This window comes from Stenotrophomonas sp. 8(2023), from assembly GCF_030345295.1.
Lineage (GTDB): Bacteria > Pseudomonadota > Gammaproteobacteria > Xanthomonadales > Xanthomonadaceae > Stenotrophomonas > Stenotrophomonas muris.
In genome coordinates this window covers 3,374,864-3,431,761 of the sequence record NZ_CP128404.1, presented here as the reverse complement: position 1 = coordinate 3,431,761, position 56,898 = coordinate 3,374,864, and the positions used below count along the sequence as shown (strand labels likewise).

The window sequence follows — 56,898 nt, the reverse complement described above, 5'->3', positions numbered from 1 at the left end:
TGTTGCGGCACCGGGCTCAGCCCCGCCTGGGCCTGCGGAACGATGCCGGCCTGGTTGTCGCGCGGGCGCTGCGCACGGTCGTGCTCGCCGCCACCTTCCTGGCTGGCGGCGGCAAGGAAATCGGCCTGCTTCGGGGTCAGTGCGGTGCGGGTCTGGCTGAAGATCACCTCCAGCGTCGGCACCAGTGGTGCGTCGCCTTTCACCGCAAAACCCACGCCCAGGATCAGCAGGGCGTGGACCACGATCGACAGCGCGATGGTCGCGCCCAGCCGTTGCGCTTCGCGCGCCGGCGGGGGCAGGACGGCAGGTGCGGCCGCCATCAGCGCAGGCCGGCCTCGAGCGCGTCGAACAGGGTGCCGGCGATGTTCAGGCCGTACTGCGCGTCGAGCTCGCGCACGCAGGTCGGGCTGGTCACGTTGACCTCGGTCAGGTAATCGCCGATCACGTCCAGGCCGACGAAGCGCATGCCACGGCGCTTCATCTCCGGGCCAACCTGGCCGGCGATCCAGCGGTCACGCTCGCTCAGCGGGCGCCCTTCGCCACGGCCGCCAGCCGCCAGGTTGCCGCGGAACTCGTCACCCTGGGGAATGCGCGCCAGGCAGTAGTCGACCGGTTCGCCGTCGACCAGCAGGATGCGCTTGTCGCCGGCCGTGATGTCGGGAATGAACTTCTGGGCCAGCGCCAGCTTGCGGCCGCCGTCGGTCAGGGTTTCCAGGATCACGTTCAGGTTCGGATCGCCCTGGCCGCTGCGGAAGATCGAGCGGCCGCCCATCCCATCCAGCGGCTTCAGCACGGCCTGGCCGTGCTCCAGCGCGAAGGCCTTCAATGCCTTGGCATCGCGGCTGACCAGGGTCGGCGGGCAGCACTGCGGGAACAGCAGGGCGGCCAGCTTCTCGTTGTAGTCGCGCAGGCCCTGCGGGTTGTTGACCACGCAGGCGCCGGCAGCGGCAGCCACGTCCAGCACCTGCGTGTCGTAGATGTACTCGGCGTCGACGGGCGGGTCCTTGCGCATCAGCACGATCTGGCCGGGACCGAACGCGGTACGGCTGAACGCGCCCAGCCCATACCAGCCGGCCGGGTCGTCGCGCACCTGCAGCGGTGCGGTCTGGGCCACCGCCACGCCACCTTCCAGGGCCAGCCCGCCGGGCCGCACGTAGTGCAGGGCGTGGCCGCGGCGCTGGGCTTCCAGCAACATGGCGAAGGTGGTGTCCTTGGCGATCTTGATGTGGGCGATGGGGTCCATCACCACGATGACGTTCAACGGCATGGGCGCACCTGTCAGGCAAGGCGTTGATGGTAGCGGCAACGCCGGCCGTGCGCCTCCCCGCCGTAGTGCAACGCAGCGTCCGCCTGCCGGCAGCGCAGTCATTGCGAACCCGGTCACGTTCAGCCCGGTGCTACCCCCTGCGCGGCAGGCCGGCCTTGAAGCGGGCGCGGGAAGTGCGATATAGATACGCTTTCGCAGCGGCTCCCGCCAGAGATTGGGCCGTGCGCTTGGGGATAGGCAATGACTGAAAACACGACTGCGGGCGGGGAACTCGCAGGACTCCGGGTGATGGTCATCGATGATTCGAAGACCATCCGCAGGACTGCGGAAACGCTGCTCAAGCGCGAAGGCTGCGAGGTGGTCACCGCCACCGACGGCTTCGAAGCGCTTGCCAAGATCGCAGACCAGCAGCCGCAGATCATCTTCGTCGACATCATGATGCCGCGCCTGGATGGCTACCAGACCTGTGCGCTGATCAAGGGCAACCAGCTGTTCAAGGCGACCCCGGTGATCATGCTGTCGTCCAAGGATGGTCTGTTCGACAAGGCGCGGGGGCGCATCGTCGGCTCGGAGCAATACCTGACCAAGCCTTTCACGCGCGAAGAACTGCTGGGTGCCATCCGCACATACGTCAACGCCTGACCAGGGGGGAAAGGCACAATGGCTCGTATCGTCCTGATCGAGGATTCACCGACCGACCGCGCGGTGTTCACCCAGTGGCTGCGCCGTGCCGGCCACGAGGTGCTGGAAGCGGACAACGCCGAGGATGGCCTGCAGCTGGTCCGCGACCAGGTGCCGCAGCTGGTGCTGATGGACGTGGTCCTGCCCGGCATGAGCGGGTTCCAGGCCACCCGGGCGATGGCCCGCGATGCGGCGATCAAGCACATCCCGGTGATCATCGTCAGCACCAAGGCGATGGAAACCGACAAGGCCTGGGGCCTGCGCCAGGGCGCAGCCGATTACATCGTCAAGCCGCCGCGCGAGGATGAACTGATCGCGCGGATCAACGAACTGGTGGCCTGATGCGCTCGCCCTTCGACATCCTTGAAGCCTACGAACGACGCAGCCTGGCCCATGCAGTGCAGCTGCCCGGGCGGCAGTTCGCCCAGGACCTGTGGCGTGGCGTCGGTTACCGCGTCGGCCAGCGCCGGCTGGTGTCCGATTTCCGCGAAGTGGTGGAAATCGTGCCGATGCCGCCGGTGACCCCAGTGCCCTGCGCGCAGCCCTGGCTGCTGGGCGTGGGCAACCTGCGTGGCAACCTGTTTCCGGTGGTCGACCTGAAGTACTTCCTGGAAGGCACGCGCACCGTGCAGCAGGAAGGCCAGCGCGTGCTGATCATGCGCCAGGCTGGCGGCGACGTCGCACTGACCATCGATGAACTGTTCGGCCAGCGCAGCTTCGAGCTGGACCAGCAGATCGACGCGGGCACGTTGGCCGAAGGCCGCTACGGCCATTTCGTTGACCGTGCCTTCCATGCCGACGGCCATGACTGGGGCGTGTTCTCGCTCTCGCTGCTGTCGCGCACCCCTGAATTCCGGCAAGCCGCGGCCTGAGGCCGGGCATCGCCCCCTGCATTGAAGATCGAGGTTGAACGATGAGTACTGCTTCGGACGCCACCAAGACCGGCAAGCTGCGGCTGGGCGGCAGCAACCTCTGGCTGTTCCTGCTGCTGGCATCGATGATCCTGTTCGGCGTCAACACCGGCGTCGCTACCTGGCAGGGCAGCCGCCTTGCCGACGCCGGCTCCAAGGCCGCCGACCTGCAGGTGCTGTCGCAGCAGCTGGCCAACCAGGGACGTGACGCGGTCGGCGGCAACGCCCAGGCCTTCACCGCCTTCAAGGCCACCCGCAACGCGATCGAACAGAACGTGTCGACGCTGCAGGGCCGCTATGGCAAGGAGCCGGGCGTGTCCGGCGCCATCGCCACCCTGGGCGAAACCTGGGCGCCGCTGGGCAAGCAGGCCGGGCAGCTGGTGGCCAGCGAGCCGGCGGTGCTGGCGCTGGCCGGCAATGCCAACAACTTCACCGGCGCGGTACCGGGCCTGCAGGCCCAGCTGAACGAGCTGGTGCGCGCGATGTCCGCCTCCGGCGCCCCCTCGTCGCAGGTGTACAGCGCACTGCAGCAGGTCGTGGTGGCCGGTTCGATGGCCCGTCGGGTGACCGAAATGCGTGCCGGTGGCAGCGCCGCGGCGACCTCCGGGGATGCGCTGGCGCGTGACATCACCGTGTTCTCGCAGGTGCTCGACGGCCTGCGCAACGGCAACGAGGAACTGGGCATCACCGCCGTGCGCGGTGCTGCCGCCGTGGCCGCACTGGAGCAATCGCAGCAGAAGTGGGAAGCGATGAAGCAGGACGCCGATGCGATCCTGGCCAGCTCGCGCCAGCTGTTCGCGGCGCAGTCCGCCGCCACCGCGCTGGGCCAGGGCTCGGCACACATGCTGGACGACAGCCGCAAGCTGTTCGATGCGTTCTCCTCGTTCGGCTCGGTGTCCGACACCCGCCTGTTCCCCAACTTCTGGATCGGCGTGGTGTCCGGCGCGCTGTCGCTGATCGCGATCATCGGCTTCGTCTCCACCAACGTGCGCAGCCGCTCGCGCGAGCAGGAACTGCGTTACCAGACCCAGGTGGAATTCAACAGCCGCAACCAGCAGGCGATCATGCGGCTGCTGGACGAAATCTCCTCGCTCGGTGAGGGTGACCTGACGGTGAAGGCCTCGGTGACCGAGGACATGACCGGCGCGATCGCCGACGCGATCAACTATGCGGTGGACGAGCTGCGCCACCTGGTGACCACCATCAACGACACCTCGGCCAAGGTCGCGATGTCCACCCAGGAAACCCAGGCCACCGCGATGCAGCTGGCAGAGGCGGCGGGCCACCAGGCCAACCAGATCACCTCCGCCTCGGACCGCATCGGCGAAATCGCAGCGAGCATCGAGCAGGTGTCGCGCAACTCGGCCGAGTCGGCCGACGTGGCACAGCGCTCGGTGGTGATCGCCGCCGAAGGCGCCGGCGTGGTGCGCGAGACCATCCAGGGCATGGACCAGATCCGCGACCAGATCCAGGAAACCTCCAAGCGCATCAAGCGCCTGGGCGAGTCGTCGCAGGAAATCGGCTCGATCGTGGAACTGATCAATGACATTTCCGAGCAGACCAACATCCTGGCGCTGAACGCGGCGGTGCAGGCGGCGTCGGCGGGTGAAGCGGGCCGCGGTTTCGCGGTCGTGGCCGACGAAGTGCAGCGCCTGGCAGAACGTACCTCGGGTGCGACCCGACGCATCGAAAACCTGGTCCAGGCCATTCAGGCCGATACCAACGAAGCGGTCACCTCGATGGAGCAGACCACGGCCGAAGTGGTGTCCGGTGCGCGCCTGGCCGAGGACGCCGGTACCGCGCTGACCGAGATCGAGCGCGTGTCCAACGCCCTCAATACCCTCATCAAGAACATCTCCATCGCCGCCCAGCAGCAGTCGGCCGCGGCCTCGGACATCACCCGCACCATGGGCGTGATCCGGCAGATCACCGGCCAGACCTCGCAGGGTGCCGGGCAGACCGCAGAGTCGATCGGCCACCTCGCGCAGCTGGCGGCGGACCTGCGCCGTTCGGTCGCCGACTTCAAGCTGCCGGCGTGACGCGGGCAGGGCGGCGAGCAAGGAACCAGTCGATGAAGCATTTCCATTCCCCACGCCAGAATCCGCGCGGCCACCGAGCGGCGGCGAACGGAGCGCGTCCATGAGCAGTCTGCGCGATGCGATGAGCCACGCAGCGCTGGGCTGGGTCAAGCCCGAGCTGGACGAGACCCTGCGCCAGGTGCGCAACGAGGTCGAGTACTACGCGGAAGACCCGAGCGATGCCAGCCGCATGCGCATCTGCGCCGGCTACCTGCACCAGGTGCAGGGCACCCTGCGCATGGTTGAACTGTATGCCCCGGCGATGGTGGCCGAAGAGCTCGAGCAGCTGGCCAATGCCATCGGCGCCGGCCAGGTGGCCGACCGGGATGAAGCCTGTGCGACCCTGATGCGTGGCAGCGTGCTGCTGCCGGACTATCTGGAGCGCCTGCAGAACGGCCATCGCGACATTCCGATCGTGCTGATGCCGCTGCTCAACGAGATCCGCGCGTCGCGTGGCGAAGAAGGCGTCAACGACAGCGTGCTGCTGGCCTTTGCGCCGGACAGCATCACCGCCACCGAGGCCGAACTGGACCATGCCCGGGGCAGCCTGAGCGGGCGCAACCGCGAGCTGCTCGATACCGTCGGCAGCGCAGTGAAGGAAGAACTGCTGCGCATCAAGGATGCGCTTGACCTGCACCTGCGCACCGGCGGTGCACCGGAACAGCTGCAGACCCAGGCCAACGAACTGGGCGCCGTGGCCGACACGCTGGGCATGATGGGCCTGGGCGTGGCCCGCGGCGTGGTCGTGCAGCAGCGCGACGCGCTGCGTGGCGTGGTCGAGGGGCGCCAGCAGATCGACGAGAACCTGCTGCTGGATATCGCCGGTGCGCTGCTGTACGTCGATGCCTCGCTGGACGACCAGGTTGCCCATCTGGGCGCCGGCGGCAGTGGCGAGGACGATCCGAGCGCGGTGGAGAACCGGCGCACGGTGGAAGTGCTGGCCCATGAAGCCATCGCCAACTTCGCTGCCGCCCGCGAGCATTTCGTCGCCTTCATCGAAACCAGCTGGAACCATGCCGAGCTGCAGGATGTACCGCGCCTGCTGGGCGATGTGTCCGGCGCGCTGCGCATGCTCGACCTGGGTACCGCCGCCGATTACCTGCGTGGCGTGCAGCAGTACATCGAGGCCGAGCTGATCGGCCGCCAGCGCGTGCCCAGCGGCCGCCAGCTGGACACCCTGGCCGATGCCATGGCCAGCCTGGAGTACTACCTGGAAGCCCTGCGCGATCGTCGCCCGGGCCGCGAAGACATCCTCGAAATCACCCGCAGCAGCCTCGAGGCACTGCGCTACTGGCCACTGCCCGAACGCAACGCCGCCGCACCGGAAGCGCCGGCAGCGCTTGCGATCGAACGTGAGCCGCTGCCGGTGCAGGTCGAGCCGCTGCAGCCCGAGCGCATCGAGGTACCGGTGCAGCCTGCTGCGCCCGCGGCCGGCGACGTGCCGGTATCGCTGCCGGACTTCACCTTCGATCCGCCGCCGGCCACACCGGCACCGAGGGTGCCCGACAACAGCCTGATGTTCGGCGCGCTGGGCACCGCGGGCGTCGTGGCCGCCAGCCCGTTGGATGCTGGCGCCTCGCCGCTGCCAACACAGGATGATGCCGAGGCATCGCTGGTCTTCGCCGCGTCCAGCGCACCTGCGCCTGATGTCCCGCAGTGGGAGCTGGCGCCGTTCTACCCCGAAGCCGAGGCGGCCGCGCCCGCCGGCGACGAACGCGCGCCGACGTTCGCCAGTTTCGATCCCGTCAGCTTCGAACTGGCCGACAGCGATCACGCCGATGCACCGCAGTGGTCGCTGTCCGAGGCGCCGCAGGTGCTCGAGGAAAGCGCAGCGCCTGCGATCGACGAGACGACGGACAGCATGGTTTCGCCCGTGACCGGATTCGATGCTGCGCCGGTGTTCGATCCGGTAGCGGCCGAACAGGGCGCGGTTGCCGAGGCCGACGACGTGGTGTTCCGCTTCGACGCCGATGCATTGGACAACGCTGACGACGTGCTGTCGCTGCATGCGATGGAAACGTTGTCGCTGGACGATGACGCCGGGTTGCATCCGTCGCTGGAGATCGTCGATGCCGTGGCGCCGCCGCTGGCCGATGCATCGCCTGCGGCGGAGGTCAGGGTGGACGAGGCTCCGGATGACCTGCCGGCATCGTCGATCACGCCGCCGTCGATCGAAGCGCCCGCCCCGGCAGCGGAAACGTCGGCGCCGGCCGTGTCGGTGATCGATATCGACACCATTGCGCCGATCGATTTCAGCGAAGCCGATGCCCAGTTCTTCGCCGAGCTGAGCGCAGCCGCTGCCGGCTTCAATCCGCAGGCGATGCCCACTGCGACGGCACCGGAGGCGGTCGTTGCGACCGGCGCCGACGCCAATGCCGACGCGACTACGGGCTTTGACGCCGGCTTCGACGACGACGCTGAGAACATCGACGAGGACATCCGCGAGGTGTTCCTGGAAGAGTTCGACGACGAGCTCGCCAATCTGGGCACGCTGCTGCCGGCGTGGCGCATGCAGCCGGACAACATGGACCGGCTGCGCCCGATCCGCCGCATCTTCCATACCCTCAAGGGCAGTGGCCGCCTGGTTGGCGCACGTACGCTGGGCGAGTTCGCGTGGAAGATCGAAGGCATGCTCAACCGCGTGCTGGATGGCAGCCGCGCCGCCTCGCCGGCGGTGCTGGCGATGGTCGACAACGCACATGCGGCGCTGCCACAGCTGAACGCAGCGCTGCGCCACGGCCAGCGCATCAGCGTCGACCTGCAGGCCATGCAGGCCATTGCCGATCGTGTCGGCGCAGGCGAGGAAACCTACTACGTACCGCTGCCGGGTGCGGCTGCGCCGGTTGTACCGGTTGCTGAAGCTGACGGCGAAGACGAGATCAGCCGCATTCTCGACGCGGAGGCTGCCGCCTCGGCGCCGGCCGATACCGACGTGGAGGCCGAAGTGGCCGGTACGCCGGCCAACATCGACAGCGTGCTGCGCGAGATTCTCGAGGCCGAGGTGGAAGTCCACCAGGCCACCCTGCAGGACTGGCTGCGTTCGGCGCAGCAGGCGCCGCAACCGGTCAGCGATGCACTGCTGCGCGCGGTGCACACCATGAACGGCGCCTTCGCGATGACCGAAGTGCCCGAGATCACGGCGGTGACCGGCGGCGCGGAGTCCTACATCAAGCGCGCACTGGCCGCCGAGGTGGTCCCGGGTGATGAAGGCGTAGCCGCCCTGGATGCGACTGCGCAGGCGATCACCGCCACCATGGAAGCGTTGCAGGCCGAACAGCCGCGCATCGCGCCGCAACAGGTACTCGCGCAGCGCCTGCAGGCGCTGGCTGGCGCGTTGCCGGAAGCGCGCTGGCCGATGGTGGGCCTGGAAGACGAAGAAGACGATCTGGCGCTGGATGACGAACCGCCGGTGGAACTGGACGCGGATGCATCGACAGCCGTCGCGCCTGAATCCGATGCGGTGCCGCATTCGTTTGCCGCACCGGAGCAGGACGCGGAAGCACGTGCCGATACTGCCGAAGCCCCGGTCGCCGACGTGGCGATCGAGGCCGGGCTGGAGGTCGGTGAGCTGACGGCCAGCGATGATCTTTCGCGCTACTTCGATGCCGGATGGCCGTCCGTACCGGGTGAGGAGGATGCGTCGCTGCCGGTGGTCGAATCGATCCAGGTGGCCGACGACGTTCCAGCCGTTGCCGTAGCCGGTGTCGAGGCGGAGGCCGAAGGCGTGCTGCGGTTGTCCGACGATGCCGGTTTGACCGTCGTGGATGATCTGTCGCCGTACCTGGATGCCAGTGCGCTGCCGGTTGACGACCGCGACGCCGAAGAGACTCCGGCCGCTGTCGAAGCCGTCGCATCTGACCTGAATGCGCCCTCGGCCGATCGCGCGCACGTCGCTGATGCCACGGCGTTCGAAATGCCTGCTGCACTGCCACTCGACAGCGAGCTGTCGAGCCTGCAGGATGAAATGGCTGCGCCGGGGTTTGCAGAACCGGTCTCGCTGGAAGCCGCGCTCGAGGCCGGCCTGCACGTGATCGACGAAGAGCAGCCCCTGGCCGACGACGGGCAATGGCCCGTGCTCGGCCTGCAGGCCAGCGAACTCGCGCCGGGCGAGGCGGAAGCCTTTGCCGAGGACGCGGACGTCGGCGGGGAGGCGGCGATCGGTGAAGGAGAGAGCGCCGATCAGCCGTCCCCGGCGACGGTGAATGAGGAGATCGCGGAGGCCGCAGCGCAGGCCACCGCCGAACCGGTTCGCTTCTTCGAACTGGAAGACGCGCCGGGCCAGGCGGAGGTCCACGCCGAAGCTGCCGATGTTGATGCGGTTGCGGTATCGGATGCCGTGGCAGCCAGCGCGCCCGAAGCCGACGTGCCTGAAACCGTGACACCTGACATCCTTGCCATGCCGGTGCCGGAAGACAGCACCGATACGCTCGACTTCAGCGTCTACGATCGCGAGCTGGTCGACATCTTCGTCGAGGAAGGCAAGGACCTGCTCGACCACTGCGATGGCCTGATCAGCGAGCTGCGTGATGCACCGCAGGACCGCGAGGTGCTGGCCGGCCTGCAGCGTGACCTGCACACCCTGAAGGGTGGCGCACGCATGGCCGGCATCAACGCCATCGGTGATCTCGGCCACAGCATCGAATCGTTGCTGGAGGCGGTCGCCGCCGGTCGCACCGAGATCGAACGCCGCGATGTGCAGTTGCTGGAGCGCGGATTCGATCGCCTGCACCAGCTGCTGACCCGCACCGGTAACCACCGCGTGGTGGAACCGGCGCAGGATCTGGTCGATGCGTTCGAAGTGCGTACCACCACCGATATTGCCGCAGCAGCAGCGGCTGCCGCAGGCGCAGCGGACGTGGCGAGCGTTGCAGAAACCGCGTCGGCAGCGGTCGCCGGCCCGGCGCCGGCACTGCTCGATGCGCCGTTGTCGGCACCGCTGCCGGCCGAAGGCGTGATCGATGAAGATCCGCTGGCGCGCCCGCAGCAGGAACAGGTGCGCGTGCGCGCGGATCTGCTCGACCGCCTGGTCAACCATGCCGGTGAAGTGGCGATCTACCGCTCGCGCCTGGAACAGCAGCTTGGTGCCTTCCGCGGCGCGATGGGCGAGCTGGAGCGCACCAATGCGCGACTGCGCGACCAGCTGCGCCGACTCGACCTGGAAACCGAGGCGCAGATCGTCGCCCGCTACCAGCGTGAGCAGGACCAGGCCGATCAGAAGTTCGATCCGCTGGAACTGGACCGCTTCTCCACGCTGCAGCAGCTCAGCCGTGCACTGAACGAGTCGGCGGCCGATCTCGGGGGCCTGCAGGGCGTGCTCGACGATCTGTCACGCCAGTACGATTCGTTGCTGCAACAGCAGTCGCGCGTCAGCTCCGAGCTGCAGGATGGCCTGATGCGCGCGCGCATGGTGCCGTTCGATGGCCTGGTGCCGCGCCTGCGCCGCGTGGTCCGCCAGTCCGGAATGGATACCGGCAAGCAGGTGCACCTGACCCTCGAGGGCACCCACGGCGAACTGGACCGCAATGTCCTCGATCGCATGGTCGCGCCGCTCGAACACATGCTGCGCAACTCCGTGGCCCACGGCCTGGAGGCGCCGGAACAGCGTCGCGCCGCCGGCAAGCCGGAGGAGGGCGAAGTCGCCATCCGCCTGCACCGTGAAGGCTCGGAAATCGTGCTGGAAGTGGCCGATGACGGTGCTGGCCTGGACCGCGAAGCGATCCGCCGCCGCGCCATCGATCGTGGCCTGTTGGCCGCCGATGCGCAGCCCAGCGAGCAGGAACTGGACAACCTGATCTTCGCCTCCGGTTTCTCCACCGCCGACCAGGTCAGCCAGCTGGCGGGTCGTGGCGTGGGCATGGACGTGGTGCGCAACGAAGTGCGCCAGCTCGGCGGCTCGGTCGACATCCAGTCGGTGCGTGGCCAGGGCGTGCGCTTCACCTTGCGCCTGCCGCAGACGCTGGCCGTCACCCAGGCGGTGTTCGTGCAGATCGGTGAAACCACCTTCGCCGTGCCGGTGGCCTCGGTCAGTGGTATCGGCCGCCTGTCACGCGAACGCTTCGAGGCCGCCGACAGCAGCTACCGCTACAGCGGCGAAGACTATCCGCTGTATGACCTCGGCAGCCTGGTCGGGCAGGCCCCGGCACGCGCCGATGGGCAGGACCAGGTGCCGCTGCTGCTGGTGCGTGCCGGTGACCTGCGCGCTGCCGTGGCGATCGACCAGGTGCTGGGCAACCGCGAAATCGTGGTCAAGCCGGTCGGCCTGCAGATCGCATCGGTACCGGGCATCTACGGTGCCACCATCACCGGCGATGGTCGCGTGGTGGTGATCCTGGACGTCGCGCCGCTGGTGCGCCGTTTCCTCGCCAATCCGTCCGCACCGGTGCTGGCCAATGCACCGCGCGACGAACGCCAGGTGCCGCTGGTGATGGTGGTCGATGACTCGCTGACCATGCGCAAAGTGACCGGACGCATCCTCGAACGGCACAACTTCGAAGTCAGCGTCGCCCGCGATGGCGTGGAAGCACTGGAGCGGCTGGAAGAGCGCGTGCCGGACCTGATGCTGCTGGATATCGAGATGCCGCGCATGGACGGCTACGAGCTGGCCACGGCGATGCGCGCCGACCCGCGCTACAAGGATGTACCGATCGTGATGATCACCTCGCGCAGCGGCGACAAGCACCGCCAGCGCGCCTTCGAGATCGGTGTCCAGCGTTACCTGGGCAAGCCGTACCAGGAACTGGACCTGATGCGTAACGTGTACGACCTGCTGGGGATCGCCCGTGTCCGTGAGTGAAACCCATCCGGCCCCGGCCGTCGCCCTGCTGGCCCGCCCCGGTGCGGCGCGCGAACGCCTGCGCGAGGCGCTGTCGCATGCAGATGTGCAGCTGGTCCTGGAAGATGACCCGAACGGCCTGGAGCCACAGGTCCTGCAGGCTGCGGATCCGCAGTTCGTGGTGATCGCGCTGGAAGCGGCCATCGAGGACGCACTGGAACGGCTGGACGCCGTGCTCTCGGCACCGGGGCTGACCCTGGTGTTCGATGAGGCCGAGCTGGCCGCGCGCCGCGACGGCTGGGAGGCGCAGCGTTGGGGGCGCCATCTGGCCGCCAAGCTGCACGGCCACCAGCAGGTGTTGCCGCCGGGTGCCGAGGAAGAGCCCAGCCTGCAGCTGGAGCCCGGCCATCCGGCGCCCGCGCCGGCACCGCAGGAAGAAGCCCTGCAGCCGCATCTGGCGCAGGCGCTGAGCTGGGCCGGTGACGTTCCGGCCGACGGTCTGTACTCGCCGCCGGCACACCTGCACGAACCGATCGCGCTGGAGCAGGCCCTGGCGGCACTGCAGCCGGACGTGCCCGAACCACGGGATCCGCCTTCGCCGCCGCAAGCGCCGGCCGAACCGGCGGCGCCTGCGGCACCGCCGATCTCCTTCGATCACACCGCCTGGTCGCTGGTCGAGGAATCGATCGAAGCGCCGGCACCGGCAGAAGTGGCGGCGCCGGCCGCCGCGCCGCAGCCCTCCTTCGATACCGATCATTTGACCCTGGTCGATCTGGATGCCGCCGCCCCGGCCGGTGCGCGCGCCGCATCACTGCTGGTGCTGGCCGGCATCGGTGGCCCGGATGCGTTGCGTCGCCTGCTCGGCGCACTGCCCGCGTCGTTGAGCGTGCCGGTCCTGGTGCACATGCGCCTGGACGGTGGCCGCTACGGCAACCTGGTCAAGCAGATGTCGCGTGTTTCGCCGTTGCCGGTGCAGCTGGCCGAGGCCGGCCAGCGCGCCGCGCCGGGCGAGGTCCACGTGCTGGCTGATGATATCGGCGTGCGCGCGGCCAGCGATGGCCTGCATTTCCAGAGCGATGCCACCGGTATTTCGCTCGCTGCATTGCCGGCCGCACACACTGCGCTGGTGCTGCTCAGCGGTGCCGACCTGGCCCATGTCGGCCCGGCGCTGGACCTGGCGGCCGCCGGTGCGTGGGTGGCCGGGCAGGTAGGCGAGGGCTGCTACGACCCGGCTGCGGCCACCGCCGTGGTTGCTGCCGGCATGGTGGCCGGTGAACCGCAGGAGCTGGCGCAGGCAATTGCCGCGCGCTGGGGTGAGCAGGACGACAACGGAGAGGCACCATGAGCTACGCCAGCAACGACGAAATCCGCGGCGTCCTGATCCAGGCCGGCAACGAGCGCGTACTGCTGCCCAATGCCACCGTGGCCGAAATGATGTCGCGCGTACCGGTGCAGCCGGTCTCCGATGCGCCGCGCTGGCTGGTTGGCGAGATCGGCTGGCACGGCTGGCAGGTGCCGCTGGTGTCGTTCGCACGCCTTTCCGGGCTGGGCGAAGAGACGGTGGCCGGCCACAACAAGGTGGTAGTACTGAAGTCCCTCAGCGGCAACGCGCAGCGCCCGTACTACGCGCTGCTGACGCAGAACTTCCCGCAGCTGATCTCGGTGCCGCGCGACGGCCTGCTGGCCGACGCCTCCGAAGAAACCCTGCCGCAGATCGTGCACATGCGCGTGCTGCTGGGTGAGCAGAGCGCGCTGCTGCCGAACCTGGATGCATTGGAAGCGGCGCTGGATTCGCTGGCGGCCTGATCGGCAATCCGCCGGTCGGGTAGCTGGTAGTGCCGGCCGCTGGCCGGCAACCCCATGATCCCGTGGATGCCGGCCAGCGGCCGGCACTACCACGAATCAGCCTTACCCCAGATCGCCCAACTGCGCCTGCAACGCCGCGATCGCGGCCAGTCCGGCCGTTTCCGTGCGCAGGATCCGCGGCCCCAGTTGCAGCCCCTGGAATCCTGCCGCTTGCAATCACGATGCCGACAGCGGGAGCGGCTTCCAGCGTCGACATCCGCTGGCGGCCTGATCGGCAATCCGCCGGTCGGGTTCCCGGTAGTGCCGGCCGCTGGCCGGCAACCTCATGATCCCGTGGATGCCGGCCAGCGGCCGGCACTACCACGAAGCCTTACCCCAGATCGCCCAAGCGCGCCTGCAACGCCGCGATCGCGGCCAGTCCGGCCGTTTCCGTGCGCAGGATCCGCGGCCCCAGTTGCAGCCCCTGGAACCCTGCCGATTGCAATCACGATGCCGCCAGCGGGAGCGGCTTCCAGCGTCGACATCCGCTGGCGGCCTGATCGGCAATCCGCCGGTCGGGTTCCCGGTAGTGCCGGCCGCTGGCCGGCAGCCTCATGATCCCGTGGATGCCGGCCAGCGGCCGGCACTACCACGAATCAGCCTTACCCCAGATCGCCCAAGCGCGCCTGCAACGCCGCGATCGCGGCCAGTCCGGCCGTTTCCGTGCGCAGGATCCGCGGCCCCAGTTGCAGCCCCTGGAATCCTGCCGCGGCCAGTTGATCGCGATCGCGTGGCGACCAGCCGCCTTCCGGGCCGATTGCAATCACGATGCCGCCAGCGGGAGCGGCTTCCAGCGTCGACAGGCGATGTGCTCCCTGCGGATCCAGGGTCAGCCGCAGCGAATCGGCTGGCAGCGCCGCCGCAGCCTGCGCCAGCGACAGCGGCGATCCTACCGGCGGAATGCGCGCGCGCCCGGACTGGCCGCAGGCCGAGGTCACCACGTTGTTCCAGTGCGCCACGCGCTTCTCCGCCCGTGCCGCGTCCAGCTTCACCTCGGTGCGCTCGGCGTTGACCGGAATGATCGCGACCACGCCCAGCTCGGTGGCCTTCTGCAGGATCAGGTCCATCTTCTCGCCACGGGCGATGCCCTGCAGCAGGGTGATCGCCAGCGGGGATTCGTTGTCGATGGCCTGCACGGCGTCGATGAGGACCTGCACCTCGCGCTTGCCGGCCACGGTCAGCGTCGCGCTGTAGTCGTGGCCATCGCCGTTGAACAGCACGCAGGTATCGCCTTCGCGCAGGCGCATCACCCGCACCAGGTGGTTGGCGGTGTCTTCCGGCAGGGTCACGGTCTGGCCGCTGTGCAGCGCCAGGTCGATGGGGCAGCGGGTCACGCGCATGCAATCGCCTCGTCGATGGCCGCCAGCGTGGTGTGCGCCAGCAGCTCCAGTTGTTCGTCGTCCACGCAGTAGGGTGGCATCCAGTACAGCACGTCGCCCAGCGGGCGCAGCACCACGCCGCGCTTGAGGGCGGCCTTGTAGGCCTGCAGGCCCAGCCGCAGGCCCGGGTCGAACGGCGTGCGCTTGTTGCCGTCGCGCGACAGCTCGAACGCCACCACCATGCCGGCCTGGCGCACGTCGGCCACGTGCGGGTGGTCGGCAAACGGTGCCGCCAGCGTGCCCATCACCGAGGCGATGCCCCGGTTGCGCGCGATCACATCGTCGTCGCGGAAGATGTCCAGCGTCGCCAGCGCCGCGGCGCAGGCCAGCGGGTTGCCGGTGTAACTGTGCGAATGCAGGAAGGCGCGCTCGCGCGAGTCGTCGAGGAAGGCGTCATACAGCGCCTGCGTCGCCAGTACGGCGGCCAGTGGCAGGAAGCCGCCGGTCAGGCCCTTGGACAGGCACATCAGGTCCGGCATCACCCCGGCCTGCTCGCAGGCGAACAGGGTGCCGGTGCGGCCGAAGCCGGTGGCGATCTCGTCGGCGATCATGAACGCGCCATGGGCATCGCACAGTTCGCGCACGCGCTGCAGGTAGACCGGGTCATGCATGCGCATGCCGCCGGCACACTGCAGGCGCGGTTCCAGGATCACCGCGCAGACCTCGCCCGGGTGCTGGTCGAACAGCGTGGCCAGGCCATCGGCCGCCTGCCGTGCGCGATCGGCCGCGCTCTGGCCCGGTTCGGCCAGGTAGGCATCGGGAGACGGCGCGAACAGGCCCTCGGCCAGCAGCGGCGCATAGACGCGGCGGTACAGCGGAATGTCACCCAGCGCCAGCGCGCCCAGGGTTTCGCCGTGGTAGCCGTTCTCGAGCGCGATGAAGCGCGTGCGCCGGGGCTCTCCGCGGTTCTGGAAGTACTGGAAGGCCATCTTCAGCGCCACTTCCACGCCGGCGGATCCGTTGTCGGCGTAGAACACCTTGGCCAGCGGTTCGCGGCCGGCCTGGCGTGGCGCCAGTGCCAGCAGGCGTTCGGCCAGGGTGATCGCCGGCTCGTGGCCGAAACCGGCGAGCATCACCTGTTCCAGCTGCCCGGCCTGGGCAGCGATGGCGCCCCCGATGCGCGGTTCGGCATGACCGAACAGATTGGTCCACCAGCTGCTGACCGCGTCCAGATAGCGGTTGCCGTCGTGGTCGATCAGCCATGCGCCTTCGCCACGGGAAATCGGTACCAGCGGCAGGGTGTCCGGATGCTCACGCATCTGCGTGCACGGGTGCCACAGCACCTGCAGGTCGCGCTGCCGCCAGTGGCGGGCCAGCGGGGAGGGGGTTGGGTCTGCTAGCATTTCGGGCTCATGAACATGTTGCTGCCTGCACATTCTATCGGCCCCGGCGCAGCCGCCGGTCGCCGCGGAGATTCCGCATGAACGATGACCGTGCCGGCCGTCGCTTGCCGATCATCCATCGGATCACCGATGAGGAGAACGGCCCCTTCCAGCGCCAGCACCTGGACCTGGAGTTCTCCAACGGCGAACGCCGCCGCTTCGAGCGCCTGGTCAGCCGTGGGCACGGTGCGGTGGTGGTGGTGCCGATGCTCGACGACGAGACCGTGCTGCTGGTACGTGAATACGCCGCTGGCATGCACCGTTACGAACTGGGGCTGGTGAAGGGCCGGATCGATGCCGGCGAGACGCCCGAGCAGGCGGCCGACCGCGAACTGAAGGAAGAGGCCGGTTATGGTGCGCGCCGGGTCGACGTGCTGCGCGCGATGACCCTGGCCCCGACCTACATGAGCCACCAGTCGTGGCTGGTGGTGGCGCGCGACCTGTACCCGGAAAAACTGGCCGGCGACGAGCCGGAGGAGCTGGAAGTGGTGCCGTGGAAGCTGGCCGAACTGGACCAGCTGATGCTGCGCGAGGACTTCTCAGAGGGACGCTCGCTGGCGGCGCTGTTCATTGCCCGCCAGTGGCTGCAGGGAACGCGATGATCAAGCTGACGACGGACCTGCGCGAGACCGCCATCGCCATCGCCCAGGAAGCCGGACAGGCCATCATGCAGGTGTATGCCGATGGCTTCGACGTGCAGATCAAGGACGACAACAGCCCGGTCACCGCAGCTGACCTGGCCGCCAACCAGGTCATTGAACTGGGCCTGCGCCAGCTGACCCCGGACCTGCCGATCCTGTCCGAGGAATCGGCGCAGGTGGGCTGGGAGCAGCGCCGCCACTGGGGCGCCTACTGGCTGGTGGACCCGCTCGACGGCACCCGCGAGTTCGTCAAGCGCAACGGTGAGTTCAGCGTCAACATTGCCTTGATCTACCAGGGCGCACCGGCATTCGGCGTGGTGCTGGCGCCGGTCACCGGCATTGTCTGGCATGCCATGCGCGGGGAACTGGCCTATCGGCGGCAGGGTCTGCACGACACCGTGCTGCGCACCCGCACGCCGGCCACTGCTCCGCTGCGCGTCGCCGCCAGCCGATCGCACCGTTCGCCGGAAACCGAGGCGCTGCTGGCGCGCATGGGCCGCATCGAGACCATCGCGCAGGGATCGTCGCTGAAATTCTGCCGGATCGCCGAAGGCGGCCTGGATGTCTATCCGCGGCTCGGCCCGACCTCTGAATGGGATACCGCCGCCGGCCAGTGCGTGCTGCATGCGGCGGGTGGCGCGGTGCTGTCGGCCGCGACCGGCAAGCCGTTCCGTTACAACCGCCGCGAAACGCTGTTGAACGGCGATTTCATTGCCCTTGGTGATACCAGCCTGCCGTGGCGCGACTGGTTGTCCGACTGAACCTGGAGGCCGCATGAGCGCGCACGACACCCCTGCCACCGGCAGCGAGGCAAGCCATCAACTGGAACGCCTGCTGGTCATCATGGCGCGCCTGCGCGACCCGCAGGGAGGTTGCCCATGGGACCTGGAGCAGGACTTCTCGACCATTGCCCCGTACACCATCGAGGAAGCCTACGAGGTGGCCGATGCGATCGACCGCGGCGACCTCGACGATCTCTGCGACGAGCTCGGCGACCTGCTGCTGCAGGTGGTGTTCCACGCACGCATGGCCGAGGAGCAGGGGGCATTTGCCTTCGCCGATGTCGCACGTGCGATCAGCGACAAGATGCAGCGCCGTCACCCGCATGTGTTTGCCGATGTCAGCGTCGACGATGCCGACGGGGTGATGCGCAACTGGGACGCGATCAAGCGCGCCGAGCGTGCCGCCAAGGGCGAGCAGGACACCTCCGCACTGGCCGGTATCTCGCGTGGCCTGCCGGAATGGCAGCGCGCCGTGAAGCTCCAGTCGCGCGCGGCCAGGGTCGGTTTCGACTGGCCGGGCCCGCTGCCTGTGCTGGACAAGGCGGCCGAGGAGCTGCAGGAGCTGCGAGAGGAATTCGAGCGCGGCGATATCGCGGGCAACAAGGCGCGCCTGCAGGAAGAACTGGGCGACCTGCTGTTCGTCTGCGCCAACCTGGCCCGGCACGCCGATATCGATCTGGGCGCCGCACTGCGCGGGGCCAACCACAAGTTCGAGCGGCGCTTCCGCGCGATGGAAGCGCAGGCCGAGGCGCAGGGGGAGGCGTTGGCGGCACTGGACCTGGATGCGCAGGAAGCGCTGTGGCAGCACGCCAAGGCAGCAGAAAAAGCGTGAAGACGCTTGGCCTGTTCCTGCTGACCGCGCTGGCCGAGATCGTCGGCTGTTACCTGCCATGGTTGTGGCTGCGCAAGGGAGGCAGCGTCTGGTTGCTGCTGCCGGCCGCGGCCAGCCTGGCCCTGTTCGCCTGGCTGCTGACTCTGCACCCGACTGCCAGTGGACGGGTCTATGCCGCCTACGGTGGCGTGTACATCGGCACCGCGCTGTTCTGGTTGTGGCTGGTCGACGGCATCCGCCCCAGCCGCTGGGACCTGTTCGGTGCAGCCCTGTGCCTGGCCGGCATGGCGGTGATCATGTTCGGTCCGCGCACGCCCCCGGTGTAGCGTCGAGCCAGGCTCGACCGCGCCCACCCTTTTGTAGAGCCGAGCCATGCTCGGCTGCTTCTCCGGGGAGCAGTCGAGCAAGCTTGGCGCTACAAAGGCCAAGGCAGCCGAGCATGGCTCGGCTCTACAACGGCCGCCGGGCCATGCCCCGCAAGCGCGCAGCGCTGCATCCCGGTAAGGCGCATGATGGCAGTGACCACGGCCCCCGGAGCACGCGCATGTCCCGCTTCGCCAGCTTCCGCGAGTTCTATCCGTTCTATCTCAGCGAGCACCGCCACCCGGTCTCGCGGCGCCTGCATTTCATCGGCAGCTGCGGGGTGCTGCTGCTGGCTGCGGCTGCCGTGTTGCGCGGCCAGCCGACGCTCCTGCTGGCCGCGCTGTTCTGCGGTTATGGATTCGCCTGGGTCGGCCACTTCTTCTTCGAGAAGAATCGCCCGGCCACCTTCCGGCATCCGCTGTATTCATTCATGGGTGACTGGGTGATGTTCGTCGACATCCTGCGTGGGCGGGTGCGCCTGTAACAGGCGGTTGCGGGGAGCGCAGCCATTGCCTCGCCCGAAAGGGAAAGGGCGCGGCGGGCCGCGCTTCCGCTTCCACGAACCGCTGCGCTGCGGCACGCCTGCGGGCGACCGATCTGGGATAATGGGAATTCCTGTTTCCTCTGCTGCCGGACCGGTCATGACCCAGAAGACGCTGCTCAACGATACCCACCGCGCCCTTGGCGCCAAGATGGTCGATTTCGGGGGTTGGGACATGCCCATCCACTACGGCTCGCAGCTGGACGAACACCACCTGGTGCGTCGCGAAGCCGGCGTGTTCGACGTCAGTCACATGACCGTGGTCGACCTGCGCGGTGACCAGGTCAAGCCGTTCCTGCGCCGCCTGCTGGCCAATTCGATCGACAAACTGAAGGTGACTGGCAAGGCCCTGTACTCGTGCATGCTGAATCCGCGCGGCGGCGTCATCGACGACCTGATCGTCTACTACCTGGGCGACGATTTCTTCCGCATGGTGGTCAATGCCTCCACCCGCGAAAAGGACCTGGCCTGGCTGCGTGAGCAGGCGGCACCGTTCGGTGTTTCCGTCGAGCAGCGCCCGGACCTGGCCATCCTCGCCGTGCAGGGCCCGCAGGCGCGCGACATCGTGATCGGCCTGGCCCGCGAAGCCGACCGTGCAGCACTGACCAAGCTGGGCCGCTTCGCCGCCCTGCAGGCGCAGTCCGACGACGGCGTCGAGTTGTTTGTCGCCCGCACCGGCTACACCGGTGAAGACGGTTTCGAGATCCTGCTGCCGCAGGATGCCGTGGTCGCCTTCTGGAACCGCCTGCTGGCGGCAGGCGTGAAGCCGGCCGGCCTCGGTGCGCGCGACACCCTGCGCCTGGAGGCCGGCATGAACCTGTACGGCCAGGACATGGACGAAGAGATCAGCCCGTATGAAGCGGCACTGGCCTGGACCGTGTCGCTGGACGAAGGCCGCGACTTCATCGGCCGCGACGTGCTGGAGGCGCAGAAGGCCGCCGGCACCGCGCGCCAGATGATCGGCCTGGTGATGGACGAGAAGGGCGTGCTGCGCCACGGCCAGGCGGTGACCACCGCTGGCGGCCAGGGCGAGATCCTGTCCGGCACCTTCTCGCCGACCCTGGCCAAGGGCATCGCCTTCGCCCGCGTGCCGGCCGGTGAACTCGGCGAGGTCACCGTCGACATCCGCGGCCGGCAGGTGCCGGTGCGCGTGGTCAAGTTCCCGTTCGTGCGCGAAGGCCAGGCCCAGCCCGGCGTGCTCGCCGACGCCTGATCCGAACGTGCCGGTCGTCACTGACAGCAGTGGCGGCCGGTTGGTTACACTAGCCCCGTTTTTTCCACCCCTGCATATCTCTGGAGCAGTCCCATGAGCGAGATCCCCGGCGACCTCAAGTTCCTCAAGTCCCATGAGTGGGCCCGTGTCGAAGGCAATGGCCGCGTCACCGTCGGTATTTCCGACCACGCCCAGGGCCTGCTGGGTGACCTGGTCTACGTCGAACTGCCGGAAGTCGGCGCCGACGCCAAGGCCGGCGAACAGATCGCCGTCGTCGAGTCGGTGAAGGCCGCCTCGGACGTCTACAGCCCGATCAGCGGCAAGGTCGTCGAGGTCAACTCGGCCCTGTCCGACAAGCCGGAAACCATCAACGAAGATGCCTACGGCGAAGGCTGGATGTTCGTGATCGAACTGACCAACGCCGAAGAGGTCAACGAGCTGCTGGACCCGGACGCGTACGCCGAAGCCCTGGAGAACGACGACCACTGAGTCGTCGTTTCCGGATTCTGGAGCGGCCACCTTCGGGTGGCCGTTTTTGTTTTGGCGACCGCGTCGGACTCATGACGCGGGGTTCGCTGTGCACCCTCGGCGTGGCATCAGCCGACAGGCGAACGGTGCCGATGGGCGTGCGCAGTTTTGCGCAAATCCGCGTTTCAGCCCCGCGCCGAAGCGTTCGAATGTGAAAACTTTTCGCCCCCCGTTGCGGCGCCGTTGTGCTGGCGTTGGCGGCGGTGCCGGTGACCACCGACGATGCGCGTACGCCGTTGTGCCTTGCCTGCGCCTGTCTACGCGGAGTGCTTATTTCAAGTGTTTTTTGATCAACGCCTGCATTGGCATCGATGCAGGCAACGTGCGTGCGCGCCGCTTCCACCGTCGTTGCAGGCCGTGCAGAGTGGTGGCGCCGGCGGCGCCCGGGAAGGCGCGGATGTGAAAATTTTTCGCGGGGGTTGTTGACAGTAAAAAAAACCGTGATTAGGTTTCGCCTCAGCAGACCTTGCCTGCCCAACCGAGTGCGCAGAATCAATCGTCCGATGCGAAGCAGCCCCTTCAAGACCACCGCGACCCTGATGACGGTGGACATGGCCCCGCTTCCCCCGGAGAAATGCAAGGCAACTCCCGTTCCGATGCCCGCTCCGCCGATCGAGGCGGGCATTGCCGCATCCGTAACGGCGCGCCTGACGCGCCGGCGGTCCCCGCACGCAGCATCCGCGGGTTTGATCCAACTGGGCGTTTCAACTCCCTATCACTGACGAGGAGCCATCCCATGGCAACCAAGAAAGCTGCGAAGAAGAAGCCCGCCGCCAAGAAAGCGGTGAAGAAGGTCGCTAAGAAGGCCGCTGCCAAGAAGGCAGTGAAGAAGGTCGCGAAGAAGGCAACCGCCAAGAAGGCAGTGAAGAAGGCTGCGAAGAAGGTCGCCAAGAAGACCACTGCGAAGAAGGCAGTGAAGAAGGCGGCGAAGAAGGTAGCCAAGAAGTCCGCTGCCAAGAAGGCCACCAAGAAGGTTGCCAAGAAGGCCACCAAGAAGACTGCCAAGAAGGCCGCGGCGCGCAAGCCGGCCAAGAAGGTCGCGAAGAAGGCCACTGCCAAGAAGGCCGTCAAGAAGACCGCCAAGAAGGCAGTGAAGAAGACCGCGAAGAAGGCCACCAAGAAGGCTGCCCCGAAGAAGGCAGCGAAGAAGGTTGCCAAGCGCAAGCCGGCCGCCCGCAAGAAGAAGGCCGCTCCGGTCGCTCTGCCGGCAACCCCGGCGCCGCTGATCTAAGTACTTCCCGATAGCCGCATCCTGAAACCCCCTTCCCTGGCTGCCCAGCGGGGAGGGGGTTTTTTTATGGGCCACTTGTAGCGTCGAGTCGAGCCAGGCTCGACCGCTTTGCTGACGGTCGGCGCTAGCCGTGCGGCGCCGCTGGAAAGCGCTCCATCAGGAAGTCGAGGAAGCTGCGCAGGCGGGTGGAGTGGTAACGGTCGTGCGCATAGACCACGTGCATCGGCCGACCGGCCTGACCGTATTCCGGGAACAGCTGCACCAGACGCCCCGCCTCGACATCGGCGGCCAGCAGCAGCGTCGATTGCAGGACGATGCCAAGGCCGTGCAGCGCCGCCGAACGCAGCGCTTCGCCATTGTTGATCTGCAATCGGCCGTCGGGCACGTGGTCGAGCTCGCCAGCGTCGTCCTGCAGCCACTGCGCAAGCGCACTCGGTTCGAACGACAGGCATTGATGGCCGGCAAGTGCGTGCACGCTGCGTGGCGTGCCGTGCCTGGCCAGATACGCCGGCGAGGCGCACATCATCAAGCGATAGGGGGCCAGTGCTCGTGCCACCAGCACGCTGCTGTCGGCCAGCGTGCCGATGCGCAGTGCCGCCTCGAAGCCCTCTTCGGCCAGGTCGACCACACGATCGGTCAGCGTGGCTTCGACCCGGACATCCGGATGACGGGCCATGTACTCGGCCAGCGCCGGTACCAGCGCGTGTGTACCGAAGATCACCGGTGCGCTGATGCGCAGCGTGCCCGCCGGTGAGAGCTGCTGGTGCTGCGCCTGCGCGTCGGTTTCCTCCACCAGGCGCAGGATCTCCTTGCAGCGCGCGTAGTAGTCCTCGCCGAACGGTGTCATGTGCTGGCGCCGGGTGGTACGGCTCAACAGCTGCATGCCCAGCCGGGCTTCCAATGCGCGCAGGTGCTTGCCGGCCATCGTTGCCGAGATATCCATCGCCGCGGCTGCCGCACTGAGGCTGCCCTTGTCCACGATCAGCACGTAGACCTGCATGCTCTCCAGCAGGTTCATCTGACACCCCGGGTGTTGAATGCTGAAACCTGCGTGGAGTTTATCAATCAGGGGTGATCAAACAGCATGTCGTGCACGGACCGGATTCGCCGGCCACGCTGACAGGAGAACACCATGGACTTGAATCTTGCTGGCCGTACCGCGTTGGTGACGGGCGCGGCCAGCGGCATCGGTGCCGCCGTCGCCAGGCAGCTGGCGGCCCAGGGCGTGCGCATTGCCATCACGTCGCGGCAGCGGGCACCGCTGCAGGCGCTGGCGGCGCGGATCGAAGCCGAAGGCGGCGCTGCACCGGTCATCGTGGCCGGCGATGTCACGGTTGCCGGCGACCTCCGGTACATCGCGGACGCATCCCGTGAGGCATTGCAGCGTGTCGACATCCTGGTCAATGCCGCAGGCGGTTCCCGGCCGACCACGGTCGATGCCGATGACGATATCTGGGAGGAAGCGATCGCCCTGAACTTCTCCGCCGCACGACGGCTGACCCAGGCGCTGTTGCCCGGCATGCAGGCGCAGGCATGGGGACGGGTGATCAATTTCAGCGGTTCGATGGAACCGCGCGCGGTGAACGCGGCCACCGCGGCGAAGGCGGCATTGCACCTGTGGAGCAAGGGCCTTTCGTCGGAGGTGGCGGGGCAGGGCATCACGGTGAACGCGATTGCACCGGGGCGCATCAACAGCGCGCAGATCCTGGACCGCCTGCACCCCACCGAGGAAAGCAGACGCGCGTTCATTGCCCGCAACATCCCGATCGGACGCTTTGGTGAACCGGAGGAAGTGGCGCCGCTGGTGGCGTTCCTGGCCTCGCCGCTGGCGGGTTACATCACCGGTGCGGTGATTCCAGTGGACGGCGGCATGCACTACTTCGCGCACTAGCGCTGCGGAACTGCAGAGCCGAGCATGGGCTCGACGCTGCAACGGCCAACAAAAAGGGCGACCGATGGGCCGCCCTTCGCACACACGGTCGAGCCCGCCTGGTCAGCGCGGCGAAGCCACCGCGCGGTTGCCCGAGGCGCCCTTGCCCTTGCGCTTGTCCTGCTGCGCCGGGCTTGCGCCCTCGGCCATCAGGTTGTCGCTGCCGAAGTCGGTGTCCACGTCCAGCCAGCGCTGCGCCGGCAGGCCAAGAGCCGAGTCGAGCACGGTCGGCAGCAGGCCGCTGGGCAGGCCGCTTTCGCCATTCCAGAGGATGGCGATGCCGAGGTCACGTTCCGGCACCAGCGCGACCAGGCCGCGATAGCCCTGCACGGCACCTGCATGGAACACCACGTCGTGGCCGGCGTAGTCGAAGGTACGCCAACCCAATGCGTAGCCCGCCGAGTGCAGGCGCTCACGGCGCCAGCCCGAACGCATCTCGCCCGGCGTGTTGATCAGGCTTGAATGCAGGGTGGCCAGCAGCGGTGCCGGCAGCACGTCGGGGCGATGGCCGGTGTGGGCCAGCAGCCACTGCGCCATGTCGCTGGCGCTGGCGTTGACGCCAGCCGCCGGAGCGACGCGGTAATAGGTGGGCTTGGGCGTCAGCGAGACCCAGCCGTTGCGGCTGCGCACGTGCGGACGCGCCCAGCGCGAGCTGGCCTGGATGCCGGCCAGGCCGAGGCTGGCGTCATTCATGCCCAGCGGCTTGAAGATGCGGCGCTCGACCGACTGCTCGTAGAAGCTGCCCGAGGCCGCATAGACAACGTCGCCGATCAGGCTGAAGGCCACATTCTGGTAGGCGTAGCAGTCGCCCGGCAGGCATTTCAGGCTGGTGTTGGCCAGCTTCTGGGTCAGCGCGTAGTACTCGGCGTTGCCTTCGATGTCGCGGTCGTAGGCGTTGTACGGCAGGCCGACGCGATGGCTGAGCACGTCGGCCACGGTCAGGCGGTCGGTGGCTTCGGGCGAATTGAGGCGGAAGCCCGGCACGTAGTCGGTGACCTTGCTGTCCCAGCGCAGCGTGCCGTCGTTGACCAGCAGGCCGGCCATGGTGCCGGCGAAGGCCTTGGACAGCGAGGCCAGGCGGAACACGGTGTGCGCATCGACCGGCAGCGGGTTGTTGACGTCGGTGACGCCATAGCCACGCGCGCTGAGAATGCGGCCGCCCTGCACGATCGCCACCGCCATGCCTGGCACGCGCTCGCCATAGGTCAGCTGCTGCGCCATCGACTCGATGTTGGCGACGTTGAAGCCAGCCGCCGGCGCCTGGACGCGCGGCACCAGACCGGTGCGGTAGGCCGCAGGCTGGGTGTGGGCGACGGTGGCAGCCGTCGCGGATTCGATGTTGGTCGGCATCGGCGGCAACGCCGGCGGTGTCTGCGCGGTGGTGGACAAGGCAACGGGCATCAACATGCCCAGCAAACCGGTGGCCGCCGAACGGATCGGACGACGCAGGCTGTTCTTTTTCATCGGTTGGACCCGTGCGCGACTGCTGATGGCGATTCTAGCGCCGCTTTTCCCCTGTGCACAAACAAAGCGAAGATGAATGCGCATCTTGTTGAAAAAGTTGGAATTTTGACGCCCCGAAAGTGTGTATCGGAACGTGTCGTCCAGGCCGGTCGTCGCGTCCGTCCGCAGGTGCGAGGGCGCGTCACGCTGGCGATGTTGCAGTGCATTGGCTAACGTACGCGCTTCACCGCCCCGGAGCCTGCCATGCTGCTGTCCAACCGCCGTCTGTGGGCGAGGGGCGCTGCATGAGCGCTGCATCGGGCAAGGGGCCGCTGCAGGGCCTGGCGGCGGCGCTGCGCGAGTCGCCGGCGCTGTGGTGGTCGTTCCTGTACTTCTTCTGCCTGCTCAGCGGCTACTACGTGCTGCGCCCGGTGCGTGAGGCCATGGCCGCCTCGGCGGACCTGGAAACGGTGTTCCCGCCCGTGCTGATCACCTGGTTCGCCAGCCATGGCATCGCGTTGAAGGACTTCGTCCTGCAGTTCCTGTTCTCCTGCGTGTTCGTGATCATGCTGGTGCTGCAGCCGGTGTACGGCTGGCTGGTCAGCCGCTTCCCGCGCCGTGTGTTCCTTCCCGTGGTGTACGGCTTCTTCATCGTCACCCTGCTGGGGTTCTACGCACTGTTCGACAGTCACGTGCCAGGGCGGGGCATGGCCTTCTTCCTCTGGGTGATGGTCTTCAACCTGTTCGCGGTGGCGGTGTTCTGGAGCTTCATGGCCGACGTGTTCTCCAACGCACAGGCGCGTGCCTACTACGGCTACATCGGTGCGGCCGGCACCGTTGGCGCGTTCCTCGGCCCGTTGATCACCAGCGCGCTGGCGCAGCGCGTGGGCATCGCCAACCTGATGCTGGTCTCGGCAGCATTCCTGGTCGTGTGCCTGTTGTGCATCTGGCGGCTGCGGCATTGGGCGGTGCTGCGCGAACGCGAGCAGCAACTGGTGTCCGGCGAGCAACCGATGGGCGGCAGCGTGCTGGACGGCCTGAAACTGATCGTGCGCGAGCCGCTGCTGCGCTGGCTGGCGGTGATGGTGGTGTTCGGCGTGGGCGTCGGCACGCTGCTGTACAACCAGCAGGCCAGCATCGTGCGCGCGGCGTTTACCGACCCGGCGGCCAGTACCGCGTTCTTCTCGCGCATCGACCTGGCGGTGAACGCGCTGGCGCTGCTGATGCAGGTGGGCCTGACCCGCTGGCTGCTGTCGCGCCACGGCATCGCGCCGGCGCTGCTGATTCCCGGTTTCGCGATCCTGATCGGCTTCTCGGTGCTGGCAGCCTCGCCGATGCCGTTGATGGTCGCGGTGGTGCAGGTGGTGACCCGCGCCAGCGAATTCGCACTGGCCAAGCCGGCGCGCGAGACCATCTACACGCGCGTGGACCGGCAGTGGCGCTACAAGGCCGGCGCGGCGATCGACACCGTGGTGTACCGCGGCGCGGACCTGGGGTTCACCTGGATCCACAAGGCACTGACCCTGTTCGGTTCGCACGTGGTGTTCATCGGCGGCGTGCTGGTGGCCGGCTTCATGACCCTGGCTGCGTTCGGCGTGCTGCGCGAAGAAAAGAAGCTGCCGCGCGACCGTTGATTTGCCGGGGTCAGGGCCCTTTCCCGCGGGGAAAGGGCGCTGACCCCATTCTCCTTCCCTGTCCAAGGAACCGCACATGTACTGGATCGCACTCGCCCTGACCTTGCTGGTCGCACTGCTGCACGTCTATTTCCTGGTGCTGGAGATGTTCCTGTGGACCCGCCCGCTGGGCCTGAAGACCTTCCGCAACACGCCGGAGAAGGCCGGGGCCACGCGCGTGCTGGCGGCCAACCAGGGCCTGTACAACGGCTTCCTGGCGGCAGGCATCGTGGTGGGGCTGGTGATCGATCAGCCGGTGCTGGTGACGTTCTCGCTGGCCTGCGTGGTAGTGGCGGGGTGCTATGGCGCGTACAGCGTGAGCCGCCGTATTTTCATGATCCAGGCGGTGCCGGCGATCCTGGCGTTGGTGTTTCGCGCGCTGGCGTAGTTTCCAGCCAACGGCGCAGCCCCTCGTGGGTTGGTCGCGTGGAGCGGGTCATGTGTTGGGGGGGGAGGGCGGGTGGGCCGTGCAGGGGACGCTGCAAGTACGTCCATGTAAGCTCGATGGCGCCATCCATGGCGCCAACGCCCCTGAACGGCCCACCCGCCACACCCCTGACAGTTTCAGGGCGCGGCCAGCCACGGAGAAGAAAAAGAAGTTCAAGAGCAACAGCAACAGCAACAGCAAAAAGCGGCCGGTGGGCCGCTTTTGCTTTTGCTTCTGCCCTTCTTTTTTCTCTTGCGTGGGTGGACGCCGCAGAGATGCGTCCGAGGCTGGGGGCGGTGGGTTCGCGGGGGTGTCCGCGGCATGGATGTCGCGGCCAAGCCCCCAGGGATGGGTTCACGGCGTCCCCCGCGAACCCACCGTCCCCAGCCTAACCAGGGCTTTCCGCGATCAACCGTCCACCCACGAGGGGCTGCGCCGTTCGCGGGAACCTACTTCGCCGGCGACAACCACATGTCGATCACCGCGCTGAACACCTCCGTGCCCGCACGGTCGCGCACGCTCACCGTCACCGGCAGGGCATAGCCCTCGGCCGCGACGACAATCGGCTGTGCCGGCAACGCCACCGCCTGCAGCGTGCCACGTGCCTTGGCCAGGTACTGCACCTGCATCCCCTTCGGGATCCAGCGCATGCCCTTCGGCAGCGATGCATCGACCATCAACCCGGCGGTCAGTTCGGCCAGGTTGCACATCGCGATCGCGTGCACCGTGCCGATGTGGTTGCGCACCCTGCGGCGGTCGGCCAGCGTGCCTTCGCAGCGGCCGTGTTCCAGGCGGGTGATGCGTGGCGCGATGCTGGCGAAGTAGGGCGCCTTGAAGCACACCGCGCGCGAGAACAGCCAGGTGCCGGCGGGCCAGCGCTGCAGCCGGTGGTAAAGCGAGAGCAGGGGCGTGGACATGGTGGGTATTCCGGTCGGCGGATAAAGCGACGGCGGGCCGAGGCCCGCCGTCGAAGCAACGCGTGTCGCGGGCGATCAGGCTGCCTGCGAATGCGGGTCCTTGTGCTGGCGGTCGTAGTAGCTGGCCGCGCGCAGTTCGTGGGTGTCGAAGTCGTCCACGCTGATGGTGTCCAGGGTCAGCGTGCGCAGCTCTTCCAGCAGGCTGCGCTCATCCTGGGTGATCACGCCCTCGGCCACGGCTTCGTCCAGCTGCGCCTTGAAGTCCAGCGCCTCGATGCCCTTGCTCTTCAGCGCCTTCAGGAACTTGCGCTCCACCGGCTCGGCCATGATCGCCTTGCTCAGGTAGCTGTTGATACGGCCGCCCGGGTTGTTCTCGCACGGGGTCAGGAACACGCCACTGGCCAGACGGTCGCGGGCTTCATTCGGCGCCATCAGCAGGGCGGCGACACGACGGCTCAGGCGATCGCCCGGAGCCTCGGCACGACGGCCCAGCGGGAAGATCAGTGCCCACATCAGCCAGCCGATCGGACGGATCGGGAAGTTGCGCAGTGCGGCCGACAGCGACTCTTCGATCTTGTGCACGCTGTCATGGAAGGCCCAGGCCAGCAGCGGCTGGTCGGCCTGCGGTGCGCCTTCGTCGTGGTAGCGCTTGAGCATGGCGCTGGTCATGTAGACGTGGCTCAGCACATCGCCCAGGCGGCCGGACAGCGATTCCTTGAACTTCAGCTTGCCGCCGAGGGTCATCATCGAGATGTCGGCCATCAGCGCCAGGTTGGCCGAGTAGCGGTCCAGCTTGCGGAAGTAGCGGCGGGTATAGGCGTCGCCCGGGGCGGCACCGAAGCGCGCGCCGGTCAGGCCGAACCAGAACGAACGCACGGCATTGGAGATGCCGAAGCGGATGTGGCCGAACAGGCTGCGGTCGAAGTCCTGCAGGCCGGCGCGGGTATCCGGATCCTGCGCGGCCTTCATTTCCTTCAGCACCCACGGGTGGCACAGGATCGCACCCTGGCCGAAGATCAGCAGGCTGCGGGTCATGATGTTGGCGCCTTCCACGGTGATCGCAATCGGCGCGGCCTGCCAGCTGCGGCCAGCGAAGTTGCGCGGCCCCAGGATGATGCCCTTGCCGCCGATCACGTCCATCATGTCCGAGATCACTTCGCGACTCATGGTGGTGCAGTGGTACTTGGCGATCGCCGACGGCACCGACGGCACGTCGCCACGGTCAACCGCGGCGGCGGTGGCCTGCGACAGCGCACTGATCTTGTACGCCTTGCCGCCGATGCGGGCCAGCGCTTCTTCCACGCCCTCGAAGCGGCCGACCGACAGGCCGAACTGCTTGCGGATGCGCGCATAGGCGCCGGTCACCGCGGCACCGGCCTTGGCACCACCACTGGCGGTGGACGGCAAGGTGATCGAGCGGCCCACGGCCAGGCACTCGTTGAGCATGTTCCAGCCCTTGCCGGCCATCGCCGCGCCACCGATCAGCTGGGTCAGCGGAATGAACACGTCCTTGCCGCGGATCGGGCCGTTCTGGAACGTCGAGTTCAGCGGGAAGTGGCGACGGCCGATTTCAACGCCGGCGGTGTCGCGCGGCAGCAGGCCCAGGGTGATGCCGATGTCGCGGGTATCGCCGATCAGGCCATCCGGGTCGTACATGCGGAACGCCAGGCCGATCAGCGAAGCGACCGGGGCCAGGGTGATGTAGCGCTTGTCGAAGGTGAGCTTGACGCCGAGCACCTGCTCGCCGTTCCACTCGCCCTTGCAGACGATGCCGTAGTCCGGGATCGAGGTGGCGTCGGAGCCGGCGAACGGACCGGTCAGGCCGAAGCAGGGCACTTCGCGGCCATCGGCCAGGCGCGGCAGGTACTGGTCCTTCTGTTCCTGGGTGCCGTAATGCACCAGCAGTTCACCCGGGCCCAGCGAGTTGGGCACGCCGACGGTGGAGCTGACCACCGAAGACACCGACGCCAGCTTCTGGATCACCTTGTGGTGGGCCAGTGCGGAGAAGCCCAGCCCGCCATATTCCTTCGGGATGATCATGCCGAAGAACTTGTTCTTCTTGATGAAGGCCCACAGTTCCGGCGGCAGGTCCGCATGGACATGGGTGATTTCCCAGTCGTTGACCATCGCGCACAGCTCTTCCACCGGGCCATCGAGGAAGGCCTGTTCCTCGGCGGTCAGCTGCGGCTTGGGATAGTTGAGCAGGATGTTCCAGTCCGGATCACCGGTGAACAGTTCGCCCTCGAAACCGACCGAACCGGTTTCCAGTGCGATGCGCTCGGTCTGCGACAGCGGCGGCAGCACCTTGCGGAACACCTTCATCATCGGGCCGGTCAGCAGCGGCTTGCGGATGAACGGCAGCAGCAGCGGCACGGCGATGACGGCCAACACGGCGGCCGCGACGATCGTGGCGGTCTGGTTGACGTAGGGAATGAACCAGCAGGCGGCCAGCAGGGCCACGCTGATCAGCGTCCAGGTAACCAGCCGCATGCGGTGGTAGGCGACGAACGCGCCTGCCAGCAGCAGGGCGAGGAAGGGAAGAACGATGCTCATGAGCGTGCTCCGGTGACGTGCTCGTTTGTGGCGGACGAAGCCGCAGCGTCCGCTGCGGGCAACACGTCCAGATAGTCCAACACAGTAGCGGTAAAGGCGTCGTTGTCATCGCCGGCGACCATATGGGTGGCCTGCGGCAGCTGCACATGGCGCGCATGCGGCGCCAACGCCAGGAACTCGGCCACGGTCTGCGGCGTGACCAGGTCGCTGCGTCCGCCGCTGACCAGCAGCAGCGGGCACTTCACCTGGCGCGCGGCCTCGGCCAGTGCGTCCTGGTGCTGTTCGCTGTCGCGGGCCAGTTCGGCCACCAGGCGCGGATCCCAGTGCCAGCGCCAGCGGCCGCGGCCGTCCTCGCGCAGCAGCGCACGCAGCGACTGCTCGGATTTGCGCGGACGGTGCGGCATGTACGCCGAGATCACGTCGGCGGCCTGGGCCAGCGAAGCGAAGCCGTCGGGATGGGCGGTCATGAAGGCGAGGATGCGCTCGACGCCGGCGGTATCCCAGCGCGGGGTGATGTCGACCAGCACCATCGCCGAGAACAGGCCGGGCCAGCGCGACTCGGCCAGCAGGCCGAACAGCCCGCCCATCGATGCGGCAACCAGTACCGGCGGGCGCGGCTGCTCGCCGGCCAGCACGATCAGGTCATCGGCGAACTGTTCGCCGTGATAGGGCAGGTTGGCGGCATTCCAGTCCGAATCGCCGTGGCCGCGGGCGTCGTAGGCCAGCGTCTGCAGGCCGGCGGCATTCAGTGCGCGGGCAGTGGCATTCCAGGCGTGGCGGGTCTGGCCGAAGCCATGCGCGAACAGCACCCGGCCGCGCCGGCCATGGTCGCTGGCGGTGGCGGCCAGGCGGGCGCCATGGGCGGCGTCCTGGCGCAGGTCATGGAACGCAGCGGGAGGTGGGGACGTAACCATACTTGCTAGTATGGATCGGTTCGGGGGGAAGTCAATACTGCACGGTATGGTGCGCTGCGGAAGTCCCCTGAATGGACCTCGCCTGGGAGGCTGCGACGGTTTCGACCGCAACCGCGTACTGCAACGAACCCCGGCGTATGGTTAAATCAGCCCATGAATCAACCTGACGCTTCCGCCGGCGAACCGCGCGCCGGCCGCAACAGCCGCCTGAGTGCCGAAGACTGGGCCCAGGCGGCCCTCGATCTGATTGCTGAACAAGGTGTCGGCGCCGTCGCGGTGGAGCCGCTGGCACGGCGGCTCGGCGTTACCAAGGGCAGTTTCTACTGGCATTTCCCTTCGCGCGATGCATTGCTGCAGGCGGCGCTGGAGCGCTGGGAACTGTTCGAACAGGAACAGGTGTTCGGCAGCCTGGAAGACGTGCCGGATCCGCGCGTGCGCCTGCGCCAGTTGTTCCAGATGGTGGCGCATGAAGTGCAGCCGCACATCATCTACAGCGAGCTGCTGAAGGCACTGGATCATCCGATGGTGCGGCCGGTGATCGACCGCGTCTCGCAGCGCCGCCTCGATTATCTGGTCGCCTCGTTCCGCCAGGCGGGCCTCAGCTCGACCGATGCGCGTCATCGGGCACGCCTTGCCTACGCCGCGTATGTCGGCTTCCTGCAGTTGTCGTTGCAGCTGCAGCAGCCCAAGCAGGCGCGCGAGGATTTCGAAGCGTACGTCGAGCATCTGATCGAGACGCTGATTCCGAACGGATGAGCACCCGGGAATGATGTTGAAGCAAGGCCGCGGCGACACCGCGGCCTTTTTTGTTGTGCCTGGCCAGCTGTTTCCATGCGACACAAAGAGCAACGGCCCCTTGCGGGGCCGTTGCTGCATCAGCTGATCAGAGTGCCGATCAGAACTTCTGCTTGTACTGCATGTACATGAAGCGACCGATGTCGTAGCCACCGTAGTAGGAGTACTGCGAGTTCGGCGCCGAGTACATCTGCGGGCCGTAATGATCGAACACGTTACGCGCGCCCACGGCGATGGTTGCATTCCACGGTGCGTTCCAGGAGACCTGGACGTCGTGGAAGGTGGTGGCGCCACGGCGGTTCATCGGCTGGTCGCGTGCCGGATCCGGCGAGCCGAAGTCAGGCAGGCTGCACTCGGTCGAGAAGTAGCACTGTTCCTTCACGCTGGAGAAGTAGCGCGTACCCCAGGTAATGCCCCAATCGCCGTATTCCCAGCCCAGCACCAGGTTCGAACGCAGGCGGAAGTTGCTGCTGAAGCCGTTGAGGATCGACACCGGCACCTGCTGCGCGTTGGTGGTCTTCAGCACGTTCTTGCTGACGTAGGTGTTCTGCAGGTTGGCGTTGAAGCTGCCCCAGCTGCTGGTTTCGAAGCGATAGGCCACATCGAAGTCGAAGCCTTCGGTTTCCTGGTAACCGGCATTACGTGGTGCGTAGGTCAGGTTGGTCACGATGCCACGGGTTGCGTCGCGGGTGAACGAGTTGCAGCGGTCGGCGATGCCGAGTACGTAGCAGTCGTTGAGCTGGGTGGTCGGATCGTCGGTGACGATGGTGTTGGTGATCTTGATGTTCCACCAGTCCAGGCTCATGTTCAGGCCCTGGGCAAAGGTCGGGCTCCACACCAGGCCGACGGTCTTGGACTTGGACTTTTCCGGAGTCAGGTTCGGGTTGGAGACGGCGTTGAACGGCACCGGGCTCTGCTCATCCTGACCTTCCGCCGGGACGTAACCCTGCTTCAGCTGGCGGAAATTCGGGGCCAGCGCGCCCAGAGCGGCGGCGCAACGCTGGGCGGTGGCCGGATCGCTGGCAGCCAGGCCGAAATCGGTATCGCACGGATCGGTGAAGTAGGCGAAGGTCTGCGAGCTGCCACCGTACAGATTATCGATGGTCGGTGCGCGGAAGCCCTCGGCATAGGTGGCACGCACCAGCAACTGGTCGATCGGCTTCCACTTGAGGCCGAACTTGTTGTTGGTGGTGTTGCCGAAGGTGTTGTACTTCGAGTAGCGCGATGCGGCGTTGAAGCTCAGTTCCTTGGCACCCGGCAGGTCGGCCAGGATCGGAACATTCAGCTCCAGATACACTTCGTTGACGTTGTAGCCACCACCGGTCGGGCCGGCCGCCAGATCGGTCGAGTAGCCCGACTGTGACAGCGCATCCGGGACGTAGGTGCCCTTGTCTTCGCGGTACTCGTAACCCAGCGCGAAGCCCAGGTCGCCGGCGGGCAGGGTGAACAGGCTGCCGGCGATGTTCGCGTAGTAGGTTTTGGTGGTGACTTCACCGGTGTTCTTGGTGGTCGGGAACAGGAACTGCTGCAGGGCAGGATTGCCGGTCAGGCCGCCGTCGCCGGTACGGCCGTACGGAATGGCCGGATTCCACGGAATGCAGCCGCCCGGGCCCGGGCCATAGATCGGGTTGGTGCCCGCGGCCAGGCCGGCGGCCGTGCCGCACTCGACGCGGCCGGTGGCCGGGTTGAGGAACGACGCGCCGGTGGCCTGGGTGACCGCCAGCATGTTGTAGTTGCCGGTCTGGGTCTGCAGGTTCTCCGAGTTCTGGTAGATGTAGCCGGCTTCCCAGTCGAAGTACTTGTCATTGAACTGGAAGCTGCCCTGCAGGGCGCCAGTGAAGCGGAAGGTGGTCAGCTTGTTGGTCGACAGGCGCGGCACTTCCCAGCCACGGCGGATGAAGCCCATGTCGGTGCCGAACGGGTTGTAGTAGCTGTCCTGCGAGAGCACGGTACCCAGCTGACGCTCATAGTCGGCCGACTGCAGCGGATAACCGGCGACCTGGGCCTGCGACTCGCGACGGGTGTACAGCAGGTCGGAGACGAAGCGGATGTTGTCGGTCAGGTCGTACTGTACGTTGGCGAACACCGAACGACGCTTGGTCGGCGTCAGCAGGTGCATCTGCTCGTTGGAGTTGCTGACGTCACCGGTGATCGGGGTGAGGTCGGTCTCGTGATAGGCGTTCGGATCGAACGGATTTCCACCACGGTTCAGCGTCAGCAACGGTGCATTCGGATCATTGACGTCATAGACCGCGCCCCACTGGCTGACCGGGGTCCAGCCGCGGTCCGGGTGGCGATCCGTGCGCTGCGACTTGCTGAACCAGCGATTCTTGGCCCAGACGGCCTTTTCTTCGGCGTATTCCGCACCGATGGTGACCGAACCACGATCACCGGTGAAGCCGGCCACGAAGTCGAAGCTGCTCTTCTGGCCGTCGCCTTCGCCGTACTGGCCGACGTAGGCGTTGGCTTCCAGGCCCTGGAAGTTCTTGCGGGTGATGATGTTGATCACGCCGGCGATCGCGTCGGAGCCGTAGATCGACGAGGCGCCGTCCTTCAGGACGTCGATGCGCTCGACGATGGCCGACGGGATCTGCGACACGTCCTGCAGGCCGCTGACGCTGGCGCCGAGGCGCTTGCCGTCGACCAGCACCAGGGTGCGTTCGGCGCCGAGGTTGCGCAGGTCGATGTAGAAGCCACCGACGGCTTCGCCGGAGGACAGCGGCTCGGAACGGCTGATGGCCGGGCTGCCAGCGGCAGAGATGTTCTGCAGGACGTCGGCAACTGTCTTGAAACCGCTCTTCTCGATCGAAGCGCGGCTGATGCTCAGAACGGGCTGGGCGGTTTCGGTATCGACCTGACGGATGCGCGAACCGGTGACCTCGATGCGGTCGAGGTTGGTGGCTTCCTGGGCGTGGGCCGTCGCGGTGGTGGCACCGGCGACAAGCGCGATCACAACTGCGTCACGCAGCTGGCTGGACTTGAGTTTCATTGGCTCTCTCTCTCCAAGAAATCTTGGCTGGGGTTAATGCCCGGCGGGGGAGCGAAAAAGCGCTCCCAAATCGCGAGGCTGACCCGATAGTAACGGGCGTTCGCCAAGAATTAAAGCTGTGTTAATCAAGCCTGTGATTTTGGTAAAGATGCGCTTTTTCGATGCCACTCAATAGTTTACCGGCATGGTCAGGGCGCTCTGCCTCGTTTGTTAACGCAGAATGATGAAAAAAGTTTCGATTGAAATGTATCTCACTATGTCGGTGCGCAGCGTTTCATCGCCCAGCGGCGATACCGGTTACGCAAGTGCGCGGCAGGCTTGCACATGCAAAAGGCGCCTTTCGGCGCCTTTGGGAATATCGTTGCTGAGCCTGTTTACCGGGATCAGAGATCCTGTTCGTAACGCACATACGGCACGGTGCCGTCGTCGTTGCTTTCGTTGCGCGGGGAGAACGGATTCTTGCCGCGGCTGATCACATTCTCGGCGCCGACGGTGAGCTGGCCGGACCACGGGGTACGCCAGGTCAGGCCGATGCCCAGGCCTTCCCACTTGCCGGGCTTGCCCGGGACGTCGACCACGCGGCCGATGATGCTGCCGGTGAAGTTGCCGTAACCGGCGCCGATGCTCAGGCTCTTGCTGTCCCAGCGATCGACGATGGCCGGCGAGGCGTCGGCCAGCGGAACCAGGCGCGCCTTGGCGTAGGTACCGGCAATGGAGACGAAGCCTTCGCGACCGATGTTCTTCTGCGCGAACACGGTCAGATCGTTCTGCTCGGCACGCAGCGAGGGCGTCTTGTTCGGGCCCGACAACCAGGCGGGCAGGGTTTCACGGCCAGTGCCGGCGGTGATGCCCAGGCGGCTGTTGCCGCGGTTCAGCGCGGCGGTACCGCTGAAACGACGGCTGTTCAGATCATCCTCGTCGCCCAGGCTGGCCAGCATGCAATGGCTGGCCAGACCGCTGATGCTGGTGCCGCTGCTGCTGTTGCAGAGCAGGCCCAGCGAATCGCCGGAGGACAGGCCAAAGGCCGCGTCCAGCGAGTTGCGGCCGAAATGCCAGCGGGCGCCGGCCGCCTGTTCGCCGGTCGGCTCAAGGTACAGCAGCGCCTCGACCTTGCCGCTGCCCTTGTTCCAGACCGGCAGCACGGTGCGGGTGTCCTTGCTCTGCGCATGCACGCCCGTGATCGCGCCGAGGGCGATCAGCAGGGCCAGCGGTAGACGCAGGAAGGTACGCATCGGACCAGTTCAGACAGGGACAGACAACGGAAGTTCCCGTGGGGACGGGAACTCGATCCTAGGGTGTTTATGAATTCTTAACAAGCCTTGATCCTCCCCAGGTACAAGACTGCCGTTCACTGAAGTCGTTCAGGCGCCGGTACAGCCCCCTGGGCGCCGTGGAACAGTATGCCGAACTCCGTCAATGGAAAGTGATACTCGCGTCCGCAGAATTCGCAACGCACCTCGACGGCGCCAGTGTCCTCGGCGGCCGCTCGGGCCTCCTCTTCCCCCAGCGACTGCAGCATGCCGGCCACCCGCTCGCGCGAGCAGGAGCAGGCGAAGGAGAGCGGCTTTTCACCCAGCAGCTCCGGCCGCTCCTCGTGGAACAGGCGGTGCAGCAGCTGCTCGGCCGGGGTCGCCAGCAGTTCGGCCTTGCCCAGGGTCTCGAACAGGGCGCTGGCGCGCGCCCAGCCATCTTCGTCGCCTTCGTCGCCCGGCAGTTTCTGCAGCAGCAGGCCGGCGGCACCGTTGCGGTCGGCCGCCAGCAGCAGGCGGGTGGGCAGCTGCTCCGACTGGCGGAAGTAGTCCTCGAAGGCCTCGTCCAGTTCCGGCGCGGTCAGCGCGACCAGGCTCTGGTAGCGCTGCGGCTCGCGCGGGTCCAAGCCGGGGTTCTCGATGGTGATGGCGAGGATGGCGTCATCGCCGAGGCTGGACAGGTCACGCGGCGCGTCGGCGCCTTCGCTGAGCTGGGCGATGCCACGCAGGGTGCCGCCCGCGGTGCATTCGGCGAACAGGGTGCGCAGGGCAGTGCTGCTGCGCAGCTGCACTGACAGGCGGCCGTCGATCTTGGTGTGGCCGGTGAACAGGGCCGAGGCGACACAGGCCTCGCCGAGCAGCTCGGCAGCGGCGTCCGGGTACACGGCGTGGGACAGGATTTCCTGCCAGGTGGCCTGCAGGTGCACATGCACGCCGCGGACGCCGGCGTCGGGGAGCAGGAAACGGATCAGGGAATCGGAGTTGGCGGTCATCGGCTCACATCGCGCGTAAACGGGGGCGGTTGCCGGATAATGCGCCGACAACCAGACAGAAGAAGGATGCACCAGTAATGGGGGCAGCGGGAGAGCAGCACAAGGTAGTGGCGGAGGTGGCCGCGCCGCGCCGGCGCTGGCGCTGGAGGCGGCTGCTGTGGCTGCCGGTGCTGCTGGCTGCTTTCAGCTGCCTGCAGGTGCTGGTGCTGCGCTTCATCGACCCGCCGGTGTCCACGGTGATGCTGTGGCGCTACGGCGAGGCGCTGGGCGAGGCGGACTGGTCCTATCGGCTGCATTACCAGTGGCGCGACCTCGACCAGATGGCGCCGAGCCTGCCGATCTCGCTGGTGGCGGCCGAGGACCAGCGCTTCCCCGACCACAATGGCTTCGATCTGCAGGCCATCGAAAAGGCCCGCGACCATAACGCCAGGGGAGGGCGCCTGCGTGGCGCCAGCACGATCAGCCAGCAGGTGGCCAAGAACCTGTTCCTGTGGCAGGGCCGCAGCTGGATCCGCAAGGGCCTGGAAGTCTGGTACACGGTGCTGATCGAGGCGCTGTGGCCGAAGGAGCGCATCCTGGAGATGTACGCCAACATCGCCGAGTTCGGTGATGGTGTGTACGGTGCGCAGGCGGCAGCCCAGAAATACTGGGGCAAGGACGCGGCCCGGTTGAGCCCGGCCGAGAGTGCGCGACTGGCGGCGGTACTGCCGGCACCGCGACGCTACAACGCGGCCGCACCGGGGCCGTATGTGCAGCGGCGCGCCGCATGGATCCAGCGCCAGGCGCGCCAGCTGGGCGGCGCGTCATACTTGTCGGAGGACTGAGGCAGGCGTGGCGTGAGCGGCGGGCGACGGGTCGTGCGCCTGGCCGGCAATGTACAATTCGGGCATGACCCGCGAACGGCTCACTTTTGTCATCGCCGCCTACAACGAGGCCCTGGCATTACCGCTGCTGCATCCACGGCTGTGCGCGGTGCTGGACGGCATGCCCGACATCGACGGCCACATTCTCTATGTGGATGACGGCAGTCATGACCGCACATGGGAGGTGATCGCGGGGTTGGCCCAGGCTGATGCGCGCGTCTCGGCGCTGAAGCTGTCGCGCAACTTCGGCAAGGAGGCGGCGCTGACCGCGGGCCTGGATCTGGTGCACGAGGGGGCAGCGATGATCCTCGATGCCGACGGCCAGGACCCGCCGGAGCTGGTGCCGCAATTCGTCGCGCGCTGGCGCGAGGGCCATGACAACGTCTACGGCACGCGCATGGCCCGCGATGGCGAGTCCTGGATCAAGCGCGCCACGGCAGCGATGTTCTACCGGGTGATGGGTCGCCTGTCGCGTACGCCGATCCCGGCCGATACCGGAGATTTCCGCCTGCTGTCCCCGCGCGCGCTGAGCGCCCTGCGCGGGATGCGTGAGCGCCACCGTTTCATGAAGGGGCTTTTCAGCTGGGTAGGCTTCAAGCGGATTGCCGTGCCCTATCACCGCCACGCGCGCGTGGCCGGCACCAGCAAATTCAGCCTGTGGCGGCTGTGGAATTTCGCCCTCGAAGGCATCACCGGCTTCTCGACTGTGCCGCTGCGGGCTGCCACCTACCTGGGACTGGCAACCGCCGCAGTCGCGTTCGTGTTCGGCCTGTGGGTGATCGTGAAGGCGGCGCTGTATGGCGACCGGGTGGCGGGTTGGCCGACGATGATGGCGGTGATCCTGTTCCTGGGGGGAGTGCAGTTGATCGCGCTGGGGCTGGTGGGAGAGTACCTGGGGCGGCTGTACGAAGAGTCCAAGCAGCGGCCGTTGTACCTGGTTGACGCGTGGCTAGCATCCGCCGTGGCAGACTCGGCCCTGCAACCCACCCTCGGAGGGCAGGCAGATGACGACGGTACGGCAACTGTTGGATGGCAAGTCTCCTGAAGTACATGCGGTCGCGCCGGACGCGGCGGTGATCGATGCGATCCGGTTGATGGCGGAAAAGGGCATCGGTGCGGTACTGGTGATGGACGGGCCGCGGCTGGTCGGGATCCTGTCCGAGCGTGACTACGCGCGCAAGATCGTGCTGCGTGATCGTTCATCGCGCGATACCGCGGTGGCGGAGATCATGACGGCGCAGGTGGTGACGGTGTCGCCCGGTGAGCAGGTGGAGCATTGCCTGCAACTGGTGACCGACTACCGCATCCGCCATCTGCCGGTGGTGGAGGGCGCGCAGGTGCTGGGGGTGATCTCCATCGGTGACCTGGTGAAGTCGGTGATTGATGCGCAGCGGCGCGAGCTGGACCAGCTGCAGCAGTACATCGTGGCGGGGTGAGGTGTTCGCTGGCGGGCCTGCGGCCCGCCGGCCCGCCAACAGCAAGTGCAGAAGCAGAAGCGGCGCCTTCCTGATACGTCGGAGAGGCGGAGGGCATGGGCGTGCAGGACACGCCGCAAGTACGTCCCTGTAGGCTCGATGGCGCCATCCATGGCGCCAACGGTCCTGCCTGCGTCACCCGTCCCCCTCCTGACAGTTTCCTGCGCGCGCGGAACGAGAGCGGAAATTCAAAGTCAAAAAAAAAAGCAAAGTCAAAAGCTGTTGCCAACCAAGGTTGGCGGCTACCAAAGGCGAGGCACCGCGCATGTACGCACCGCGCTCGCGGAAATGTTTCCAGAGGCGGAGGGCATGGGCGTGCAGGACCGTTGGCGCCATGGATGGCGCCATCGAGCCTACAGGGACGTACTTGCGGCGTGTCCTGCCTGCGTCACCCGTCCCCCTCAAGCCACCATCAATGCAGGCGCCGCGAACAACGCTGTAACCCTACTTCGCATACTGCCCCCCGCAGTCGGCATCCTTGCCCGGCCCCAGTTCGATGGTTGCCAGCAATGCCGCCGGCGGGGCGATGCTGCCCAGTGCCAGGGCCACCGCGCCGCGGATGCCCAGCGCCTTGAAGTCCGGGCGGAACGACGGGTCCTTGAAAGTGCCGGCGATGTGCAGTGGCGAGCGCAGCACCAGGATGCTCTTGTCCTTCGGGCGTGGCTTCAACAGCAGGTCCAGGCTCTCGTCGCGCAGGCTGACCGTGCCTTCGCCGATGAGGATCGTGTCGGTGGTATCCACCGCCAACGCCTGGCTGGTCATCAGGCCGTCGCGCACGCCGAAGTCGGCGAAGGCGCAACGCAGGGGGATCTGCTTGTCGCCGGTCACCAGGAATTTCAGCGACTCGGTGATGTCCAGGCCGGCCAGTTCCATCACCAGGTTGCCGACATGGCCACGGCCCATTGCCAGGCCGACCTTGCCGCTGCTGCTGCCGAGCATCCCGGCGATCGAATTGCCGCGGCCACTTAGGTCCACCTCGCCGCCGATGCCGCCCTTGGCCTGTTCGGCCAGCTTGGCGTCGGGGAACAACTGGCCAAGCTGCACGCCGCGCACACTGGCCTTCAGCGCGGTACTGATCTGCGGCTGGCGCGCGTCCATGCGGATCGTGCTGCGGATGTCGCCGCCGGCGACGCCGAAGTTCAGTGGGTCCAGCCGCAGCACACCGTCATCCAGCAACAGGTGTGCATCCATGTCGTCCAATGGCAATGACGGCGCGTTGATGCGGTGGGCTTTCCAACGCACGTCGGCATCCATCGCACGCAGCTTGCCGAGGTTGTAGGGCGTGTCCGGCAACACACGCGCACGCGCGGCGACCCGTGCGGCCTCGGCCTTCTGCTCTGCATTGGCGGTTTCGCCGCCGCCGGTCTTCGGTGGCGCACCGACGAAGCCGGCCAGGTCATCGAAGTCCAGGCGTCTGGATTCCAGCGTGGCGGTCAGTCGCGGGCGCGCGCCTCCCACTTCGAACTGCAGGTTGCCACCGAGGTCGCTGTCGCCGACCTTGCCGGTGAACTGCTCGTAACGCCAGAGGTCGTGGTCACGCTTGAGCCGACCATTCAACGCGTAGGGTGGGGACGGCGGAATGGCGATGCCGAGCAAGGGGTAGAGGTCGGCCAGGTCCTGGCCGCTGAGCGCGAACTGCAGGTCGAACACGCGCAGCTGGAAGGGATTGGTCAATGTGCCGCTGGCGACGGCGTGGGTGGCGCCAGCGCGACCGTCGAGGTGGATGCGGAACGGGTGGCCGCTGTCGGTCAGCTCCAGCGGTGATTCGGTACCACCGCGCAGGGTGAACGGATTGCCCTGCCAGCGTCCCTTGCCCTGCACCAGCAGCGGTGGCGCCGCGTCGGCCTGTTTCGGCTGGCCGCTGCGCACGTCCACGCGGATATCGGTGCGGCCGAGCGCATCGAGAAACTGCAGGCGACCGTCATCGACGCGCAGCCGTTTGAGCTGGGGGCTGGTCCCGCCGGCGCTGTCACCGAGGAAATCCCAGTTGCCCGGTTCGCCCTTGCGCGGGGCGGTTTCCAGCAGCACGTCCGGCCGGGTCAGGCGCACTTCGGGCAGCTGCACGCTGCCGCGCAGCAGGGGCCAGACCCGCACGTCGATCTCGACGCGGTCGGCGCTGGCCATATCGGGTTGTTTCGCCCAGCTGGCATTGGCGAAGGTGACCGCATCGGCGCGGATCGTGCTGGTGCGGCCGAGGTCGACATCAAGGTTCCCGATGTGCAGCACGCGGCCGGTGCGTGCCTGCACCGCGCGCTCCACCGGCCCCTTGAACCAGTTCCAGTCCCACAACGCGATCAGTACCAGGATCGCCGCCAGCAGGAAGATCAGGATCGTGAGCCAGCGCCGGCCTCGTGGGCCGGGGCGGCGGAGGCGCCAGCGGGGCGTGCGCTTTGCGGCAGGGGAGGCGGCAGCATTCACGCTGCCATGGTTGCCCCCTCTTCGTGGACAGGGCGCGAAGCGACCATGTGCATGGTGTGCACGCGCTGCCGTCGAGCGGCCGTTACAGCACCTGCATGGTGACCGCGACGAAGTGGCAGACGCTGCCGCCGATCACGAACAGGTGCCAGATGGCATGCGAGTACGGGATCGATTCACGGTGGTAGAAATAGGTCCCCAGCGTGTACGACAGGCCGCCGGCGAACAGCCAGGTGAGGGTGCCGCCATCGATCGAGGCCCACATCGGCTTGATCGCCACGACCACCAGCCAGCCCATGGCGATGTAGATCACCGTTGAGAGCACCTTGAAGCGGCCGGTGTAGAACAGCTTGAACACCACGCCGCCCAGCGCCAGCGCCCAGATCGCGGTGAACAGGCCCCAGCCCCACGGACCGCGCAGGCCGATCAGGGTGAACGGGGTATAGGTGCCCGCGATCAGCACATAGATCGCGCAATGGTCGAACACCTTCAATCGGCCCTTGGCGACCGGATGCTGGATGGCGTGGTACAGCGTGGAAGCGGTGTACAGCAGCAACAGCGCGATACCGAATACGATCGCGCTGGCCAGCTGCCAGCCGTCGCCGTAGATCGCCGCCAGGGTGATCAACACCGCGCTGGCGGCCAGGGCGAATACCGCGCCCAGGCCATGGGTCAGGGCGCTGGCGATTTCTTCACGGATCGAAGCAATGGACGTCGTGGACATGGCGTAGGCATTGTTCGCGGGGAGGGGGACCCGCACCCCCTTATCATCGCCGCGATGGGCGATGCGTGCACGCCTGTCACCGTATGGTGTGTGAATGCCTGCCTTGCCTTGGCTGGGGTCAGAGCCCTTTCCTGCCGGAAAGGGATCCGACCCCGTGGCATCAGCCTGCCGAAACGGTATGCGCCGCTTCGCGGGTGGCCGAGAAGCGCACGTCCGGCGAGCGTTCCTGGGCCAGCTGCAGGTTGACCCGGGTCGGCGCCAGGTAGACCAGGTGCCCGGCGGCATCCAGCGCCAGGTTCAGCGCGTTCTTCTCGCGGAACTCTTCCAGCTTCTTCTCGTTGCTGCAGTGGACCCAGCGCGCAGTGGTCACGCTCACCGGCTCGAAGGTGGCTTCCACGCCGTACTCGTCCTTCAGGCGGTAGGCGGCCACGTCGAACTGCAGCACGCCGACCGCACCCAGGATCAGGTCGTTGCTGGTGAGCGGGCGGAAGAACTGGGTCGCGCCTTCCTCGGACAGCTGGGCCAGGCCCTTCTGCAGCTGCTTGAGCTTGAGTGGATCGCGCAGGCGGGCGCGGCGGAACAGTTCCGGGGCGAAGTTGGGGATCCCGGTGAAGGTGACCGCTTCGCCTTCGGTGAAGGTATCGCCAATGGAGATGGTGCCGTGGTTGTGGATGCCGATCACATCGCCCGGCCACGCCTCGGCGGCGATTTCGCGGTCGCTGGCCATGAAGGTCAGCGCGTTGGCCAGCTTCATTTCCTTGCCGGTACGCACGTGGAAGGTCTTCATGCCGGCGCTGAAGCGGCCCGAGCAGACCCGCATGAAGGCCACGCGGTCGCGGTGCTGCGGGTCCATGTTGGCCTGGATCTTGAACACGAAGCCGGTCAGCTTGTTTTCTTCCGGGGCGATCTCGCGGCCGGTGGTGGAGCGCGCCTGCGGTGCGGGTGCGTGTTCGACGAAGAAGTCCAGCAGCGGCTGCACGCCGAAGTTGTTGACGCCCGAGCCGAAGAACACCGGCGTCTGCTTGCCCTCGCGGTAGGCCTGCAGGTCGAACGGGTGGCTGGCGCCCTGCACCAGTTCCAGCTCGTCGCGCAGGTCGGCCAGCATCTGTGCACCGATCTTCTCGGCCAGGCCGGGAGCATCGATGGACGGGAAAATGGTCGAGTCCTGGCGGGTGAAGTTGCGGCCCGGTTCGTACAGGTGCACTTCGCCGGTCAGCAGGTGGACCACGCCCTTCAGGCGCTGGCCCATGCCGATCGGCCAGGTGACCGGCGCACACTGGATGCCGAGCACGGTTTCCACTTCATCCAGCAGCTCGATCGGGTCCTTGCCCTCGCGGTCGAGCTTGTTGATGAAGGTCATGATCGGGGTGTCGCGCAGGCGGCACACTTCCATCAGCTTGATGGTGCGCTCTTCCACGCCCTTGGCCACGTCGATCACCATCAGCGCCGAGTCCACCGCGGTCAGCACGCGGTAGGTGTCTTCGCCGAAGTCGGCGTGGCCGGGGGTGTCGAGCAGGTTGACGATCTTGCCTTCATACGGGAACTGCATCACCGAGGAGGTGACGGAGATGCCGCGCTCCTTTTCCAGCGCCATCCAGTCGGAGGTGGCGTGGCGGGCAGCCTTGCGGCCCTTGACCGAACCGGCCATCTGGATCGCGCCCCCGAACAGCAGCAGCTTTTCGGTCAGCGTGGTCTTGCCGGCGTCAGGGTGGGAAATGATGGCGAAGGTGCGGCGACGCGACGCTTCGTTGGCGACTTCGGACATGGCAGTGGCGCCCGCCCGGGGCGCTTTTCAAAGAGATAAGCGCCGGATTATACCGGCCGGGGGCGGTCAGCGCCCGGTACCGCCTTCGGCCTCGCCCTGGCGGGCGAACTGCAGCTGGCCCTGCTCGGCGAAGATGCGCACCGGCACCGAGCGCAGGCCCATGCCGCGATTGACCTGCACCACGAAGTGCAGGTGCGGGGCACTGCTGTAGCCGCTGTTGCCAGACAGGCCGATCGGCTGTCCGGCCCCTATCGCCTGGCCACGACGCACGCGCATGCCGCCGGCCTGCAGGTGGCCGTACAGCGCCATGCTGCCGTCGCTGTGCAGCACGCGGATGAAGTTGGCGCGGGCACCATCGCGTTCGCGGTCCTGGCCGTTGCCACGGAAGCCATCCTGGATCTGCATCACCGTACCCTCGCGCGCGGCCAGCACCAGGGTGCCCTCCGGCAGTGCGAAGTCGACCGCGTCGCGGTTCTCCTCGTCGTCATGGCTGAATCGTCCCTGCGGCGCCTGGTCCACGCGCAGGCGCGCCGCATCGAATGGCAGGCGGTAGGCGACATCTTCGGCCTGTGCGGCCGGGTTGCCCGGCACCGACTGCAGGCGTAGATCCAGCATGCGGCCATCGATCGGGGCGGGCAGGTGGCCGACTACCAGGCTGCTGTCGCCCTGGATCAGCGACTCGACCGGGAGGCCTTCGACCGGGTGCCCGTGGGCGGCGCGCAGCTGGATCTGCAGCGGCCCTGCCAGCCCGTTGTCGATCCGGGCCTGCCATTGCGTACCGACCGGCTGCAGGCGCAATTGGGCCATGGGGGCGGCGCCCTCGGCACTGCCTGCGCGGGTGGCCGGGGCGGAAGGGGGAGCCAGTCCCCAGCCCTGGCGCCAGTCGCCGGCGTGTGCGGTCGCGCTCGCCAGCAGAGGCAGCAGCAGGCAGGACAGGGGCAGGCGCGACATCGGCGTTTCCAGCGGAATGGACCGCCCGGACTGTACCCGATCCTGAACAGGGCGACCGGGACGGCCTTCGCATAGCTGTCCCAAGAATATTCATCGCTTTATCCGCATGAAGGGATTGACAGTGCCGGAAAGGGCTGGCATCGTGGCCCCACCATCGAGACCGGCAGAGGGACAGGCCCTTTGAAGCCGGGGCAGCCCGCAGGCGCGCAAGCGTCTGCGTAGGTGCCAAATCCTGCGGGGACCGTGGCGTCCACCGAAAGATGGTTCGAACCATGCACCACACGTGCATCTCGAACGCGGGCCCCGCGAAGGCTCGATGGCCGATTCCCCAACCGGATCCCGCCATGAGCTTCGCCGCCAGTACCGCCATTCGCCCCGAACCCTTTGTCCCCGTCAGCGTGCCGGTCGAAGACCGCGTGCATGCCGAGCGCGGTGAGTTCGCGGCGGTGCTGTCGATGCGCCACGCCGGCCCCAGCCCGGTGCGCCTGCGCTATGAGTGGGTCGGTCCGGCCAATGCACCGGTGGTGGTGCTGGCCGGTGGCATTTCCGCCCATCGCCACGTGGCGTCCAACACGCAGTTCCGCGAGAAGGGCTGGGCCGAAGACCTGGTGGGCAGCGGCCGCGCGCTGGATCCGCAGCAGCTGCGCGTGCTGGCCTTCGACTTCATCGGCGCCGACGGTGCACTGGATGTGCCGATCGATACCGCCGACCAGGCCGATGCCTTGGCGCTGCTGCTGGACCATCTCGGCATCCGCACGCTGAAGGCCTTCGTTGGCTATTCGTATGGCGCGCTGGTCGGCCAGCAGTTCGCGATCCGTCATCGTGCCCGCGTGCGCCAGCTGGTGCTGGCCAGCGGTGCGCACCGACCGCATCCGTATGCCGCCGCCTGGCGCGCATTGCAGCGCCGCGCGGTCGCGCTGGGCCAGCTGCAGTGCGGCGAAGACCACGGCCTGGCCCTGGCCCGGCAGTTCGCCATGCTCAGCTACCGCACCCCGGAAGAGTTCGGCGAGCGCTTTGATGCTGCGCCGGAGGTCATCAATGGCCGCGTGCGCGTGGCTGCCGAAGACTATCTCGACGCGGCCGGTGCGCAGTACGTCGCGCGCACGCCAGTGACCGCTTACCTGCGCCTGTCCGAATCAATCGACCTGCACCGCGTCGATCCCACCGCGATCCTGCCGCCGACCGTGGTGGTGGCCGTGGAGGGCGACCGCCTGGTGCCGCTGGCCGACCTGGTCGGCCTGGTCGAAGGGCTGGGCCCGCGCGGCAGCCTGCGCGTGCTGCGCTCGCCCTATGGCCACGATGCCTTCCTCAAAGAAACCGATCGCATCGATGCGATCCTCGCCACCGCCTTCCGCACTTCTGGAGAGTCCGCATGAGCCTGCACGCCAACGAGCCGTCCTGTAGTCGTACCACTGCCGCCGTCCGTGCCGGCATCGATCGGGACACCGCGCATGGCGCGGTCACGCCGCCGATCGTGCTGTCGTCGAACTTCAGTTTTGAAGGCTTCGGCAACAAGCGCCAGTACGATTACACGCGCAGTGGCAACCCGACCCGCGACCTGCTGGGTGAAGCGCTGGCCGAACTGGAAGGCGGCGCCGGCGGCGTCATCACCGCGACCGGCATGGGCGCGATCAACCTGGTGCTGAACGCGCTGCTGCAGCCGGGCGACACCCTGGTGGTGCCGCACGATGCCTACGGCGGCAGCTGGCGGCTGTTCAACGCGTTGGCAAAGAAGGGGCACTTCGAACTGGTCACCGCCGACCTGACCGATCCGCGAGCGCTGGCGCAGGCGCTGGCCACGCAGCCAAAGCTGGTGCTGGTGGAAACCCCGTCCAACCCGCTGCTGCGCATCACCGACCTGCGCTTCGTCATTGATGCCGCGCACAAGGCCGGTGCCCTCGTGGTGGTCGACAACACCTTCCTGTCACCGGCGCTGCAGCAGCCGCTGTCGTTTGGTGCGGACCTGGTGCTGCATTCCACCACCAAGTACATCAATGGCCACAGCGATGTGGTGGGTGGGGCGGTGGTCGCGCGCGATCCGGCGATGCACGAGCAGCTGGTGTGGTGGGGCAACGCGCTGGGCCTGACCGGTTCGCCGTTCGATGCCTTCCTGACCCTGCGCGGCCTGCGCACGCTGGATGCGCGCCTGCGCGTGCACCAGGAAAACACGGCGTCGATCGTTGCCCTGCTGGACCAGCATCCGGCGGTCGGCGCGGTGTACTACCCGGGCCTGGCCGATCACCCGGGCCACGCCATCGCCGCGCGCCAGCAGAATGGCTTCGGCGCGATGCTGTCATTCGAACTGGCGCACTGCGCCGGTGATGATCCGCATGCGGCGGTGCGTGCATTTGTGGACGGGCTACGCTGTTTCACCCTGGCCGAATCGCTGGGCGGCGTCGAAAGCCTGATCGCACATCCGGCCACGATGACTCATGCGGCGATGACCGCCGAAGCGCGTGCAGCCGCCGGCATCAGCGAAGGGCTGCTGCGCCTGTCGGTCGGCATCGAGGCCGAGCGTGACCTGCTGGCCGATCTCGGCGCCGCGCTGCAGCGCGCCGAAGCGGTGATCGATGCGGCCGCCCGCCGCAAACAGGTGGTGGACGCATGAGCGCACTCGCCGCTGACATTCCTGCGCTGGGGGCGGGACGCCTGGCGCTGCTCGGTACGGGCACGGTCGGTTCGGCCTTCGTACAGCGCTACCAGGCGCTGCAGGCGCGCGGGTTGGAACTGCCCAGCGTGCAATGGCTGGCCAACTCGCGCACCGCGCTGGAGATCGATCGCGACCTGGCGCTGCCCTTGGAACTGGCACGTCGAGCCCCCCGCGACGGCCACAGTTCGCCACCATGGGCGAGCGCCGAAGGGCTGGAGCGTGGCGACGTGGTGGTCGATGCCACGGCCAGTGAAGACGTGGCCGCCCGTCACGTGCAATGGCTGGCGCGCGGCGTGCATGTGGTGACCGCCAACAAGCTGGGCCGGGGCGCGCAGCTCGCCCGCGCGCAGGCCATTGCCGAAAGCTGTGCCGACAGTGGCGCGCGTTATGGCGACAGTGCCACCGTTGGTGCCGGGCTGCCGCTGTTGAGCAGCCTGCGCGCGCTGGTGGCCGGTGGCGATCACATCCATGCCATCGAGGGCGTGCTGTCCGGCTCGCTGGCGTGGCTGTTCCATCGCTATGACGGCCAGTCGCCGTTCTCGGCGGCGGTGCGCGAGGCGCTGGCGGCCGGTTATACCGAGCCAGACCCGCGCCTGGACCTGTCCGGCGAGGACGTGCGCCGCAAGCTGCTGATCCTGGCGCGCAGCAGCGGGCTGGCGCTGGATGCGTCGCAGGTACAGGTGGATTCACTGGTGCCCGAAGCGCTGGCAGCGTTGCCGCTGGAGGATGCCGTGGCTGCCTTGGAGCAGCTGGATGCGCCGCTGCAGGCGCGTTGGCAGCAGGCACGTGACAACGGCCGCGTGCTGCGTTTCGTTGGCCGTGTTGACAGCGAAGGTGCGCAGGTGGGCCTGCGCGAACTGCCGGCCGATCATCCGTTGGCGCAGGGTGCCGGCACCGACAACCGCGTGGCCATCCACAGCGATCGCTACCGCCGCCAACCCTTGTTGATCCAGGGACCGGGTGCCGGCGCGGAAGTCACTGCGGCCGCGTTGCTGGATGACGTGCTGCGGATCGTGGGTTGATCGCATTGTTCCTGTAGCGCCGAGCCCACGCTCGGCTGCTCCTGACAGAACCCCGGTCCTGCCGCATGAGCCGAGCGTGGGCTCGGCTCTACAGAGGGCACGCCTGCCGGTCAGCGGGACTTCAGGGCCTCCAACAACGCGCTGTTGAACTGCTTGGGGTCCTGCACCTGCGGCGAATGGCCCAGTTCGGCGAACTCGACCAGCGTCGCGCCGGGAATCGCTGCGGCTGCTGCTTTGCCCAGCACCGGATAATTGCCCAGCGTCGCCTTCACCGCAGGCGGCGCCAGGTCGCGCCCGATCGCGGTGCGGTCCTTCTGGCCGATGAACAGCGTGGTCGGCACCTGCAGGTGCTTCAGTTCGTAGACCACCGGCTGGTTGAACACCATGTCCGAGGCCAGCGCCTGGCTCCATGCAACGGCCTGCTTGCCCGGGCCTTCGTACATGCCCGACTGCATCCGCGCCCACGGTTCGTAGGCCGGTTTCCATTTGCCGTCGTAGTACACCTCCAGCTGGTAGCGACGGATGCTGTCATAGCTGATGTTCATTTCGCCGGCGTACCACGCGTCGACGCTGCGCCAGGGGACGCCCAGCGCCTTCCAGTCCTCCAGCCCGATCGGATTGACCAGCGACAGGCTGCGCAGGTCCTGCGGGAACATCAGCGCGTAGCGCACCGCCAGCATGCCGCCCATCGAATGACCGACCAGGTGCACCGGGACGTCACCCAGTTGCAGCTGTTGCAGCAGGGCATGGGTGTTGGCGGCCAGCTGCGCGAACGAATACTGGTAACGCTCGGGCTTGCTGGATTTGCAGAAGCCCACCTGGTCCGGGGCGATCACCCGATAGCCGGCGGCGACCAGTGGCTTGATCGATTCCTTCCAGGTGGCGGCACAGAAGTTCTTGCCGTGCAGCAGCACCACCACGCCGATGGGTGCCTTCTTCGGCGCGATGTCCAGGTAGGCCATCTCCAGCGGCTGCCGCTGCGATTCCAGCGCGAAGGTCTTCACCGGATAGCCGTAGTCGAAACCCTCCAGCCGAGGCCCGTAGGTGGGGGCGGCCAGGGCGGCCAGCGGAAGGCAGGCAAGCAGGGCGGCAGCGATCACGCGCATGGGGCAATCCGGGGTGGGGAAGCCCCGAGCCTAACCGGAACGCGGTGACGGTGTCGCCCGTTCGGGCAAGGGTGACCGGGTAGAGTCGACTGTTGGTCGACTGCTCTTCCCTCAGGCCGCGGAAATCCCGCGCTGCGCGCGATGGTCGACTGACAGTCGACTCTACCTGTGGCCCGTCGCCATCGCGCCGGAGCCGGTCGCCCTCAGCACTCGATGACGTTCACCGCCAGGCCACCGCGGCTGGTTTCCTTGTACTTGTCCTGCATGTCGCGGCCGGTATCGCGCATGGTCTTGATGACCTTGTCCAGCGACACCTTGTGCTTGCCGTCGCCACGCATCGCCATGCGCGAGGCATTGATCGCCTTCACCGCGCCCATTGCATTGCGCTCGATGCAGGGAATCTGCACCAGGCCGCCGATCGGGTCGCAGGTCAGGCCCAGGTTGTGTTCCATGCCGATTTCCGCGGCGTTCTCGATCTGGCTCGGGTTGCCCCCCAGCGCCGCGACCAGGCCACCGGCCGCCATCGAGCAGGCCACCCCCACTTCGCCCTGGCAGCCCACTTCGGCACCGGAAATCGAAGCGTTTTCCTTGTACAGGATGCCGATCGCCGCCGAGGTCAGCAGGAAATCGAACACGCGCTGTTCGTTGGCGCCGGGGCAGAAGCGGTCGAAGTAATGCAGCACCGCCGGCAGTACGCCGGCCGCACCGTTGGTCGGTGCGGTCACCACGCGGCCACCGGCAGCGTTCTCTTCGTTCACTGCCAGTGCGTACAGGTTGACCCAGTCCAGCGTCGTCAGCGGATCGCGCATCGCCGCTTCCGGCTTCGACGACAGCTCGCGGTACAGCGCCGGTGCACGACGGCCGACCTTCAGGCCACCCGGCAGCACGCCCTCCTCGCGGATGCCGCGGGTGACGCACGACTGCATCGCGCTCCAGATCTCGCGCAGCTGGGCGCGGATCTCGTCTTCGCTGCGCCAGCACTTTTCGTTCTCGAACATCAGCTGGGCGATGCTCAGGCCGCTGCGTGCGGTCTGTGCCAGCAGCTCGTCGCCGCTCTTGAACGGGTAGGGCAGCGGGGTTTCATCGGGCACGATGCGGTCATCGGCCGCGTCGTCCTGGTTGACCACGAAGCCACCACCGACCGAGTAGTAATCGCGGGTGGCGATCACTTCGTCGTCGGCGTTGTACGCGGTGAAGCGCATGCCGTTGGTGTGGTAGGGCAGCTTCTGGCGCTTGTTCATGCCGAGATCGCGCTTCTCGTCGAAGGCGATCTCGTGCTGGCCCATCAGCTGGATGCGCTTGCTGCTGCGGATGCGCTCCAGGGTGGCCGGAATGATGTCCGGGTCGATCAGGTTAGGCCGTTGGCCTTCCAGGCCCAGCAGGATCGCCTTGTCGGTGCCATGGCCGCGGCCGGTCAAGGCCAGCGAGCCGTAGACATCGGCGCGGATGCGCGCGACCTCGTGCAGGCGGCCCGGGTCGAGCAGCCAGCGATGGATGAATCGCTCGGCGGCCTTCATCGGTCCGACGGTGTGCGAGGAGCTCGGGCCAATGCCGATCTTGAAAACGTCGAACGTGCTGACAGCCATGGATGCCAAACTGCGGGTACCGGACAAGCGGCTATTCTAGCGGCTTGCCGGGCCATCCGATGGCTGCGGCGCAGCATTTCCGCCACGGGAGCCTGACTGGTGCTGACCCTGATCCAGCGTGACGATTGCCACCTGTGCGACCTGGCCCTGGCCGAGCTGGCCAAGGCGCGGGCGCCGGAGTTCGAATCGGTGTTCCTGGATGACCAGCCGGCGCTGGAAGCGCGCTATGGCACGCGCGTGCCGGTGCTGCGCGACGAGCGCGGCGAGCGCGAGCTGGACTGGCCGTTCGATGCGGCCACGGTGCAGGCCTGGTTGGCCGTCGATCAGTAGTGCCGGCCGCTGGCCGGCAAACCCTCTGTTCCCGGTGATGCCGGCCAGCGGCCGGCACTACCGCATGCGTTGCGATGCCCGGTGATGCCGGCCGCGGGCACGGCATCACCGGATGCGTCTTATTTCGCGTCGAACTTCACGATCGTGCTGATCGCGGTGTCGTCCGGAATGGTCTTGGTATCGGCCCAGTCACCGCCGCCGACGCCGAAGTCCAGGCGCTTGACCGTGGCCTTGCCGGTCAGCACCGGCTGGGTGCCCGGCTTCCAGGTGAAGGTCAGGGTGACCGGCTTGCTGACGCCGCGCAGTTCCAGGGTGCCATCGGCGGCGAACTGGTCGTTGCCCACGGCGCGGAAGCCCTTGGCGGTGTAACGCGCGGTGGCGAACTTGCCGACATTGAAGAAGTCGGCGCCCTGCAGGGTCGAGTCACGGTCGCTGTTGCCGCTCCTGGCGCCTGCCAGCGGAATCACCACATCCAGCGAACCGGCGGCCGGGTTGGCCGGGTCGAAGCTGAGCTTGGTGGCGAAGCCCGGGAAGCTGCCGGTGAACACTTCGCCGTCGTACTTGCTGGCGAACACCAGGATCGAGCCGGCACCGGGGGCCTGCGCATACTCCGCAGCGAGCGCCGGGGCGGTGGCCAGCATGCCGGCCAGGGCGGCGGCCACGGCGGCCGGAGTGGTCAGTTTCAGGTTCATCGGTCAGTCCTTCTGAGGGGAGGCGAGCCAGCCGCGCGGCAACATGCGGGACAGCGTTGCATCGCGCTGGAACAGGTGGTGGTAGAAGGCAGCGCCGGCATGGGCCAGCACCACCGCGATCAACAGCCAGAAGCCGTATTCGTGGAGGGCATGGGACACCGCGACGACCTGCGGGTCGGGGCCGCTCAGCTTGGGCACGTCGACCAGGCCGAACCAACGGAACGGGCGCAGGCCACTGGCCGAATCGTACAGCCAGCCCGACAGCGGAATGGCAAACATCAGCACGTACAGCAGCACGTGGGTGGCATTGGCGATGCGTTCCTGCCAGCTGGGCACGCCCGGCACCGGCTTCGGCGCACCGGCATACAGGCGCCAGCCGAGACGGAACAGCACCAGCGCCAGCACGGTGATGCCGATCGACTTGTGCGCGGTGTAGACCCAGAAGTACTTGGGCGTCTTGGGCAGTTCGCCCATGGTCAGGCCGACCACGCCCAGGGCGAGGATCAGCAGTGCGATCAACCAGTGCAGGAGCTGGCTGACACTTCCCCACGCGGCGGGGGTGTTCTTGGCGGTCATGAAGGGTCCTTGGGGGCCGTCGTGTGGTCGGAGTGTGGAACGGGAGCGGGAGTTCCCGGGGCGTCGCTGCGGTCGAGGGTGGCTTCGGCCTCGATCCGCACCTGTACCGCATCACCGATGACCCCCGGCCAGGCGGTGATGCCGAACGCGCGCCGGCTCAGCGTCGTGCTGGCGGAAAACCCGGCGGTGCGTCGGAATGGAGGGAGCGGGTAGCGCTTGAGCGCGTTGAGGGTCACGTCCAGGGTGACTTCCTGGCTGACCCCGCGCAGGGTCAGCGTGCCGATCACATGCGCACGCTTGGCGTCGATCGGTTCGACCCGGCTGGAGACGAAGCGTGCGCTGGGGAATCGCTCGCCATCGAGCAGGCTGCGGGCCAGCGTGGCCTGGTTCCACTTGGCGTCGCCAAGGTCCAGACGCGACACCGGAATGTCCACTTCCAGGGTGGCGTCGCGCCAGTTGTCGGGATCGAACAGCACGCGGCCCTCGCTGCCGGACACGGTGCCCATGGCCTGCGAGTAGCCCGCGTGATCGATGGAGAACAGCACCCGCGTGTGCACCGGATCGAGGCGATAGGTGTCGGCGGCCGCCCAGGCAGGGGCGGTGGCGAGCAGCATCGGCAGCAGGGCCAGGCAGGGACGCATCGATGGCGGGCTCCGGAAGGTGACGCTGTGATCATACGCACAGCCCCCTGCCAACGTTGCGTGCATGGCTGCAACAGTTCGTGGTGGTGCCGCCGCTGGAAACAGCCTGTTGCAGCCATGAACCCGGCCCTGTGTGACAATCGGCCCAGGACAGGGGGTTCAGGATGACGAGCGGCTGGCGCCGGTGGTGCCGTGGCATCGCAGGTATGGGACTGCTGCTGATGGCGATGGCCACGGCGGCTGCGACCCTGGACATGGCAGAAACACCGCGCCTGCGCCGCTTCGGTGCCGCCGAAGGCTTGCCGTCACGCATGGTGGTGGCGCTGGCCGAGGATCGCCAGGGCCACATCTGGGCCGCCACCGATGGTGGACTCGCCCGTTATGACGGCAACAGCCTGCGGGTCTGGGAGCACGATCCGGAACAGCCGGGCTCGCTGCCCGGCAACGAGATCGAGACCCTGCTGATCGATCCGCTGGACCGGGTCTGGGTGGGCATCAACGGCAAGGGCGTGGCCCGCCTGGATGCCGACCGCGAGCGCTTCCGGACCTTCGACACGGTCAATTCCACCTGCCAGGGGCAGTTCTGGGCGCTGGCCTATGTCGACAACGCCTTGTGGATCGGGACCAACAACCATGGCGTCTGCCGGCTTGGCGAGGACGGCAGCGTGCGCCTCTACACCCATGACCCGGCGCAGCCGGGAGGCCTGCCCAGCAACAGCATCTTCACCAGCCTGGTCGATGCGCAGGGCCGCCTGTGGCTGGGCACCGAAGCGGGCGTGGCGCGTTGGAACGGCAGCGGATTCGAGCCGGTGGCCGCGCGGGAACTGGGCACGCTGAGCGTGCTCCGGTTGAGCCGGGATGCGGAGGGTTCGATCTGGGTCGGCAGCCAGAACGATGGCCTGTACCGCATCGATGGGCAGGACCGGGTCAGTCGTCCGCGATGGGCCGACAGCGCCCAGCTGCGCTCGGCCCTGGTCCTGGCCGATCGCCAGGGGGGCTACTGGGCTGGCACCTCCGATGGCCTGTTGCGGGGGGATGCGGCGGCGCTGCGCCGGCTGGAGGGCGACCGCGGCAGCGGCTTCCTGACCGCGCACAGCGGTGTGCTCGATCTGCTGCAGGACCACGAGGGCGGATTGTGGGTGGCGCTGCTGACCCAGGGCCTGGCCTATCTGCCACCGGACTGGCGGCGCTTCTCGATCTGGAACCAGCTCGACGGCAAGCCGCTGGACAGCCAGTACCTGTTGAGCGCGGCCAGCGATGGGAAGAACTACTACGTCGGCTCGGCGCGAGGGGTGTACCAGCTCGATGCGCAGGGCACCCTGCGCCTGCTGGCCAGCGACCGGCAGCTCGGCAGCGGCGTGGTGTGGTCGGTGCTGCCGCGCCCGGATGGGCGCCTGTGGCTGGGACGCGGCGGCCGCATCACCGTCTACGATCCGGCTACCGGCGCGCTGCGCGATCTGCGGATCGATGGCAGTGCCGACCTGCGCCAGCGCATCGACCTGATGCGGCAGGCGCCTGATGGCACGGTGTGGGTGTCGGTGATGGGCCTGGACCTGCAGCAGCGCGATGCAGAGGGCCGGCTGCTGCACCGCTATCCGCTGGAGCATTTCCGCGGGACCGCCGATGCGCCGATCGAGCAGATCCGCTTCGACGCCCATGGCCGGCCCTGGGTGATGGGTGACATGGGCATCTGGCGCGAGCAGGCTGGACGCTTCGAGGCAGTACCGGGCGTTTCGCGCGGGCCCATCTACGACCTGGTGTGGATCGATCCGC

48 protein-coding genes, 2 pseudogenes and 1 riboswitch (2 of these 51 only partly in view) are annotated in these 56,898 nt (G+C 67.4%); of the genes and pseudogenes, 27 read left to right on the top strand and 23 right to left on the bottom strand.

All coding sequences use genetic code 11. The features are described from left to right. Window positions 1–320: the start of an energy transducer TonB gene (locus QP609_RS16020; RefSeq protein WP_014648095.1), read on the bottom strand. 565 nt of this gene lie to the left of the window's left edge; the window shows 320 of its 885 coding nt (coding positions 1–320); its start codon is at window positions 318–320; the stop codon falls past the left edge of the window. Beyond that, complete coding sequence (gene gshB, locus QP609_RS16015; protein WP_197621715.1) at window positions 320–1,267, bottom strand: glutathione synthase; 948 nt, start codon at window positions 1,265–1,267, stop codon at window positions 320–322. The genes QP609_RS16020 and gshB overlap by 1 nt, the downstream gene beginning before the upstream one ends. 240 nt (window positions 1,268–1,507) lie before the next feature. Between gshB and pilG the strand changes: the two genes are divergently transcribed. The 7 genes from pilG (at window position 1,508) to QP609_RS15980 (ending at window position 13,515) form a co-directional block, all read left to right on the top strand. After that, window positions 1,508–1,909 carry a twitching motility response regulator PilG gene (gene pilG, locus QP609_RS16010; RefSeq protein WP_005418455.1) on the top strand — a complete coding sequence of 134 codons (402 nt, stop codon included), beginning with the start codon at window positions 1,508–1,510 and terminating at the stop codon, window positions 1,907–1,909. Between the two features lie 18 nt (window positions 1,910–1,927). After that, window positions 1,928–2,290 carry a response regulator gene (locus QP609_RS16005; protein WP_005410717.1) on the top strand — a complete coding sequence of 121 codons (363 nt, stop codon included), beginning with the start codon at window positions 1,928–1,930 and terminating at the stop codon, window positions 2,288–2,290. Beyond that, window positions 2,290–2,820 carry a chemotaxis protein CheW gene (locus QP609_RS16000; RefSeq protein WP_014648092.1) on the top strand — a complete coding sequence of 177 codons (531 nt, stop codon included), beginning with the start codon at window positions 2,290–2,292 and terminating at the stop codon, window positions 2,818–2,820. Before QP609_RS16005 ends, QP609_RS16000 begins: the two co-directional genes overlap by 1 nt. A gap of 41 nt (window positions 2,821–2,861) precedes the next feature. Next, on the top strand, window positions 2,862–4,898 hold the full coding sequence (locus QP609_RS15995) for a methyl-accepting chemotaxis protein (RefSeq protein ID WP_014038185.1): 2,037 nt from the start codon (window positions 2,862–2,864) through the stop codon (window positions 4,896–4,898). 100 nt (window positions 4,899–4,998) lie between these two features. After that, on the top strand, window positions 4,999–11,730 hold the full coding sequence (locus QP609_RS15990; RefSeq protein ID WP_197621716.1) for an Hpt domain-containing protein: 6,732 nt from the start codon (window positions 4,999–5,001) through the stop codon (window positions 11,728–11,730). Further along, window positions 11,717–13,054 carry a chemotaxis protein CheB gene (locus QP609_RS15985; RefSeq protein ID WP_197621717.1) on the top strand — a complete coding sequence of 446 codons (1,338 nt, stop codon included), beginning with the start codon at window positions 11,717–11,719 and terminating at the stop codon, window positions 13,052–13,054. Before QP609_RS15990 ends, QP609_RS15985 begins: the two co-directional genes overlap by 14 nt. After that, on the top strand, window positions 13,051–13,515 hold the full coding sequence (locus QP609_RS15980; protein ID WP_014648089.1) for a chemotaxis protein CheW: 465 nt from the start codon (window positions 13,051–13,053) through the stop codon (window positions 13,513–13,515). Before QP609_RS15985 ends, QP609_RS15980 begins: the two co-directional genes overlap by 4 nt. Window positions 13,516–13,617: 102 nt before the next feature. Here QP609_RS15980 and QP609_RS15975 read toward each other — a convergent pair. The 4 genes and pseudogenes from QP609_RS15975 to bioA form a co-directional block, all read right to left on the bottom strand. Then, window positions 13,618–13,722 (bottom strand): annotated as a pseudogene (locus QP609_RS15975) (16S rRNA (uracil(1498)-N(3))-methyltransferase); the annotation flags it as partial. A gap of 163 nt (window positions 13,723–13,885) precedes the next feature. Next, window positions 13,886–13,990, bottom strand: a pseudogene (locus tag QP609_RS15970) (16S rRNA (uracil(1498)-N(3))-methyltransferase); the annotation flags it as partial. Window positions 13,991–14,156: 166 nt separating this feature from the next. Continuing rightward, window positions 14,157–14,894 (bottom strand): 16S rRNA (uracil(1498)-N(3))-methyltransferase, encoded by a 738-nt coding sequence (locus tag QP609_RS15965; protein ID WP_069116275.1) that lies wholly within the window; start codon window positions 14,892–14,894, stop codon window positions 14,157–14,159. Then, the gene (bioA, locus tag QP609_RS15960) at window positions 14,885–16,276 is read right to left on the bottom strand and encodes an adenosylmethionine--8-amino-7-oxononanoate transaminase (protein ID WP_049441317.1); all 1,392 of its coding nucleotides are present in this window, start codon (window positions 16,274–16,276) and stop codon (window positions 14,885–14,887) included. Before bioA ends, QP609_RS15965 begins: the two co-directional genes overlap by 10 nt. Window positions 16,277–16,353: 77 nt before the next feature. Between bioA and nudE the strand changes: the two genes are divergently transcribed. The 8 genes from nudE to QP609_RS15920 all read left to right on the top strand — a co-directional run bounded on the left by nudE (window position 16,354) and on the right by QP609_RS15920 (window position 22,446). Then, entirely contained in the window at window positions 16,354–16,917 is a 564-nt protein-coding gene (gene nudE / locus QP609_RS15955; protein WP_005418435.1) for an ADP compounds hydrolase NudE, read from the top strand. Next, complete coding sequence (gene cysQ / locus QP609_RS15950) at window positions 16,914–17,717, top strand: 3'(2'),5'-bisphosphate nucleotidase CysQ (protein ID WP_014038179.1); 804 nt, start codon at window positions 16,914–16,916, stop codon at window positions 17,715–17,717. Before nudE ends, cysQ begins: the two co-directional genes overlap by 4 nt. Window positions 17,718–17,730: 13 nt before the next feature. Next, complete coding sequence (mazG, locus tag QP609_RS15945) at window positions 17,731–18,570, top strand: nucleoside triphosphate pyrophosphohydrolase (protein WP_014648086.1); 840 nt, start codon at window positions 17,731–17,733, stop codon at window positions 18,568–18,570. Continuing rightward, window positions 18,567–18,896, top strand: a complete 330-nt coding sequence (locus tag QP609_RS15940; RefSeq protein WP_014648085.1) for a YnfA family protein — start codon at window positions 18,567–18,569, stop codon at window positions 18,894–18,896. The genes mazG and QP609_RS15940 overlap by 4 nt, the downstream gene beginning before the upstream one ends. Before the next feature lie 218 nt (window positions 18,897–19,114). Then, window positions 19,115–19,417, top strand: a complete 303-nt coding sequence (locus tag QP609_RS15935; protein WP_014648084.1) for a DUF962 domain-containing protein — start codon at window positions 19,115–19,117, stop codon at window positions 19,415–19,417. A gap of 157 nt (window positions 19,418–19,574) precedes the next feature. Next, complete coding sequence (gene gcvT, locus QP609_RS15930; protein WP_014648083.1) at window positions 19,575–20,687, top strand: glycine cleavage system aminomethyltransferase GcvT; 1,113 nt, start codon at window positions 19,575–19,577, stop codon at window positions 20,685–20,687. A gap of 93 nt (window positions 20,688–20,780) precedes the next feature. After that, window positions 20,781–21,176: a glycine cleavage system protein GcvH gene (gene gcvH / locus QP609_RS15925; RefSeq protein WP_014648082.1), complete on the top strand. Its 396-nt coding sequence runs from the start codon at window positions 20,781–20,783 to the stop codon at window positions 21,174–21,176. Between the two features lie 775 nt (window positions 21,177–21,951). Further along, a complete protein-coding gene (locus tag QP609_RS15920) occupies window positions 21,952–22,446 on the top strand; it encodes a hypothetical protein (protein ID WP_014648081.1) in 495 nt (164 codons plus the stop codon). Between the two features lie 124 nt (window positions 22,447–22,570). Here QP609_RS15920 and QP609_RS15915 read toward each other — a convergent pair whose 3' ends face one another. Next, entirely contained in the window at window positions 22,571–23,464 is an 894-nt protein-coding gene (locus QP609_RS15915) for a LysR family transcriptional regulator (protein WP_032960844.1), read from the bottom strand. Between the two features lie 114 nt (window positions 23,465–23,578). On the opposite strand from QP609_RS15915, the gene QP609_RS15910 reads away from it, so the two are divergent. Then, window positions 23,579–24,337 (top strand): SDR family oxidoreductase, encoded by a 759-nt coding sequence (locus tag QP609_RS15910; RefSeq protein ID WP_032960847.1) that lies wholly within the window; start codon window positions 23,579–23,581, stop codon window positions 24,335–24,337. A 102-nt stretch (window positions 24,338–24,439) separates the two neighbouring features. Here the strand turns inward: QP609_RS15910 and QP609_RS15905 are convergent, their stop codons facing one another. Next, window positions 24,440–25,840, bottom strand: coding sequence for a serine hydrolase domain-containing protein (locus tag QP609_RS15905; protein WP_032960851.1), 1,401 nt, complete (start codon window positions 25,838–25,840; stop codon window positions 24,440–24,442). A 284-nt stretch (window positions 25,841–26,124) separates the two neighbouring features. Between QP609_RS15905 and QP609_RS15900 the strand changes: the two genes are divergently transcribed. After that, a complete protein-coding gene (locus QP609_RS15900; protein ID WP_197621746.1) occupies window positions 26,125–27,453 on the top strand; it encodes an MFS transporter in 1,329 nt (442 codons plus the stop codon). 76 nt (window positions 27,454–27,529) lie between these two features. Continuing rightward, window positions 27,530–27,880 carry a DUF1304 domain-containing protein gene (locus QP609_RS15895; protein WP_014648076.1) on the top strand — a complete coding sequence of 117 codons (351 nt, stop codon included), beginning with the start codon at window positions 27,530–27,532 and terminating at the stop codon, window positions 27,878–27,880. A gap of 488 nt (window positions 27,881–28,368) precedes the next feature. Here the strand turns inward: QP609_RS15895 and QP609_RS15890 are convergent, their stop codons facing one another. The 3 genes from QP609_RS15890 to QP609_RS15880 form a co-directional block, all read right to left on the bottom strand. Beyond that, window positions 28,369–28,836, bottom strand: a complete 468-nt coding sequence (locus tag QP609_RS15890; RefSeq protein ID WP_014648075.1) for a hotdog fold domain-containing protein — start codon at window positions 28,834–28,836, stop codon at window positions 28,369–28,371. Window positions 28,837–28,911: 75 nt separating this feature from the next. Then, window positions 28,912–31,389, bottom strand: a complete 2,478-nt coding sequence (locus tag QP609_RS15885; RefSeq protein ID WP_014648074.1) for an acyl-CoA dehydrogenase — start codon at window positions 31,387–31,389, stop codon at window positions 28,912–28,914. Further along, on the bottom strand, window positions 31,386–32,303 hold the full coding sequence (locus tag QP609_RS15880) for an alpha/beta hydrolase (RefSeq protein WP_197621770.1): 918 nt from the start codon (window positions 32,301–32,303) through the stop codon (window positions 31,386–31,388). The genes QP609_RS15885 and QP609_RS15880 overlap by 4 nt, the downstream gene beginning before the upstream one ends. Before the next feature lie 153 nt (window positions 32,304–32,456). Between QP609_RS15880 and QP609_RS15875 the strand changes: the two genes are divergently transcribed. Beyond that, window positions 32,457–33,059 carry a TetR/AcrR family transcriptional regulator gene (locus tag QP609_RS15875; RefSeq protein ID WP_005418411.1) on the top strand — a complete coding sequence of 201 codons (603 nt, stop codon included), beginning with the start codon at window positions 32,457–32,459 and terminating at the stop codon, window positions 33,057–33,059. Window positions 33,060–33,198: 139 nt separating this feature from the next. On the opposite strand, the gene QP609_RS15870 is transcribed toward QP609_RS15875, so the two are convergent. The 3 genes from QP609_RS15870 to QP609_RS15860 all read right to left on the bottom strand — a co-directional run bounded on the left by QP609_RS15870 (window position 33,199) and on the right by QP609_RS15860 (window position 38,329). Beyond that, entirely contained in the window at window positions 33,199–36,087 is a 2,889-nt protein-coding gene (locus QP609_RS15870) for a TonB-dependent receptor (RefSeq protein WP_053496147.1), read from the bottom strand. Window positions 36,088–36,470: 383 nt separating this feature from the next. Next, window positions 36,471–37,319, bottom strand: coding sequence for a hypothetical protein (locus tag QP609_RS15865; protein ID WP_014648071.1), 849 nt, complete (start codon window positions 37,317–37,319; stop codon window positions 36,471–36,473). 116 nt (window positions 37,320–37,435) lie between these two features. Next, window positions 37,436–38,329 carry an Hsp33 family molecular chaperone HslO gene (locus QP609_RS15860; protein WP_014648070.1) on the bottom strand — a complete coding sequence of 298 codons (894 nt, stop codon included), beginning with the start codon at window positions 38,327–38,329 and terminating at the stop codon, window positions 37,436–37,438. 77 nt (window positions 38,330–38,406) lie between these two features. Between QP609_RS15860 and mtgA the strand changes: the two genes are divergently transcribed. The 3 genes from mtgA to QP609_RS15845 all read left to right on the top strand — a co-directional run bounded on the left by mtgA (window position 38,407) and on the right by QP609_RS15845 (window position 40,628). Beyond that, a complete protein-coding gene (mtgA, locus tag QP609_RS15855; RefSeq protein ID WP_197621769.1) occupies window positions 38,407–39,153 on the top strand; it encodes a monofunctional biosynthetic peptidoglycan transglycosylase in 747 nt (248 codons plus the stop codon). A gap of 64 nt (window positions 39,154–39,217) precedes the next feature. Continuing rightward, window positions 39,218–40,237 carry a glycosyltransferase family 2 protein gene (locus QP609_RS15850; protein ID WP_014648068.1) on the top strand — a complete coding sequence of 340 codons (1,020 nt, stop codon included), beginning with the start codon at window positions 39,218–39,220 and terminating at the stop codon, window positions 40,235–40,237. Then, window positions 40,197–40,628 carry a CBS domain-containing protein gene (locus tag QP609_RS15845; protein ID WP_012511858.1) on the top strand — a complete coding sequence of 144 codons (432 nt, stop codon included), beginning with the start codon at window positions 40,197–40,199 and terminating at the stop codon, window positions 40,626–40,628. Before QP609_RS15850 ends, QP609_RS15845 begins: the two co-directional genes overlap by 41 nt. Before the next feature lie 483 nt (window positions 40,629–41,111). Here QP609_RS15845 and QP609_RS15840 read toward each other — a convergent pair whose 3' ends face one another. The 4 genes from QP609_RS15840 to QP609_RS15825 all read right to left on the bottom strand — a co-directional run bounded on the left by QP609_RS15840 (window position 41,112) and on the right by QP609_RS15825 (window position 46,522). Further along, window positions 41,112–43,085: an AsmA family protein gene (locus tag QP609_RS15840; protein ID WP_197621772.1), complete on the bottom strand. Its 1,974-nt coding sequence runs from the start codon at window positions 43,083–43,085 to the stop codon at window positions 41,112–41,114. A gap of 82 nt (window positions 43,086–43,167) precedes the next feature. Then, window positions 43,168–43,806: a hemolysin III family protein gene (locus QP609_RS15835; protein WP_005410682.1), complete on the bottom strand. Its 639-nt coding sequence runs from the start codon at window positions 43,804–43,806 to the stop codon at window positions 43,168–43,170. Between the two features lie 160 nt (window positions 43,807–43,966). Continuing rightward, window positions 43,967–45,571, bottom strand: coding sequence for a peptide chain release factor 3 (locus tag QP609_RS15830; protein WP_014648065.1), 1,605 nt, complete (start codon window positions 45,569–45,571; stop codon window positions 43,967–43,969). A gap of 66 nt (window positions 45,572–45,637) precedes the next feature. After that, window positions 45,638–46,522, bottom strand: coding sequence for a M23 family metallopeptidase (locus QP609_RS15825; RefSeq protein ID WP_197621773.1), 885 nt, complete (start codon window positions 46,520–46,522; stop codon window positions 45,638–45,640). Window positions 46,523–46,670: 148 nt separating this feature from the next. After that, a riboswitch (SAM riboswitch) is annotated at window positions 46,671–46,789 on the top strand. 77 nt (window positions 46,790–46,866) lie between these two features. Here QP609_RS15825 and QP609_RS15820 point away from each other — a divergent pair. The 3 genes from QP609_RS15820 to QP609_RS15810 are packed head-to-tail and all read left to right on the top strand — an operon-like array spanning window position 46,867 to window position 50,194. Next, window positions 46,867–47,898: a homoserine O-succinyltransferase gene (locus tag QP609_RS15820; RefSeq protein ID WP_014648063.1), complete on the top strand. Its 1,032-nt coding sequence runs from the start codon at window positions 46,867–46,869 to the stop codon at window positions 47,896–47,898. Further along, a complete protein-coding gene (locus tag QP609_RS15815; protein ID WP_197621774.1) occupies window positions 47,895–49,130 on the top strand; it encodes an O-succinylhomoserine (thiol)-lyase in 1,236 nt (411 codons plus the stop codon). Before QP609_RS15820 ends, QP609_RS15815 begins: the two co-directional genes overlap by 4 nt. Further along, window positions 49,127–50,194 carry a homoserine dehydrogenase gene (locus QP609_RS15810; RefSeq protein WP_032957054.1) on the top strand — a complete coding sequence of 356 codons (1,068 nt, stop codon included), beginning with the start codon at window positions 49,127–49,129 and terminating at the stop codon, window positions 50,192–50,194. Before QP609_RS15815 ends, QP609_RS15810 begins: the two co-directional genes overlap by 4 nt. Window positions 50,195–50,304: 110 nt before the next feature. On the opposite strand, the gene QP609_RS15805 is transcribed toward QP609_RS15810, so the two are convergent. Further along, entirely contained in the window at window positions 50,305–51,300 is a 996-nt protein-coding gene (locus QP609_RS15805; protein WP_164077909.1) for an alpha/beta hydrolase, read from the bottom strand. Window positions 51,301–51,503: 203 nt separating this feature from the next. Continuing rightward, window positions 51,504–52,886: an L-serine ammonia-lyase gene (locus tag QP609_RS15800; protein WP_006464040.1), complete on the bottom strand. Its 1,383-nt coding sequence runs from the start codon at window positions 52,884–52,886 to the stop codon at window positions 51,504–51,506. 99 nt (window positions 52,887–52,985) lie between these two features. Here QP609_RS15800 and QP609_RS15795 point away from each other — a divergent pair, with 99 nt between their 5' ends. After that, window positions 52,986–53,216: a glutaredoxin family protein gene (locus QP609_RS15795; RefSeq protein WP_014648059.1), complete on the top strand. Its 231-nt coding sequence runs from the start codon at window positions 52,986–52,988 to the stop codon at window positions 53,214–53,216. A 119-nt stretch (window positions 53,217–53,335) separates the two neighbouring features. Here the strand turns inward: QP609_RS15795 and QP609_RS15790 are convergent, their stop codons facing one another. From QP609_RS15790 to QP609_RS15780, 3 genes are read right to left on the bottom strand one after another with little or no spacing between them, the layout of a single operon-like run. Beyond that, window positions 53,336–53,908 (bottom strand): YceI family protein, encoded by a 573-nt coding sequence (locus QP609_RS15790; protein ID WP_014648058.1) that lies wholly within the window; start codon window positions 53,906–53,908, stop codon window positions 53,336–53,338. Between the two features lie 3 nt (window positions 53,909–53,911). Then, on the bottom strand, window positions 53,912–54,484 hold the full coding sequence (locus tag QP609_RS15785; RefSeq protein WP_134809180.1) for a cytochrome b: 573 nt from the start codon (window positions 54,482–54,484) through the stop codon (window positions 53,912–53,914). Then, entirely contained in the window at window positions 54,481–55,125 is a 645-nt protein-coding gene (locus QP609_RS15780; protein WP_014648056.1) for a YceI family protein, read from the bottom strand. Before QP609_RS15780 ends, QP609_RS15785 begins: the two co-directional genes overlap by 4 nt. A gap of 164 nt (window positions 55,126–55,289) precedes the next feature. Between QP609_RS15780 and QP609_RS15775 the strand changes: the two genes are divergently transcribed. After that, window positions 55,290–56,898, top strand: partial view of an ATP-binding protein gene (locus QP609_RS15775; RefSeq protein ID WP_197621460.1) — the 5' end (the start) only. It continues 1,934 nt past the right edge of the window; only the first 1,609 of its 3,543 coding nucleotides appear in the window; it begins with the start codon at window positions 55,290–55,292; its stop codon lies beyond the right edge, outside the window.

Coding starts and splice junctions, on each gene's coding strand:
- gshB (WP_197621715.1), bottom strand. CDS start 1,267: ATGCCGTTGAACGTCATCGTGGTGATGGACCCCATCGCCCACATCAAG.
- pilG (WP_005418455.1), top strand. CDS start 1,508: ATGACTGAAAACACGACTGCGGGCGGGGAACTCGCAGGACTCCGGGTG.
- QP609_RS16005 (WP_005410717.1), top strand. CDS start 1,928: ATGGCTCGTATCGTCCTGATCGAGGATTCACCGACCGACCGCGCGGTG.
- QP609_RS16000 (WP_014648092.1), top strand. CDS start 2,290: ATGCGCTCGCCCTTCGACATCCTTGAAGCCTACGAACGACGCAGCCTG.
- QP609_RS15995 (WP_014038185.1), top strand. CDS start 2,862: ATGAGTACTGCTTCGGACGCCACCAAGACCGGCAAGCTGCGGCTGGGC.
- QP609_RS15990 (WP_197621716.1), top strand. CDS start 4,999: ATGAGCAGTCTGCGCGATGCGATGAGCCACGCAGCGCTGGGCTGGGTC.
- QP609_RS15980 (WP_014648089.1), top strand. CDS start 13,051: ATGAGCTACGCCAGCAACGACGAAATCCGCGGCGTCCTGATCCAGGCC.
- QP609_RS15965 (WP_069116275.1), bottom strand. CDS start 14,894: ATGCGCGTGACCCGCTGCCCCATCGACCTGGCGCTGCACAGCGGCCAG.
- bioA (WP_049441317.1), bottom strand. CDS start 16,276: ATGCTAGCAGACCCAACCCCCTCCCCGCTGGCCCGCCACTGGCGGCAG.
- nudE (WP_005418435.1), top strand. CDS start 16,354: ATGAACGATGACCGTGCCGGCCGTCGCTTGCCGATCATCCATCGGATC.
- cysQ (WP_014038179.1), top strand. CDS start 16,914: ATGATCAAGCTGACGACGGACCTGCGCGAGACCGCCATCGCCATCGCC.
- mazG (WP_014648086.1), top strand. CDS start 17,731: ATGAGCGCGCACGACACCCCTGCCACCGGCAGCGAGGCAAGCCATCAA.
- QP609_RS15935 (WP_014648084.1), top strand. CDS start 19,115: ATGTCCCGCTTCGCCAGCTTCCGCGAGTTCTATCCGTTCTATCTCAGC.
- gcvT (WP_014648083.1), top strand. CDS start 19,575: ATGACCCAGAAGACGCTGCTCAACGATACCCACCGCGCCCTTGGCGCC.
- gcvH (WP_014648082.1), top strand. CDS start 20,781: ATGAGCGAGATCCCCGGCGACCTCAAGTTCCTCAAGTCCCATGAGTGG.
- QP609_RS15920 (WP_014648081.1), top strand. CDS start 21,952: ATGGCAACCAAGAAAGCTGCGAAGAAGAAGCCCGCCGCCAAGAAAGCG.
- QP609_RS15915 (WP_032960844.1), bottom strand. CDS start 23,464: ATGAACCTGCTGGAGAGCATGCAGGTCTACGTGCTGATCGTGGACAAG.
- QP609_RS15910 (WP_032960847.1), top strand. CDS start 23,579: ATGGACTTGAATCTTGCTGGCCGTACCGCGTTGGTGACGGGCGCGGCC.
- QP609_RS15905 (WP_032960851.1), bottom strand. CDS start 25,840: ATGAAAAAGAACAGCCTGCGTCGTCCGATCCGTTCGGCGGCCACCGGT.
- QP609_RS15900 (WP_197621746.1), top strand. CDS start 26,125: ATGAGCGCTGCATCGGGCAAGGGGCCGCTGCAGGGCCTGGCGGCGGCG.
- QP609_RS15895 (WP_014648076.1), top strand. CDS start 27,530: ATGTACTGGATCGCACTCGCCCTGACCTTGCTGGTCGCACTGCTGCAC.
- QP609_RS15890 (WP_014648075.1), bottom strand. CDS start 28,836: ATGTCCACGCCCCTGCTCTCGCTTTACCACCGGCTGCAGCGCTGGCCC.
- QP609_RS15885 (WP_014648074.1), bottom strand. CDS start 31,389: ATGAGCATCGTTCTTCCCTTCCTCGCCCTGCTGCTGGCAGGCGCGTTC.
- QP609_RS15880 (WP_197621770.1), bottom strand. CDS start 32,303: ATGGTTACGTCCCCACCTCCCGCTGCGTTCCATGACCTGCGCCAGGAC.
- QP609_RS15875 (WP_005418411.1), top strand. CDS start 32,457: ATGAATCAACCTGACGCTTCCGCCGGCGAACCGCGCGCCGGCCGCAAC.
- QP609_RS15870 (WP_053496147.1), bottom strand. CDS start 36,087: ATGAAACTCAAGTCCAGCCAGCTGCGTGACGCAGTTGTGATCGCGCTT.
- QP609_RS15865 (WP_014648071.1), bottom strand. CDS start 37,319: ATGCGTACCTTCCTGCGTCTACCGCTGGCCCTGCTGATCGCCCTCGGC.
- QP609_RS15860 (WP_014648070.1), bottom strand. CDS start 38,329: ATGACCGCCAACTCCGATTCCCTGATCCGTTTCCTGCTCCCCGACGCC.
- mtgA (WP_197621769.1), top strand. CDS start 38,407: ATGGGGGCAGCGGGAGAGCAGCACAAGGTAGTGGCGGAGGTGGCCGCG.
- QP609_RS15850 (WP_014648068.1), top strand. CDS start 39,218: ATGACCCGCGAACGGCTCACTTTTGTCATCGCCGCCTACAACGAGGCC.
- QP609_RS15845 (WP_012511858.1), top strand. CDS start 40,197: ATGACGACGGTACGGCAACTGTTGGATGGCAAGTCTCCTGAAGTACAT.
- QP609_RS15835 (WP_005410682.1), bottom strand. CDS start 43,806: ATGTCCACGACGTCCATTGCTTCGATCCGTGAAGAAATCGCCAGCGCC.
- QP609_RS15830 (WP_014648065.1), bottom strand. CDS start 45,571: ATGTCCGAAGTCGCCAACGAAGCGTCGCGTCGCCGCACCTTCGCCATC.
- QP609_RS15825 (WP_197621773.1), bottom strand. CDS start 46,522: ATGTCGCGCCTGCCCCTGTCCTGCCTGCTGCTGCCTCTGCTGGCGAGC.
- QP609_RS15820 (WP_014648063.1), top strand. CDS start 46,867: ATGAGCTTCGCCGCCAGTACCGCCATTCGCCCCGAACCCTTTGTCCCC.
- QP609_RS15815 (WP_197621774.1), top strand. CDS start 47,895: ATGAGCCTGCACGCCAACGAGCCGTCCTGTAGTCGTACCACTGCCGCC.
- QP609_RS15810 (WP_032957054.1), top strand. CDS start 49,127: ATGAGCGCACTCGCCGCTGACATTCCTGCGCTGGGGGCGGGACGCCTG.
- QP609_RS15805 (WP_164077909.1), bottom strand. CDS start 51,300: ATGCGCGTGATCGCTGCCGCCCTGCTTGCCTGCCTTCCGCTGGCCGCC.
- QP609_RS15800 (WP_006464040.1), bottom strand. CDS start 52,886: ATGGCTGTCAGCACGTTCGACGTTTTCAAGATCGGCATTGGCCCGAGC.
- QP609_RS15790 (WP_014648058.1), bottom strand. CDS start 53,908: ATGAACCTGAAACTGACCACTCCGGCCGCCGTGGCCGCCGCCCTGGCC.
- QP609_RS15785 (WP_134809180.1), bottom strand. CDS start 54,484: ATGACCGCCAAGAACACCCCCGCCGCGTGGGGAAGTGTCAGCCAGCTC.
- QP609_RS15780 (WP_014648056.1), bottom strand. CDS start 55,125: ATGCGTCCCTGCCTGGCCCTGCTGCCGATGCTGCTCGCCACCGCCCCT.